This is a genomic window from Streptomyces jumonjinensis (genome assembly GCF_009600885.1).
Classification (GTDB): Bacteria; Actinomycetota; Actinomycetes; order Streptomycetales; family Streptomycetaceae; genus Streptomyces; species Streptomyces jumonjinensis.
The window spans coordinates 1,921-59,591 of sequence record NZ_VCLA01000197.1; the positions used below are offsets into that span (position 1 = coordinate 1,921).

General features: G+C 71.4%; 46 protein-coding genes and 2 pseudogenes (1 of these 48 running past the window's edge). 21 read left to right on the forward strand and 27 right to left on the reverse strand.

What is annotated here, in order from left to right; translation table 11 throughout:
• Window positions 1–581 (forward strand): VWA domain-containing protein (locus FF041_RS33630; RefSeq protein ID WP_228388816.1); only part of this gene is annotated, 581 nt, incomplete at its 5' end.
• Here the strand turns inward: FF041_RS33630 and FF041_RS33635 are convergent.
• Window positions 562–1,734, reverse strand: coding sequence for a sensor histidine kinase (locus FF041_RS33635; protein ID WP_323393473.1), 1,173 nt, complete (start codon window positions 1,732–1,734; stop codon window positions 562–564). The two genes, FF041_RS33630 and FF041_RS33635, sit on opposite strands and share 20 nt — an antisense overlap.
• A gap of 26 nt (window positions 1,735–1,760) precedes the next feature.
• Complete coding sequence (locus tag FF041_RS33640; RefSeq protein WP_153526253.1) at window positions 1,761–2,414, reverse strand: response regulator transcription factor; 654 nt, start codon at window positions 2,412–2,414, stop codon at window positions 1,761–1,763.
• A gap of 188 nt (window positions 2,415–2,602) precedes the next feature.
• On the opposite strand from FF041_RS33640, the gene metG reads away from it, so the two are divergent.
• Window positions 2,603–4,222, forward strand: a complete 1,620-nt coding sequence (gene metG / locus FF041_RS33645) for a methionine--tRNA ligase (protein ID WP_153483104.1) — start codon at window positions 2,603–2,605, stop codon at window positions 4,220–4,222.
• 147 nt (window positions 4,223–4,369) lie between these two features.
• On the opposite strand, the gene FF041_RS33650 is transcribed toward metG, so the two are convergent.
• The 4 genes from FF041_RS33650 to aspS all read right to left on the reverse strand — a co-directional run bounded on the left by FF041_RS33650 (window position 4,370) and on the right by aspS (window position 8,488).
• A complete protein-coding gene (locus FF041_RS33650) occupies window positions 4,370–5,188 on the reverse strand; it encodes a L,D-transpeptidase family protein (RefSeq protein WP_153526254.1) in 819 nt (272 codons plus the stop codon).
• Window positions 5,185–5,958 carry a hypothetical protein gene (locus FF041_RS33655; protein WP_153526255.1) on the reverse strand — a complete coding sequence of 258 codons (774 nt, stop codon included), beginning with the start codon at window positions 5,956–5,958 and terminating at the stop codon, window positions 5,185–5,187. The genes FF041_RS33650 and FF041_RS33655 overlap by 4 nt, the downstream gene beginning before the upstream one ends.
• Window positions 5,942–6,469 (reverse strand): SigE family RNA polymerase sigma factor, encoded by a 528-nt coding sequence (locus FF041_RS33660; protein ID WP_153483109.1) that lies wholly within the window; start codon window positions 6,467–6,469, stop codon window positions 5,942–5,944. The genes FF041_RS33655 and FF041_RS33660 overlap by 17 nt, the downstream gene beginning before the upstream one ends.
• A gap of 243 nt (window positions 6,470–6,712) precedes the next feature.
• Window positions 6,713–8,488 carry an aspartate--tRNA ligase gene (gene aspS, locus FF041_RS33665; RefSeq protein ID WP_153526256.1) on the reverse strand — a complete coding sequence of 592 codons (1,776 nt, stop codon included), beginning with the start codon at window positions 8,486–8,488 and terminating at the stop codon, window positions 6,713–6,715.
• Between the two features lie 157 nt (window positions 8,489–8,645).
• Between aspS and FF041_RS33670 the strand changes: the two genes are divergently transcribed.
• A complete protein-coding gene (locus FF041_RS33670) occupies window positions 8,646–10,748 on the forward strand; it encodes an ATP-binding SpoIIE family protein phosphatase (protein ID WP_153526257.1) in 2,103 nt (700 codons plus the stop codon).
• A 179-nt stretch (window positions 10,749–10,927) separates the two neighbouring features.
• Here the strand turns inward: FF041_RS33670 and FF041_RS33675 are convergent.
• The 3 genes and pseudogenes from FF041_RS33675 to FF041_RS33685 form a co-directional block, all read right to left on the reverse strand.
• A pseudogene (locus FF041_RS33675) lies at window positions 10,928–11,976 on the reverse strand (AI-2E family transporter).
• Window positions 11,977–12,229: 253 nt separating this feature from the next.
• A complete protein-coding gene (locus FF041_RS33680) occupies window positions 12,230–13,186 on the reverse strand; it encodes a pirin family protein (RefSeq protein WP_153526258.1) in 957 nt (318 codons plus the stop codon).
• Between the two features lie 113 nt (window positions 13,187–13,299).
• Window positions 13,300–13,758 (reverse strand): SseB family protein, encoded by a 459-nt coding sequence (locus tag FF041_RS33685; RefSeq protein ID WP_153526259.1) that lies wholly within the window; start codon window positions 13,756–13,758, stop codon window positions 13,300–13,302.
• 129 nt (window positions 13,759–13,887) lie between these two features.
• Between FF041_RS33685 and FF041_RS33690 the strand changes: the two genes are divergently transcribed.
• The 4 genes from FF041_RS33690 to FF041_RS33705 all read left to right on the forward strand — a co-directional run bounded on the left by FF041_RS33690 (window position 13,888) and on the right by FF041_RS33705 (window position 18,052).
• Window positions 13,888–15,714, forward strand: a complete 1,827-nt coding sequence (locus FF041_RS33690) for an acyl-CoA dehydrogenase (RefSeq protein WP_153526362.1) — start codon at window positions 13,888–13,890, stop codon at window positions 15,712–15,714.
• 255 nt (window positions 15,715–15,969) lie between these two features.
• Window positions 15,970–16,128: a hypothetical protein gene (locus FF041_RS33695; protein ID WP_153483114.1), complete on the forward strand. Its 159-nt coding sequence runs from the start codon at window positions 15,970–15,972 to the stop codon at window positions 16,126–16,128.
• 189 nt (window positions 16,129–16,317) lie between these two features.
• Window positions 16,318–17,616, forward strand: coding sequence for a M18 family aminopeptidase (locus FF041_RS33700; RefSeq protein ID WP_153526260.1), 1,299 nt, complete (start codon window positions 16,318–16,320; stop codon window positions 17,614–17,616).
• A gap of 67 nt (window positions 17,617–17,683) precedes the next feature.
• Window positions 17,684–18,052, forward strand: a complete 369-nt coding sequence (locus tag FF041_RS33705) for a hypothetical protein (protein ID WP_153526261.1) — start codon at window positions 17,684–17,686, stop codon at window positions 18,050–18,052.
• A gap of 67 nt (window positions 18,053–18,119) precedes the next feature.
• On the opposite strand, the gene FF041_RS33710 is transcribed toward FF041_RS33705, so the two are convergent.
• A complete protein-coding gene (locus FF041_RS33710; RefSeq protein WP_153526262.1) occupies window positions 18,120–19,913 on the reverse strand; it encodes an NHL domain-containing thioredoxin family protein in 1,794 nt (597 codons plus the stop codon).
• Window positions 19,914–20,304: 391 nt separating this feature from the next.
• Between FF041_RS33710 and FF041_RS33715 the strand changes: the two genes are divergently transcribed.
• Entirely contained in the window at window positions 20,305–21,129 is an 825-nt protein-coding gene (locus FF041_RS33715; RefSeq protein ID WP_323393477.1) for a maleylpyruvate isomerase family mycothiol-dependent enzyme, read from the forward strand.
• A 166-nt stretch (window positions 21,130–21,295) separates the two neighbouring features.
• On the opposite strand, the gene FF041_RS33720 is transcribed toward FF041_RS33715, so the two are convergent.
• The gene (locus FF041_RS33720; protein WP_153526264.1) at window positions 21,296–22,546 is read right to left on the reverse strand and encodes an MFS transporter; all 1,251 of its coding nucleotides are present in this window, start codon (window positions 22,544–22,546) and stop codon (window positions 21,296–21,298) included.
• 86 nt (window positions 22,547–22,632) lie between these two features.
• Window positions 22,633–23,274: a GntR family transcriptional regulator gene (locus FF041_RS33725; RefSeq protein WP_153483120.1), complete on the reverse strand. Its 642-nt coding sequence runs from the start codon at window positions 23,272–23,274 to the stop codon at window positions 22,633–22,635.
• A 229-nt stretch (window positions 23,275–23,503) separates the two neighbouring features.
• On the opposite strand from FF041_RS33725, the gene FF041_RS33730 reads away from it, so the two are divergent.
• Entirely contained in the window at window positions 23,504–24,442 is a 939-nt protein-coding gene (locus tag FF041_RS33730) for a D-alanyl-D-alanine carboxypeptidase family protein (protein ID WP_153526265.1), read from the forward strand.
• Between the two features lie 160 nt (window positions 24,443–24,602).
• On the opposite strand, the gene FF041_RS33735 is transcribed toward FF041_RS33730, so the two are convergent.
• From FF041_RS33735 to pdhA (FF041_RS33745), 3 genes are read right to left on the reverse strand one after another with little or no spacing between them, the layout of a single operon-like run.
• Entirely contained in the window at window positions 24,603–26,021 is a 1,419-nt protein-coding gene (locus tag FF041_RS33735) for a dihydrolipoamide acetyltransferase family protein (RefSeq protein WP_153526363.1), read from the reverse strand.
• A gap of 29 nt (window positions 26,022–26,050) precedes the next feature.
• A complete protein-coding gene (locus FF041_RS33740; RefSeq protein WP_153526266.1) occupies window positions 26,051–27,031 on the reverse strand; it encodes an alpha-ketoacid dehydrogenase subunit beta in 981 nt (326 codons plus the stop codon).
• A 2-nt stretch (window positions 27,032–27,033) separates the two neighbouring features.
• Window positions 27,034–28,182 (reverse strand): pyruvate dehydrogenase (acetyl-transferring) E1 component subunit alpha, encoded by a 1,149-nt coding sequence (gene pdhA / locus FF041_RS33745; protein WP_323393480.1) that lies wholly within the window; start codon window positions 28,180–28,182, stop codon window positions 27,034–27,036.
• Between the two features lie 362 nt (window positions 28,183–28,544).
• On the opposite strand from pdhA (FF041_RS33745), the gene FF041_RS33750 reads away from it, so the two are divergent.
• The 3 genes from FF041_RS33750 (at window position 28,545) to FF041_RS33760 (ending at window position 30,904) form a co-directional block, all read left to right on the forward strand.
• Entirely contained in the window at window positions 28,545–29,210 is a 666-nt protein-coding gene (locus tag FF041_RS33750) for a response regulator transcription factor (RefSeq protein WP_323371552.1), read from the forward strand.
• Between the two features lie 155 nt (window positions 29,211–29,365).
• Window positions 29,366–29,875, forward strand: coding sequence for a pyridoxamine 5'-phosphate oxidase family protein (locus FF041_RS33755; RefSeq protein WP_323393483.1), 510 nt, complete (start codon window positions 29,366–29,368; stop codon window positions 29,873–29,875).
• 15 nt (window positions 29,876–29,890) lie between these two features.
• Entirely contained in the window at window positions 29,891–30,904 is a 1,014-nt protein-coding gene (locus FF041_RS33760; RefSeq protein ID WP_323371554.1) for a phosphotransferase, read from the forward strand.
• A gap of 104 nt (window positions 30,905–31,008) precedes the next feature.
• On the opposite strand, the gene FF041_RS33765 is transcribed toward FF041_RS33760, so the two are convergent.
• On the reverse strand, window positions 31,009–32,586 hold the full coding sequence (locus FF041_RS33765) for a protein kinase domain-containing protein (RefSeq protein ID WP_153526267.1): 1,578 nt from the start codon (window positions 32,584–32,586) through the stop codon (window positions 31,009–31,011).
• 348 nt (window positions 32,587–32,934) lie between these two features.
• Between FF041_RS33765 and FF041_RS33770 the strand changes: the two genes are divergently transcribed.
• From FF041_RS33770 to FF041_RS33795, 6 genes are all read left to right on the forward strand, one after another.
• Window positions 32,935–34,731 carry a protein kinase domain-containing protein gene (locus FF041_RS33770; RefSeq protein WP_153526268.1) on the forward strand — a complete coding sequence of 599 codons (1,797 nt, stop codon included), beginning with the start codon at window positions 32,935–32,937 and terminating at the stop codon, window positions 34,729–34,731.
• 253 nt (window positions 34,732–34,984) lie between these two features.
• Window positions 34,985–35,596: a hypothetical protein gene (locus tag FF041_RS33775; protein ID WP_153526269.1), complete on the forward strand. Its 612-nt coding sequence runs from the start codon at window positions 34,985–34,987 to the stop codon at window positions 35,594–35,596.
• 118 nt (window positions 35,597–35,714) lie between these two features.
• On the forward strand, window positions 35,715–36,407 hold the full coding sequence (locus FF041_RS33780) for a PadR family transcriptional regulator (protein WP_153526270.1): 693 nt from the start codon (window positions 35,715–35,717) through the stop codon (window positions 36,405–36,407).
• A 420-nt stretch (window positions 36,408–36,827) separates the two neighbouring features.
• A complete protein-coding gene (locus FF041_RS33785; RefSeq protein WP_153483128.1) occupies window positions 36,828–37,598 on the forward strand; it encodes an ABC transporter ATP-binding protein in 771 nt (256 codons plus the stop codon).
• Window positions 37,595–40,471: an FtsX-like permease family protein gene (locus FF041_RS33790; RefSeq protein WP_323393489.1), complete on the forward strand. Its 2,877-nt coding sequence runs from the start codon at window positions 37,595–37,597 to the stop codon at window positions 40,469–40,471. The genes FF041_RS33785 and FF041_RS33790 overlap by 4 nt, the downstream gene beginning before the upstream one ends.
• Window positions 40,472–40,628: 157 nt before the next feature.
• Window positions 40,629–41,180, forward strand: coding sequence for a bacterial proteasome activator family protein (locus FF041_RS33795; protein ID WP_153483130.1), 552 nt, complete (start codon window positions 40,629–40,631; stop codon window positions 41,178–41,180).
• A gap of 288 nt (window positions 41,181–41,468) precedes the next feature.
• Here the strand turns inward: FF041_RS33795 and FF041_RS33800 are convergent, their stop codons facing one another.
• Both FF041_RS33800 and FF041_RS33805 read right to left on the reverse strand, forming a co-directional pair.
• Complete coding sequence (locus tag FF041_RS33800; RefSeq protein ID WP_153526272.1) at window positions 41,469–42,449, reverse strand: NAD(P)H-quinone oxidoreductase; 981 nt, start codon at window positions 42,447–42,449, stop codon at window positions 41,469–41,471.
• Between the two features lie 151 nt (window positions 42,450–42,600).
• Window positions 42,601–43,278: pseudogene (locus FF041_RS33805) on the reverse strand (potassium channel family protein); the annotation flags it as partial.
• Between the two features lie 147 nt (window positions 43,279–43,425).
• On the opposite strand from FF041_RS33805, the gene FF041_RS33810 reads away from it, so the two are divergent.
• Complete coding sequence (locus FF041_RS33810; RefSeq protein ID WP_194292282.1) at window positions 43,426–44,535, forward strand: potassium channel family protein; 1,110 nt, start codon at window positions 43,426–43,428, stop codon at window positions 44,533–44,535.
• An 85-nt stretch (window positions 44,536–44,620) separates the two neighbouring features.
• On the opposite strand, the gene FF041_RS33815 is transcribed toward FF041_RS33810, so the two are convergent.
• From FF041_RS33815 to pdhA (FF041_RS33835), 5 genes are all read right to left on the reverse strand, one after another.
• Complete coding sequence (locus tag FF041_RS33815) at window positions 44,621–46,030, reverse strand: molybdopterin molybdotransferase MoeA (protein WP_323393491.1); 1,410 nt, start codon at window positions 46,028–46,030, stop codon at window positions 44,621–44,623.
• Window positions 46,027–46,995 (reverse strand): NTP transferase domain-containing protein, encoded by a 969-nt coding sequence (locus FF041_RS33820; protein ID WP_153526273.1) that lies wholly within the window; start codon window positions 46,993–46,995, stop codon window positions 46,027–46,029. The genes FF041_RS33815 and FF041_RS33820 overlap by 4 nt, the downstream gene beginning before the upstream one ends.
• Before the next feature lie 92 nt (window positions 46,996–47,087).
• The gene (locus FF041_RS33825) at window positions 47,088–48,617 is read right to left on the reverse strand and encodes a dihydrolipoamide acetyltransferase family protein (RefSeq protein WP_153526274.1); all 1,530 of its coding nucleotides are present in this window, start codon (window positions 48,615–48,617) and stop codon (window positions 47,088–47,090) included.
• The gene (locus FF041_RS33830) at window positions 48,618–49,652 is read right to left on the reverse strand and encodes an alpha-ketoacid dehydrogenase subunit beta (protein WP_153526275.1); all 1,035 of its coding nucleotides are present in this window, start codon (window positions 49,650–49,652) and stop codon (window positions 48,618–48,620) included.
• Window positions 49,649–50,776, reverse strand: a complete 1,128-nt coding sequence (gene pdhA, locus FF041_RS33835; protein ID WP_323393493.1) for a pyruvate dehydrogenase (acetyl-transferring) E1 component subunit alpha — start codon at window positions 50,774–50,776, stop codon at window positions 49,649–49,651. Before pdhA (FF041_RS33835) ends, FF041_RS33830 begins: the two co-directional genes overlap by 4 nt.
• A 288-nt stretch (window positions 50,777–51,064) precedes the next feature.
• Between pdhA (FF041_RS33835) and FF041_RS33840 the strand changes: the two genes are divergently transcribed.
• On the forward strand, window positions 51,065–51,550 hold the full coding sequence (locus FF041_RS33840; protein WP_153526367.1) for an Lrp/AsnC family transcriptional regulator: 486 nt from the start codon (window positions 51,065–51,067) through the stop codon (window positions 51,548–51,550).
• Between the two features lie 129 nt (window positions 51,551–51,679).
• On the opposite strand, the gene FF041_RS33845 is transcribed toward FF041_RS33840, so the two are convergent.
• Both FF041_RS33845 and FF041_RS33850 read right to left on the reverse strand, forming a co-directional pair.
• Window positions 51,680–52,324, reverse strand: coding sequence for a TetR/AcrR family transcriptional regulator (locus tag FF041_RS33845; protein ID WP_153526276.1), 645 nt, complete (start codon window positions 52,322–52,324; stop codon window positions 51,680–51,682).
• Window positions 52,321–53,787, reverse strand: a complete 1,467-nt coding sequence (locus FF041_RS33850) for a 3-hydroxyacyl-CoA dehydrogenase (RefSeq protein ID WP_194292296.1) — start codon at window positions 53,785–53,787, stop codon at window positions 52,321–52,323. Before FF041_RS33850 ends, FF041_RS33845 begins: the two co-directional genes overlap by 4 nt.
• A gap of 408 nt (window positions 53,788–54,195) precedes the next feature.
• On the opposite strand from FF041_RS33850, the gene paaN reads away from it, so the two are divergent.
• Complete coding sequence (paaN, locus tag FF041_RS33855; protein ID WP_153526278.1) at window positions 54,196–55,872, forward strand: phenylacetic acid degradation protein PaaN; 1,677 nt, start codon at window positions 54,196–54,198, stop codon at window positions 55,870–55,872.
• Between the two features lie 148 nt (window positions 55,873–56,020).
• Here paaN and FF041_RS33860 read toward each other — a convergent pair whose 3' ends face one another.
• Together FF041_RS33860 and FF041_RS39725 are read right to left on the reverse strand one after the other, a co-directional pair.
• Window positions 56,021–56,791: a TrmH family RNA methyltransferase gene (locus FF041_RS33860; RefSeq protein ID WP_153526279.1), complete on the reverse strand. Its 771-nt coding sequence runs from the start codon at window positions 56,789–56,791 to the stop codon at window positions 56,021–56,023.
• A 9-nt stretch (window positions 56,792–56,800) separates the two neighbouring features.
• A protein-coding gene (locus tag FF041_RS39725; RefSeq protein ID WP_228388817.1) for an HTTM domain-containing protein crosses the window boundary here: on the reverse strand, window positions 56,801–57,671 show its 3' portion. Its footprint extends 446 nt past the window's final position; 871 of the gene's 1,317 nt are visible here — the last part of the coding sequence; the start codon falls outside the window, past its right edge; the stop codon is at window positions 56,801–56,803.

Below are 57,671 nucleotides of genomic sequence, written 5' to 3' on the forward strand. Positions count from 1 at the left end.
TGCGACGGGCCGGGATCGCGGAGGGCACGCGGGCGCGGGTGTATCTCGTACTCGACCGTTCCGGGTCCATGCGGCCCTACTACAAGGACGGCAGCGCCCAGCACCTCGGCGAGCAGGCCCTCGCGCTCGCCGCGCGGCTGAGCGACGAGCCCGCCGTCAGCGTCGTCTTCTTCTCGACCGAGGTCGACGGCACCGGCGAGCTCACCCCCGACTCCTACGAGGGCCGGATCGACGAGCTGCACGCCTCCCTCGGCCGGATGGGCCGCACCAACTACCACCTCGCGGTCGAAGAGGTGCTCGCCCTCCACGCCAAGGCCGACCCGGCGACCCCCGCCCTGGTGATCTTCCAGACCGACGGCGCGCCCGAGTCCAAGACCGCCGCCACGGCCGCGCTTGCCTCGGCCGCCGAGACACCGGTGTTCTGGCAGTTCACGGCGTTCGGCGAGCACGAGGCGAAGGCGTTCGACTTCCTCCGCAAGCTGTCCGCGCCGAACGCCGCGTTCTTCCACGCGGGACCCGCCCCCAGCGCCCTCCCGCACGGCGAGCTCTACGACGGGCTCCTCAAGAACTGGCGGCCTTGACCGGCCGCACCACCGGCAGGGACACGGTGACGGTCAGGCCGCCCTCAGGGCCCGGCCGGGCCGTCACCTCCCCGTCGTGGGCCTGCGCGATCGAGCGGACGATCGACAGCCCGAGCCCCGCGCCGGGCCCCATCCGGTCCCGGCCCTCCCCCCGCCGGAACGGCTCGAACAGCCCCGGCACATCCTCCGCCGCGATGGCCGGACCGGTGTTCTCCACCGTCAGCTCACCCCCCGTGACCCGTACGGACACCGTCCCCCCGGGCACGTTGTACGCCACCGCGTTCGCCACCAGGTTCCCCGCCATCCGGTCCAGCAGCAGCCGGTTCCCCCGGACGACGCCGGCCCCCGACACCTCCGCCGTCACCCGGTGCCGCAGCGCCTCCTCGGCGACGGCCTCCCCCAGATCGACGTCCTCCCGGTGATCGAGCCCCCGCTCGCCGTGCGCCAGCATCAGCAGCCCCTCGATGAGCCGTTCACTGCGGCGGTTGCTCTCCAGCAGGATCTCCCGGGTGGCGGCGACATCCCCGGGGTCCGCCGAGGCCAGCCCCACCTGGATCGCCGTGCGCTGGGTCGCCAGCGGGGTGCGCAGCTCGTGCGAGGCGTTCGCGATGAACCGGCGCTGGCTGTCGAAGGCCCTCTCCAGCCGCGCCAGCAGCGCGTCCAGGGTGTCCCCGAGCTCCTTGAGCTCATCGTCGGGCCCGCTCGCCGCGATCCGCTCGTGCAGGGTGCGCTCCGAGAGTCCGCGCGCCCTGGCCGTCATCTCGTGCACCGGCCTGAGCATCCGCCCCGCCGTCCACCAGCCCGCCACCACGGCGCAGAGCGCCGCCACCAGCAGCCCGGTGAGCGACCAGAAGAGCAGCTGTTCGGAGGCCGCGTCGCTGACGTTGTCGGTCAGCTGGGAGGCGCTGAGCCGCTCCAGGTCCCGCCCGAGGACGGCCGGCGGCCCGTACTCCCCCACCGCGGCCCGCCGGGCGATTGCCGCCGCCTCCGTCTGCGTACCGGCGCTGGCGAGCAGATAGACGAACGCGAGCAGCACCGCGCCGAGGACCAGGAAGACTGCCCCGTAGACGAAGGCGATCCGGGTCCGGATCGCGGACCCCGGCCCGAGTCTGCCGGGCCCCGCGTGGACGGCGCGGCCCGCCCGGACGCGCACAGCGCGTACCCCACGCCCGGGGACGCTCACAGCGCGTACCCCACGCCCTGAACGGTGCGGATCAGCGCCGGCTCGCCCAGTTTCGCCCGCAGCTTGCTCATGCAGACCCGTACCGCCCCGGTGAACGGATCGGCGTGCGCGTCCCACGCCCGCTCCAGCAGCTCCTCGGCCGAGACCATCCCGCCGTCCGCCTCCAGCAGGATCTGGAGCACGGTGAACTCCTTCGGCGACAGCACCAGCTCCCGCCCCTCCCGCCAAGCGGTTCTGCGGACGGTGTCCAGCCGTATCCCGTGCCGCTCCAGCAGCGGCGGCACCGGGCGGGCGCTGCGCCGCCGCAGCGCCCGGACCCTGGAGACCAGCTCGGGGAAGTCGAAGGGCTTGCCCAGATAGTCGTCCGCCCCCAGATCGAGCCCGGCCACCCGGTCCGCCAGGGCCGAGGACGCGGTCAGCATCAGAATCCGGGTCCGGGAGGCGGCGGCGACCAGCTGCCGGGCGACCTCGTCGCCGTGGACCCGGGGCAGATCGCGGTCGAGCACGATCACGTCGTAGTCGTACAGCCCCAGATAGGCGAGGGCGGCGTCGCCGCTGTAGACGGTGTCCACCGCGAATCCGGCCCGGCTCAGCCCGGTGGCTATCAGCTCGGCCAGGATCTCCTCGTCCTCGGCGACCAGTACCCGCATGGCTTCCGCTCCCTTCCCGCTTCCCGCCCGTTCCCGCTTCCCACCCGTTCCGCTCCCGGGTTCCCGCCCGTTCCGCTCCCGGGATGGGGATTTCTACGGCATGGCGTGTTTCGTGAATGTCTCCACTCTCCCCGGCCCCCGGTAATAGCGGGTGAGAGGGGCCTCGCGGGGCCAGTAGGATTTCGACCATGGCGGCCACTGGATCCGAGAAGCAGGGGGCGGCGGCGTACTACGTCTCGACCCCCATTTACTACGTCAACGACGCTCCTCACCTGGGCCACGCCTATACGACCGTCGCAGGCGACGTGCTCACCCGCTGGCACCGTCAGCGCGGCGAGAAGGTGTGGTACCTCACCGGCACGGACGAGCACGGTCAGAAGATCATGCGCACTGCCGAGGCCAACGGGGTCACTCCCCAGGAGTGGTGCGACAAGCTCGTGGAGGAGGCGTGGAAGCCTCTCTGGGAGCATCTGAACATCGCGAACGACGATTTCATCCGCACCACCGAGAAGCGTCACACGGACCGGGTGAAGGAGTTCGTCCAGGATCTCTACGACAAGGGCGAGATCTACAAGGGCGGATACGAAGGCCCGTACTGCGTGGGCTGTGAGGAGTACAAGCTCCCCGGCGATCTGATCGACGGCGAGGGCGAGTACGCCGGGGAGAAGCTCTGCCCCATCCACAAGAAGCCGGTGGAACTCCTCAAGGAGGAGAACTACTTCTTCAAGCTCAGCGAGTACGGCCCCCGGCTGCTGGAGCTCTATGAGGCCGACCCCGGTTTCATCCAGCCCGAGTCCGCCCGCAACGAGGTCGTGAATTTCGTCAAGCAGGGCCTTCAGGACCTGTCGATCTCCCGGTCCACCTTCGACTGGGGGGTGAAGGTGCCGTGGGACGAGAAGCATGTGATCTACGTGTGGATCGACGCGCTGCTCAATTACGCCACGGCCGTCGGCTACAACGAGAACCCGGCGAAGTTCAACGACACCTTCCCCGCGAATGTGCATCTCGTCGGCAAGGACATCCTGCGCTTCCACGCGATCATCTGGCCCGCCATGCTGATGGCGAACGGGCTGCCGGTGCCGGGGCGGATCGCCGCGAACGGCTGGCTGATGGTCGGCGGCGAGAAGATGTCGAAGTCGAATCTGACCGGCATCAAGCCGCAGGATCTGACCTCGCACTTCGGCGTGGACGCCTACCGCTGGTACTTCCTGCGCGCCATCGCCTTCGGGCAGGACGGCTCCTTCTCGTGGGAGGACTTCACCGCCCGCTATACGAGCGAGCTGGCGAACGACTACGGCAACCTCGCCTCCCGGGTCGCCGCGATGGTCGGCAAGTACTTCGGCGGCGCGCTGCCGGAGGCGACCGCGTCCGGCGACGCCGAGCAGGCGGTACGGGACGGTCTGGCGCAAGCGGTCGCGACGGCCGACCGGAAGATCGGCGACGAGCTGGACTTCCAGGGCGGCATCCTGGCGGTCTTCGACTTCGTCAAGCAGGTCAACGGCTACCTCACCGAGCAGGAGCCGTGGAAGGTCGCGAAGGACGACTCCCCCGAGGGCCAGGCCCGGCTCGCGACGATCCTCTACACGGCCGCGGAGTCGCTGCGGGCCGTCGCGGTGCTGCTGAACCCGGTGATGCCCGAGACCTCGCAGGCGCTCTGGGACTCGCTGGGCGCTGAGGCGGCGCTCGGCGCCCTGGCCGAGCAGCGGGTGCAGGACGCGGGCGCCTGGGGGCTGCTGCCGGTGGGCTCGACGGTGACGAAGGGCGCGGTGCTGTTCCCGCGTCTGGAGGACCCGAAGAAGGACGCGTGACCCGTTCTCCCTCCACGTCGACCGGCCCCCGAGCACTGTGACTGTGCTCGGGGGCCGGTCCCGTCCGTACGTGCAGCCGGATGCCGGTCCCGTCCGTACGTGTACGGTCAGCGGGCCGGATCGCCGGTCCCGTCCGTACGTGTACGGTCAGCGGGCCAGATGCCGCTCCGGGCCCATCACGACCACCGGCCGCGCCTCGGGATCCAGGCGCTTCAGCAACTCCGCGACCTGCGGCCTGGCCAGGGTCACACAGCCCTTGGTCGCGCCGCCGTGGTCGACGTGGATCCAGATCCCGCCGCCCTTGCCCACGCCGAGCGGGCGGGTCCAGTCCAGGGGGGTGCTGCCGGGCTCGCGGTTGTAGTTGACGGCCACCACATGGTCGAAGGCCCCCGTCAGGGACTCGCCCTCGAAGTTGACCCCCGACGGGGTGAACGCCGGGCCCTGGTCGTAGGGGAGCTCCGTCCCCGGATCGGGCAGCCGCCCGCCCGCGTCCGTCAGTCCGTAGACCCCGATCGGGGTCCGCAGATCGTTCAGCCGGTGGTCCCCGGTCCAGCCCTTGAGGGCGTTCCGTGCCCGCCAGGGGCCGCTCACGGGCTGCCAGCCGATCCTGCGGTCGCGCTCGTAGAGCACCGCCGTGGCCCGGTTGGAGCCGGTGCTCCTGCCGGTGACCACGAAGACCTGCCGGGTCCGGGGGTCGATCCGGTCATGGGTCCGGGGGCCGATGCCGGGTATCTCCCGCCGTATCCCGCGCCGTTGCCGGGACTGATCGTCCCCGCGCTCGGCGCGCGGCTCCCGCGGCTCCAGGTCCGTGGGGGAGGCGGAGTCCCGTGGCGCGGGGCCGGACCCCGCACCGGCTGCGGCGGGGCTCCCGCCGTCGTCGGCGGGGCTTCCGCCGCAGCCGGTGAGCAGCAGCACGGCCGCGAGGGCGGCGAGCGTGGACGTACGGACCGTATGCTCGCGGTTCATCGCCGGGTGCCTCCAGTCTGCTTGCCGGGCGCGGTGGCGGAGTTCTTCTCGCCGGGGTGGGCGCGGTAGAGAAGCTCCTGAAGGTCGTCGAGGGTCTTGGCGGAGGTGGCCTTGTCCACGCAGACGCTCATGACGGCGAGGAGATCACTGGGCTCGGCGTCGAACCCCGCGTTCGCCACGAACATCTCGCTGCCGCCGATCCGCTCGCAGAATTCGTTCCGGATGTCGACGGGGTTCATCGTGGGCGATCCCCAGCCGCCCGCGTCCGGCAGAGCGCCCACCGACACCGTGACCAGCACATCGCCGGAGCCCAGCTTGTCCACCGGGGCGCACTGGTCCACCAACTTGGCCCCGCAGGGCCGCTCGAACGGGGAGAGCTTCTGCGTCCCGATGTATCCCATCGCGACCGCCCCGAGCTTGTCGACGGCGGGCACCTCCAGGGTGTGCCAGGACTTCGTCAGCGGGATGGTGAACCCGTGCAGCCCGTCGAAGCGCACCTCGCGCTCCTTCTCCCGGGTGGGCAGGGGCGCGGGCGTGGGCGCAGCGGGCGGCGCTTCGGGCCGGTTCTCGCGGAGGGTCTGCGGCAGCACCGTGCCGACGCCCGCGAGGACGGCCGCGACCAGTACGGCGGCCCCCGTACGGCGGCGGCGCCGCCGGACGATCCGCGCTCTGACCTGGCCCAGCCGTTCCCCCGGCGCGGCCAGTTCCGGGGTCGCCCGCTCCAGCACCAGACGGAGCTCGTCCTCGGCCGCCTCAAGCGGATCGCGCATAACGGTCACAGCCTCCCTCGGTCAGAGGCGGCAACCGCTCGCGCAGGGTGTGCAGGGCCTTCGACGCCTGGCTCTTGACGGTGCCCTCCGCACAGCCGAGCGTGGCCGCGGTCTCCTCGACGCTCAGATCCTCGAAGTAGCGGAGCACCACCACGGCCCGCTGGCGTACCGGCAGGGCGCGCACCGCGTCGGCGAGCGACTGCTCCAGATCGACGGACGCGTACCGGTCCCCGGAGGCCGTCGCGTCGGGGAGCTCGCCGTGCGGGACCTCTCCCCGCCAGCGTCTGCGCCACCAGGAGGCATGGGTGTGCACCAGCGCCTTGCGGACATACGCCTCCGGATGGCTGTCGGCGATCTTGTGCCACTTGGGCCAGATCTTCGCCAGCACCGTCTGGAGCAGGTCCTCCGCCAGATGCGCGTCGCCGGTCAGCAGCCAGGCGACCTTCAGCAGCCGTGGGCCCCGGGCGGCGACGAACGCCTCGAAATCCCCGTGGTCGGCACCGGAGCCCATGTCGTTGCCCCCCCTCGTGTGTTCGGTGTTCCACTTCTGTGGAACGCGATGGGGCGGCGGACGGGTTGCCCTGGGGGACCGGCGACTTCCGGCCGTTCGTACGGGTGAAGAACCTGGCTTGAACGCGTAAGGGCCCGGCTCGGTCATGCGTAAGCGCCCTGCCTGTACGCGTAAGGGCCCGGCGCCGCGTTTCAACACGCGGCGCCGGGCCCTTACCCGGACAAGAGCCCCAGGGGCTTTCGTCTACTGTCCGTCGGCCTTCGCCACCGGCTTGCGCAGCTGGATGTTCAGCTCCCGCAGCCGGGACTCGTCCAGCTCGGTCGGCGCGCCCATCATCAGGTCCTGCGCGTTGCCGTTGAGCGGGAAGGCGATCGTCTCGCGGATGTTGGGCTCATCGGCCAGCAGCATCACGATGCGGTCGACGCCCGGGGCGATGCCGCCGTGCGGCGGTGCGCCGAGACGGAAGGCGCGGAGCATGCCCGCGAACTCGTGCTCGACGGTCTCCCGGTCGTAACCGGCGATCTCGAAGGCCTTGAGCATGACCTCGGGCTCGTGGTTGCGGATCGCGCCGGAGGAGAGCTCGATGCCATTGCAGACGATGTCGTACTGCCAGGCGAGAATGTCGAGCGGGTCCTTCTCCTCCAGGTCCTTCATCCCGCCCTGCGGCATGGAGAAGGGGTTGTGGGAGAAGTCGATCTTCCCGGTCTCCTCGTCCCGCTCGTACATCGGGAAGTCGACGATCCAGCAGAACCGGAAGACGCCCTCCTCGAAGTGACCGGCGCGCTTGGCGGCCTCGACCCGGACCGCGCCCATGATCTTCGAGACCTCGTCGAAGTCGCCCGCGCCGAAGAACACGGCGTGCCCGGCGGCGAGGCCGAGACGCTCGGTGAGGACCTTGACGTTCTCCTCGGTGAGGAACTTGGCGATCGGGCCGGTGAGGGAGTTGTCCTCGGCGACGCGGACCCAGGCCAGGCCCTTGGCGCCCTGCTCGACGGCGTAATCGCCGAGCTGGTCGAAGAACTTGCGCGGCTGGCCGGCCACATCCGGCACCGGCAGCGCGCGGACGTGCTTGCCGGCGAACGCCTTGAACTCCGAGCCCGCGAAGACGTCGGTGATGTCGACCAGTTCGAGCTGGGCGCGCAGGTCCGGCTTGTCGTTGCCGTACTTCAGCATCGACTCGCGGAACGGGATGCGCGGGAACGGCGAGGTGACATGACGGCCGCCGCCGAACTCCGCGAACAGCTCCGGCATCAGCTTCTCGATCGGCTGGAAGACGTCCTCCTGCTCGACGAAGCTCATCTCGACGTCGAGCTGGTAGAACTCGCCCGGCGAGCGGTCGGCGCGGGCGTCCTCGTCGCGGAAGCAGGGCGCGATCTGGAAGTAGCGGTCGAAGCCGGAGATCATCAGCAGCTGCTTGAACTGCTGCGGGGCCTGCGGCAGCGCGTAGAACTTGCCCGGGTTCAGCCGGGAGGGGACCACGAAGTCACGGGCGCCCTCGGGGGAGGTGGCGGTGAGGATCGGGGTCGCCATCTCGTTGAAGCCGAGGGCGGTCATCTTGTGCCGGATGGCGGAGATGACGGCGGTGCGCAGCATGATGTTGCGGTGCATGCGCTCACGGCGCAGATCGAGGAAGCGGTACTCCAGGCGCCGCTCCTCGTTGACGCCGTCGTCCGCGTTGATGGTGAAGGGGATCTGCTGGGCGGCGCCCAGGATCTCCACGTCGGAGACCTCGATCTCGATCTCGCCGGTGGGCAGCTCGGGGTTGACGTTGTCCGCGCCACGGCTGACGACCGTGCCGTCCACCCGGACGACGGTCTCCTTGGTGAGGTGGCTGAGCGCCTCGTTGGCGGCGGTGCCGGGGCGGGCCACCAGCTGGGTGATGCCGTAGTGGTCGCGCAGATCGATGAAGAGGATGCCGCCCAGGTCTCGGCGATTGTGCAGCCAGCCGCTGAGCCGGACGTCGGTGGAGACGTCAGAGGCGCGGAGCTCGCCGCACGTGTGTGACCTGTACCGATGCATCGTCGTTCATCCAGTCTTGGTGATTTTGGGATGGGCCGGGCCCGTCAAGGTTACCGCCCGGGGCTCCTGAACCCCATTGGCATAGACACGCCACCCGTTGTCCCCCGGTAGTGGGGCTTGGCGGCCACGGGCCTCCAGATCGGAATAAAGTGAGGCAATGCGCACCGAGGATGTCCTGGCCGCGATCGCAACCGGCCTATGGCGGTGGGACAACGGAGCCGGGACGGTCACCCTCGACAGCGAGGCCGCCCGGATGCTTGAGCTGCCGCCCGGGACCCGCACCTTCCCGGAGTCGGTCGTCCGGGCCCGTTTCCACCCGGTCGACTGGAACGAGATCAACGGCGTGGTCTCGCTCGCCATCGCCGAGGGGACGCTCGCCGAGGGCCGGCTGCGGGTCGTGGACGACTCCGGACGCGTGGTGCGCACGGTGCGCAGCCGCTCCAAGCCGGTGCTGTTCAATGGGGCGTATCTGCTGGACGGGATGCTCCAGGAGGTCGCCGAGCCGACGGAGGGCACGGCGGCGCGCACCCCGATCACCGGCGACTGGCGGCGCTCGCGCGAGGCGTTTCTGCTGGACGCGGGGCGTGCGCTGGCGGAGGCGCGCTCCACGGCCGAGGTGCTGCGGGTGGCGGCCTCGCTCTCCATGCCCGGGTTCTCGCCGGACGGGCTCGCGGTCTTCGGAGCGGCGGGCGACCGGCTGCGGATCGTCGGGCACCACGGGCACCAGAGCGCGGGCGACGACCCCTTCAGCGATATGCGGCTGGACACGGAACACCCGGCGGCGGAGGTGGTGCGCGGCGGACGGGCGGTGTATCTGCCGAGCCCGGAGGAGTACTGCCGGCGCTATCCCACCAGCTGGCCGCTGGCGCAGCGGCTGGGGCGGCAGTCGTGGGCGTATCTGCCGCTGATCGTCGCGGGGCGGACGATGGGCGCGTGGATGGCGGCCTTCCGGCATCCGGTGGCCTTCACCCCGGATGAGCGTTCGGTGCTGACGACGGTGGCCCGGATGCTGGCGCAGGCGCTCACCCGGGCCGGGGTGGCCGAGTCGGAGCGTGAGCTGTCGCTGGGGCTCCAGCGGTCGATGATGCCGGTGCTGGGGCCCGCGATCCCGGGCATGGAGGTGGCGGCGCGGTATGTGCCCACGGGCGGCGGACTCCAGGTCGGGGGCGACTGGTACGACATGATTCCGCTGCCGTCCGGGCGGATCGCGCTGGTCATCGGTGATGTGCAGGGGCACGATGTGCGGGCCGCGGGGCTGATGGGGCAGCTGCGGATCGCGCTGCGGGCGTATGCGTCCGAAGGGCATCGCCCGGACGCGGTGCTGTCGCGGGCGTCGCGCTTTCTGCACGGCATCACCGACACCTACGAGAAGGCGGACTACTCCAGCCCCCGGTTCGCGACCTGTCTGTATCTGGAGGTCGACCCGGAGAGCGGGCGGATCGAGATGGCCCGGGCGGGGCATCCGGAGCCGGCGGTGCGCATGGCCGACGGGACGGTGCTGATGTGGCCCACCGAGGGCGGGCTGCCGCTGGGCATCGACCCGGACTCGGACTATCCGACGACCCGGCTGAGGCTGGAGCCGGGCGAGACGATGATGGTCTGCACGGACGGGCTGCTGGAGACCGGCGGGCACGATCTGGACACCGGGTGGGCGCGGCTGCGGGAGGTTCTGGAGAACCAGGCGGAGCACTCGCTGGAGGAGCTGGCGGATTCGCTGGTGCAGGCGGTGCACGGCCCGGTGTCGCACTACACGACGGGGCCGCTGGCGGACCGGCGCGAGGACGATGTGGCGCTGGTGCTGCTCTCCCGGGAGGGCGTGCCCGGGCGGGAGACCCCGAGGCGTACGGCGATGGCGGTGGCCCAGGCGGAGCCGGAGCGGATCGCGGCGGCGCGGCAGCAGGTGCGGCAGCTGCTGCACGACTGGGCGGACCCCGAGCAGGTGGACTCGGCGGTGCTGATGGTGTCGGAGATGGTGACCAATGTGCTGGTCCACACCGATGGGAACGCGCTGCTGACGGCGGAGGTGATCTGCGGCAGTGGGGAGGGGGCCCGGCGGCTGCGGGTGGAGGTCTCGGACAGCAGCGATGAGCTGCCGCACAAGCGGCGTCCCGGGGAGATGGCGTCGTCGGGGCGGGGGCTGATGCTGATGGAGATGCTGGCGGACGCGTGGGGGGTGGATCCGAGGGGCGAGGGGAAGTCGATCTGGTTCGAGCTCCATGAGTCGGGCAAGCCCGTGTCGGAGGCGGCCCCGGGCCTCTGAGCGCGGTGCCGGTACGGTTCGGGGCGCCGGTACGGGCCGGGGCACGGTCTTCGCGTACGCCGCGCCGGTACGGGCCGGGGTCTTCGCGTACCCCGCGCCGGTACGGGTCCGCACGCCGCGCCACCGGTACGTACGGGTCACGCCACCGGTACGTACGGGTCACGGCACCTGCGTACGGGTCACGGTGCCGCCTTCCCCGTATCGGTGTAGTGCTCCCGCAGCACCCCGAGCACGCCGAGGCCGCCGCCACCACCGGCACCGCCAGCAGCATGCCCAGAATCCCCGCGACCCCCGCCCCCGCCGTGATCGCGAGCATCACCACGGCGGGATGCATCTGGACCGTACGGCTCTGGATCATCGGCTGGAGGACATGGCCCTCCAGGAGCTGGACGGCGACCACCACCCCGAGGGCCCAGAGGGCGATCACCCAGCCCCGGTCCGCGAGCGCCACCAGGACCGCGACCGCGCCGGAGAGGAAGGCCCCGAGATAGGGGATGTACGCGCCGACGAACACCAGCGCGCCGAGGCCGACCGCGCCGGGGACGCGGAGGATCAGCAGGCCCACGGTGATGCAGAGGGCGTCGATGAGGGCGATGAAGGTGGTGCCCCGCATGAATCCCTCGACGGCCTCGAAGGCGCGGCGGCCCATCTCCTCGACCATCTCGCCGCCCCGTCCGGGGGCGACCGAGTGCGCCAGATGGACCGCCCGGTCCGAGTCGCGGAGGAAGAAGAAGATCAGCAGCAGCGCCAGCACGGCGGTGGCGATGGCCTCGCCCACCACGCTCAGCCCGCTGAGCACCCCGGAGGCCGCTGTTCCGCCGAATTTGGCCAGCAGATCCTTGGCGTTGGCGGCCAGATCGGTGAGCGAGGTCCCGGCGGCCCCGAAGTGCTGGGTGATCCCGCTGGCGGCGTCTCGCAGCGCGGCGAGGATCTGGGGGCCGTTGTCGATCAGGGCCTTGACGATGATGTAGGTGGCGCCGCCGACCACACAGAGCACGGCGGCGCAGGTCAGCGCGGCGGCCAGGGACCGGTGCATCCCCATTCTGACGAGCCGCCGGTACATCGGCCCGAGGAGAGCGGTCCCCAGCAGGGCCAGCAGCACGGGAGTGACGGCGATCCGGAGGGTCCCGATCAGCCAGAGCGCCACCGCGCCGACCCCGGCTGCCAGCAGGATGACGGCGCACCAGGCGGCGAGCCGCCGTACGGGCTCGGGTAGCAGGGTGTGCACCCCTTCACCCGATCACAGACCCGTGTCGGCGGCCCGCCCATCGCGTCCGGGCGGGTGATCACATGTCCGGACGGGCAGGTGATCACCCGCCGTGGCGAACCCGGGCCGTCACTGCGCCGGGTCGCCCGTACGGGTGATCACATGCCGTGGACCGTCGTAGGGGTGATCACATGCCATGCACCGTCGTAGGGGTGATCACATGCCATGCACCGTCGTACGGGTGATCACATGCCATGCACCGTCGTACGGGTGATCACATGCCGTGGACCGCCGGGACCGTGCCCAGCCGGCCCGCCTGGAAGTCCTCGAACGCCTGCTTGAGCTCGGCCTGGGTGTTCATGACGAACGGGCCGTAGTGCGCCATGGGCTCCCGGATGGGACGCCCGCCGAGCAGCACGATCTCCAGATCGGGGGTGTGGGAGTCCTGGGACTCGTCCGCCCGCACGATCAGCGAGCCGCCGTCGCCGAAGACCGCCGTCTGCCCCATCCGGACGGGCCGCCGCTCGGCGCCGACCGAGCCGTTTCCGGCCAGGACGTAGGCGAGGCCGTTGAACTCCTCGCGCCAGGGCAGGGTGATCTGAGCGCCGGGCCGCAGCGTGGCGTGGATCATCGTGATCGGGGTGTGGGTGATCCCCGGCCCCTCGTGGCCGTCCAGCTCACCGGCGATCACCCGGAGCAGTGCACCGCCGTCGGGCGAGGTGAGCAGCTGGACCTGGCCGCCGCGGATGTCCTGGTAGCGGGGGTCCATCATCTTGTCGGCCGCGGGCAGGTTCACCCAGAGCTGGAGCCCGTGGAAGAGCCCGCCGGACATCACGAGCTCCTCCGGCGGGGCCTCGATGTGGAGCAGGCCCGATCCGGCGGTCATCCACTGGGTGTCGCCGTTCCGGATGGTGCCGCCGCCGCCGTTGCTGTCCTGGTGGACGAAGGTCCCGTCGAGCAGATACGTGACGGTCTCGAAGCCCCGGTGGGGGTGCCAGGGGGTGCCCTTCGGCTCTCCCGGCGCGTACTCCACCTCGCCCATCTGGTCCATCATGATGAACGGGTCGAGGTACTTGTAGTTGATCCCGGCGAACGCGCGCCGCACCGGGAAGCCCTCGCCCTCGAACCCACTGGGCGCGGTGGTCACCGCGAGCACGGGACGGGGCTGGGCCTCGGCGGAAGCGGAGACGCGCGGCAGGGTGAGCGGATTCTCGACAGTCACAGCGGGCATGGGGAGTACCTCCTTGGTGCGACCAGTTTAGTTGAATCCTGAACTTTCCGCTACCCAGAACGAAGGAGGCCCGGGAGGTATTCCTCCCGGGCCTCTCCACTGAGATCGAGGCGTCAGCCGTACATCCGGCGCATCGCGAAGTCGACCATCTGCTCCACGGCCTTGGCGTCGAACACCATCCGGTGCTCGCCCTCCATGTCGAGGACGAAGCCGTACCCGGTCGGCAGCAGATCGATCACCTCCGCGCCGGTGATCACGAAGTACTTGGACTCCTTGCCCGCGTACCGCCGCAGCTCCTTGAGCGAGGTGAACATGGGGATCACCGGATGCTGGGTGTTGTGCAGCGCCAGGAAGCCGGGGTTGTCGCCGCGCGGGCAGTAGACCTTGGAGGTGGCGAAGATCTGCTGGAAGTCCTCCGCGGAGAGCGATCCGGTGGTGAAGGCACGCACCGCGTCGGCGAGAGACGGAGGCGACGGCTCCGGATACAGCGGCTGCCCCTGCGACTGCCCCCCGTAGGGCTGCTGGGGTGCGTACTGCTGGTGAGCGCCCTGACTCTGGTCATAGCCGTACATGCCGCAAGGGTAACCAGTCGCCGTTGGGCGATTGGGGGTTGCAACTTATTACCGATGGGTAGCATCATCATGGCTACCAGCTGGTAAATGGGTAAGCCAACAGACTCCCGAACCTACGGAGCCGTCGCCATGGGGCACTACAAGTCGAATCTCCGCGACATCGAGTTCAACCTCTTCGAGGTCCTCGGGCGCGACAAGCTGTACGGCACCGGCCCGTTCGCGGAGATGGACGCCGACACCGCCCGCAGCATCCTCGAAGAGATCACCCGGCTCGCGGAGAACGAGCTGGCGGAGTCCTTCGTGGACGCCGACCGCAACCCCCCGGTATTCGACCCCGAGACCAACACCGCGCCGATACCCGAGTCCTTCAAGAAGAGCTACCGGGCCTTCATGGACTCGGAGTACTGGCGGCTCGGTCTGCCCGAGGAGATCGGCGGCACCACCGCGCCCCGCTCGCTGGTCTGGTCGTACGCCGAGATGCTCCTCGGCGCGAACCCGGCGATCTGGATGTACTCCTCGGGTCCCGCGTTCGCCGGAATCCTCTTCGCCGAGGGCAATGAGGAGCAGAAGAAGATCGCGCGGATCGCCGTCGAGAAGCAGTGGGGCTCCACGATGGTCCTCACCGAGCCGGACGCCGGCTCGGACGTGGGCGCGGGCCGCTCCAGGGCCGTGCGGCAGGAGGACGGCTCCTGGCACATCGAGGGGGTGAAGCGCTTCATCACCTCGGGCGAGCACGACATGTCGGAGAACATCTTCCACTACGTCCTCGCCCGTCCCGAGGGCGCCGGACCCGGCACCAAGGGCCTCTCCCTCTTCCTCGTACCGAAGTTCCTCTTCGACTGGGAGACCGGCGAGCTCGGCGAGCGCAACGGCGTCTACGCGACGAACGTCGAGCACAAGATGGGCCTCAAGGCCTCCAACACCTGCGAGATGACCTTCGGCGACCGGCACCCCGCCAAGGGCTGGCTGATCGGCGACAAGCACGACGGCATCCGCCAGATGTTCATGATCATCGAGTTCGCCCGGATGATGGTGGGCACCAAGGCCATCGCCACCCTCTCCACCGGCTATCTCAACGCGCTGGAGTACGCCAAGGAGCGCGTCCAGGGCCAGGACCTGGTGAACTTCGCGGACAAGACCGCGCCCAAGGTCACCATCACCCACCACCCCGACGTCCGCCGCTCGCTGATGACGCAGAAGGCGTACGCGGAGGGCATGCGCGCCCTGGTCCTCTACACCGCCTCCGTCCAGGACGACATCGCCGCCGCCGAGGCCGCGGGCGAGGACACCGCCGGACTGACCGGGCTCAACGATCTGCTGCTGCCGATCGTGAAGGGATACGGCTCGGAGAAGTCCTACGAACTGCTCGCCCAGTCGCTCCAGATCTACGGCGGCTCCGGCTATCTCCAGGAGTACCCGGCCGAGCAGTACATCCGGGACGCCAAGATCGACACCCTCTATGAGGGCACCACCGCCATCCAGGGCCAGGACTACTTCTTCCGGAAGATCGTCCGCGACCAGGGCCGGTCGCTCAACACCCTCTCCGAGGAGATCAAGAAGTTCCTCGCGGTCGGCACCGGCGGCGAGGAGCTGGCCCCGGCCCGGGACGCGCTCGCCAAGGCGGCGGTGGACCTGGAGGCGATCGTCGGCACCATGACGAACGACCTGATCGCCACCGGCGACGACGTCAAGAACATCTACAAGGTCGGGCTCAACACCACCCGGCTGCTGATGGCCTCCGGCGATGTGGTCGTCGCCTATCTGCTGCTGCGCGGCGCGGCGGTGGCCGCCGAGAAGCTCCCGACGGCGTCCACCAGGGATGTGCCGTTCTACCAGGGCAAGATCGCCGCCGCGAAGTTCTTCGCGGCCACGGTGCTGCCGGGCCTCTCGGTCGAGCGGGCGCTCGCGGAATCCGTGGACGCGTCGCTCATGGACCTGGACGAAGCCGCGTTCTGACCTCCCGCGCCACCGGTACGGCCCGTTCCCCGCGCAACCGCCGAGGGGGGACGGGCCGTCCGTATGATCAGCGGCCGATCAGCGGCGCGATCCCTGGGGGCACCACGGTGATGGTCGACGAACACCGGTACGGACGCTGAAGCGCCTCGGCCTCCGGATCCGGGGCCGGTCCACCCCGGCCGCCCCCCCGGCGCGGTCGGCGAGCAGCATGACGCGGTCCGGGGGACCGGTCCCGTACGCACCCCCGGGGCCGCCGTGCAGGTCCGGGTGGGGGCCGTCGTGCTGACGGTCGAGACGGGCGGGCTCGACGCCGAACGGCGCAGCGACGGCCAACTCACCGAGCTCGCCGGGATGTTCGCCGAGCGGGCCCGGCAGATCCAGAACGGGAAGAGCCCCACGGCCCGGATCGGCTGAGCCGCGCCCGGCAGAGCGAGACCGTCGTCCGACCCGTTCGGGTGACGGCTGCGCCGTATCGGCCGGTCCCGGCCGGCCGGGACCGGAGAATTCACCGGGAGTGAGCATCCACAGGGGCCCCCGGCTCACCAGAGGGGCGCGAGCAGGAACCATGCGCCCCCAGCGCACCCCCCTCGTTAAGGTGGCTCCATGAGCACCAGCGCCCCGTACCGGTTCGACCGCAGGCACACCGACGATCTGATGACCTTCCTGGCCGCGGCGCCGTCGCCGTACCATGCGGTGGCGGTCGCCGCCGAGCGGCTGGAGAAGGCCGGATTCCGGCAGGTGTGGGAGACGGACGTCTGGGACGCCTCGGCCAGCGGCAAGTATGTGATCCGGGGCGGCGCGCTCATCGCCTGGCATGTGCCCGAGGGCGCCCATCCGCACACCCCCTTCCGGATCCTCGGCGCGCACACCGACTCGCCCAATCTGCGGGTCAAGCCGCGGCCGGACGCCGGAGCGCACGGCTGGCGGCAGATCGCCGTCGAGATCTACGGCGGCCCGCTCCTCAACAGCTGGCTCGACCGCGATCTCGGCCTCGCCGGACGGCTCACGCTCCGCGACGGCTCGCACCGGCTGGTGAACATCGACCGGCCGCTGCTGCGCGTCCCCCAGCTGGCGATCCATCTCGACCGCACGGTCACATCCGAGGGGCTCAAGCTCGACAAGCAGCGCCATATGCAGCCGATCTGGGGCCTCGGCGAGGTCCACGAGGGCGACCTCATCCACTTCCTGGAGGAGGAGACCGGGATCGGGCACGGCGAGGTCGCCGGCTGGGATCTGATGACCCACTCCATCGAGCCGCCCGCCTACCTCGGCCGCGACCGGGAGCTGCTCGCCGGGCCCCGGCTCGACAATCTGCTCTCCGTGCACGCCGCCACGGCCGCGCTCACCGCCGCCAGTGCCACGCCGGATCTGCCGTACATCCCCGTACTGGCCGCCTTCGACCACGAGGAGAACGGCTCCCAGGCCGACACCGGGGCGGACGGCCCGCTGCTCGGATCGGTGCTGGAGCGTTCGGTGTTCGCGCGCGGCGGTGCTTACGAGGACCGGGCGCGGGCCTTCGCGGCGACCGTCTGCCTCTCGTCCGACGTCGGTCACGCGGTGCACCCCAACTACGCGGAGCGCCATGACCCGACGCACCACCCGCGGCCCAACGGCGGTCCGATCCTCAAGGTCAATGTGAACCAGCGGTACGCCACCGACGGCAGCGGCCAGGCGGTGTTCGCCGCGGCCTGCGAGCGGGCCGGAGTGCCGTGGCAGTCGTTCGTCTCGAACAACGCGATGCCGTGCGGGACCACCATCGGCCCCATCACGGCGGCCCGGCACGGCATCCGGACCGTGGACATCGGAGTGGCCTGTCTGTCGATGCACAGCGCCCGCGAGCTGTGCGGGGCGGACGACCCGTATCTGCTGGCGAACGCGCTCACGGCGTTTCTGCACGGCTGAGAGCGGGGGCGCTGCGCCCGGCAGTGCGAAACATCCGGGAAAGGCCCCGCACGGCAGGGTCGGGCCCATGGTCCTTCTCGGTCAGCAGCACCTCGCCGCCCATCGCGGCCCCTCCCGCCGCAGCCGTGCGCTCGTCCTCGCCGCGGGGCTCGCGGTCCTCTTATCGGGCGGCTGGCTGCTGGCCGACCGCTACGGCGACCGGCCGCCATGGGCCGAGGACGTGGCGTACGAGGCGGGCTTCCTCCACGGAAACCGGGTACGGCAGTACGACCCGACGGGGGAGGAGGCCGCGGAGCTCCTGGCCGGGGGGTGCGAGCGGCTGGCCGCGTCCGGGGACGCGGGGGTGAAGGCGGCGTACGACCCGGGGCGGTGGGCGACGGGCTGCCGGGACGGGGCGGCCGGGAAGCAGCCCGCCGAGCAGGGCCTGCTGGGGTAGCCGGCGGGGGGCCGCGCGCCGGGGCATGGACCCGGCGCACGGCCTCCCGAGGCAATACACCCAGGCGTCAGGCCCCCTCGTCCATGCCCGCCAGCACCAGCGCCAGCCTGCCCTCCCCGTCGTCCGTCACCCGCACCGGAACTCCCCAGTCCTGCTGGTGCACATGGCAGGCCGGATACGGGTTCGCCGGGTCGTCGTCGCAGGACGCCGCCATCGCCGAGACATGCAGCACCCCCTCCCCCACCGCCGCGTCGATCTCCAGCCCGCGCGAGAGGTCGCTGCCCGCGCCCGCCCCGTCGAGCAGCAGCTCCGGCGGGGTCGCCGACACCAGGAGCCGGGTGGACGGGCCGTACCGGGTGTCCAGCTTCTGCCCGGCCGGGGCCTGGAAGACCACATCGAGGCGGAGCCGCCCGGCGGCGATCTCGGTCGCGGCCCGCTGGGTGCGGTGCGCCACGGCCGCCACCCGTACCGCCTCCTCCGGCAGCCGCAGCCGGGTCAGCCGGTGCCGTGCCGACTCCACCACCACGATGTCCTCGCCCGCGAGCACCGCGTCCGAGGGCTCCCGCAGATCGGTGGCGAGCGTCGTCACCTCGCCGCTCGCCGGGTCGTAGCGGCGCAGGGCGTGGTTGTAGGTGTCGCTGACCGCCACCGATCCGTCCGGCAGCGCGGTGACCCCGAGCGGATGCTGGAAGAGCGCCTGGCCCGCCGCCCCGTCCCGGTGCCCGAAGTCGAAGAGCCCGGTGCCCACGGCGGTGCGCACCACCCCGTCCGTGCCGATCCAGCGCAGCGAGGAGGTCTCCGAGTCGGCGATCCACAGCCGGTCCCCGGCGGCGGCGAGCCCGGACGGCTGGGCGAACCACGCCTCGGCGGCCGGGCCGTCGACCAGCCCTTCGTTGGTGGTGCCCGCCGCCGCCCGGACGGTCTCCGTCTCGGGGTCGTAGGTCCACAGCTGATGGACCCCGGCCATGGCGATCCACAGCTTCCCCTCCCACCAGGCCACATCCCAGGGCGAGGAGAGATCGGTCGCCAGGGCGGGCCCCGATGTGGGCGATCCCTGCCACCACTGGCGGCCGGTGCCCGCGAGGGGCGTGACCCGCCCGGTCTCCGGGTCGTACCGCCGTACCGCGTGGTGGACGGTGTCGGCGACGGCCACCGTCCCGTCGGGCAGCGCCGCGAGCCCCTGGGGTTCGCTGAACTCTCCGTCGCCGCCGATCCGGCGGATCACGCTCTCGCCGTCCGGCGCCAGCTCGACCAGCTGATGCCGGGTGGTGTCGGAGACGAGGAAGTTCCCGGAGGGGAGGACGATGGCCTTCCCGGGGAAACGCAGACCGGTGGCGGCGGGCTCGGGCGGCACATAAGGCCCGTCCCCGCGCCGCAGCGTCCCCTTCTCCGCGTGCTCGCGCTCCAGCTCCCCGACCAGCCGGGCGATGGCGTGGGCATGGCCCTCGCCGGCGTGCTGGGCGACGACATACCCCTCGGGGTCGATGACCACCAGGGTGGGCCAGGCCCGTACGGCGTACTGCTTCCAGGTCGCGAGCTCGGGGTCGTCGAGCACGGGGTGGTGCACCCGGTAGCGCTCGACCGCGTCGACGACGGCCTGAGGGTCGGCCTCATGGACGAACTTCGGCGAGTGCACACCGATGATCACCACGGTGTCGCGGTGCTTCTCCTCCAGCTCGCGCAGCTCGTCCAGGACATGCAGACAGTTCACGCAACAGAACGTCCAGAAGTCGAGAATGACGATACGGCCTCGGAGACCGGCCAGCGTGAGGTCCTCGCCACCGGTGTTGAGCCAGGCCCGTCCGCGCAGCTCGGGGGCGCGGACACGGGGGCGGCGGGGAGCAGGTGAGACGGCGTTCATGGCTCCAGGGTGCCACCCCGCCATGAACGGACGATCACGGCCGTACGAAGGAACGCGCCGGGGCGCGGTGTGTCTCCTGGGGGCGGTGTGCGAGGGGGGGCGTACGGCCGCACCGGCGTACCACTGCCGACTCCGGCCGGTTTGCCCCGTTCCGTTCCGCTTCTGCCCTGTTCCGGGGGCGGAAGCCGCTCCCACCGGGGCGCATATACCGCCGGCGTCCTTGTGGGACAGGCTCCGGACGGGCCTACGATCGTCACATGAAAGGACTGCCGGGTCGCCGCCCGGCAGCGTAACTTAACTGCCGAGCCTCCCGTACCGCCCGCCGCTCCTCAACTCGCCGCCGATCAGCAGCCCGCCCAGCCCGCGTCCCGCAGAACCGCCGAGGGGTCCCGTGACCGTCCATCCCAGTCTCCAGAACTACGCCGACGCCTGGACCCACTCCATCGAGGCGATAGCCGAGTTGGTCCAGCCTCTCGTCGAGGGGGAGTGGAACCGGCCGACGCCGTGCCCCGCCTGGTCCGTGCGGGACGTCGTCTCCCATGTGATCGGCCTGGAGACCGAGATGCTCGGCGACCCCCGGCCCATCCACACCCTGCCGCGCGATCTCTACCATGTGAAGAGCGACTTCGCCCGGTACATGGAGATGCAGGTCGATGTGCGGCGTCATCACACCGCTCCGGAGATGACCTCCGAGCTGGAGTACACGATGATCCGGCGCGCTCGTCAGCTGCGTAACGAGAACCGCTCCCCGGACACCCTGGTCCGCGCGCCGCTGGGCGCCGAGCAGACCCTGGAAGTCGCCATGCGGGTCCGCGCGTTCGACATCTGGGTGCATGAACAGGATCTGCGGACCGCGCTCGACAAGCCCGGCAATCTCGACTCCCCCGGGGCCCATATCGTCCGGGACACCCTGATCGAAGCGCTGCCGAAGATCGTCGCCAAGGACGCGGGCGCCCCGCCCGGTTCGGCCGTCGTGATCGATGTGCACGGGCCGCTGGAGTTCCTCCGTACGGTACGGGTGAGCGCGGACGGGCGCGGTTCGGTCGACGGCTCACCCTCGCTGGGGCCCATCGTCTCCCTCTCCCTGGACTGGGAGACGTACTACCGGCTGGCCTGCGGGCGGGTGCGCCCGGCGGCCGTGGCGGACCGGATCAAGGTGGACGGGGACCAGGAGCTGGGCGCGGCGATTCTGGGCTCGTTCGCGGTCACGCCCTGAGGCGGGCGCTCCCTGAGGCGATCGCGCTCCCTGACCTGAGCGCGGAGGAGCGCGGAAAAGCCGAGGAAGCCCCGGGGAGCCCGGGGAGGCGTCCCGGCGGGGGCCTCACGCCGGGAACACGGGCTGCCTCACACCGGGAACACGGACCCCGGGAGCGCGCTCCGTCTCACGCCGGGACGTGCACCGCCTCCACCCGGCTCGCCACCAGCCTCTCCCGTTCCAGCCGCACCGCCCGCCCCCGTAGCCGCAGAATCTGCGCGCACCCCAGCGCCTCCAGCACGAACACGCACGAGAACGCGATCCGGTAGTTCCCGCCCGTCGCGTCCAGCAGCACGCCGATCACCAGCAGCGTCGTCATCGAGGCGGTGAAGCCGCCCATGTTGACGATCCCCGACGCCGTGCCCTGCCGCTCCGGCGGATTCGCCGGACGCGCGAAGTCGAAGCCGATCATCGACGAGGGTCCGCCCGCGCCCAGCACCGCGCAGAGCGTGATCAGCAGCCAGAGCGGCGCCCGGTCCCCGGGGTGGACCAGGACCGCCGCCCACACCACCGCCGTCGCCGAGACCGTGCCGAGCACCAGCGGAACCCGGGCGGCGTGATGGCGGGCGATGACCTGCCCGTACACCAGCCCCACCACCATGCTCACCAGCACCACCAGGGTGAGCAGCGAACCCGCCGACTCCCGGGACAGCCCCTGCGCCTCGACGAGAAACGGCATCCCCCACAGCAGCAGAAACACCATCGAGGGGAACTGGCTGGTGAAGTGCGCCCACATCCCCAGCCGGGTGCCCGGCTCCCGCCAGGAGAGCGCGATCTGTTCGCGTACGGAGGCCCCGCCCGGGCGGCGCGCGGGCGGGGGCGCGCTCCCCTCGGGGCGCTCGGGGTGGTTTCTGAGGAAGAGCAGCACCAGCGCCAGCACCACCGCTCCGGCCGCCGCGCTGCCCGCGAAGGTGGCGGTCCAGCCATAGCCGTCCAGCAGCCGGGCGATGAGGAGGGTGGAGACCAGATTGCCCGCCATCCCGAAGAGGGCGGCCACCTGGGCGATGAGCGGACCGCGCCGCGCCGGGAACCAGTGGCTGCCCAGCCGCAGCACGCTGATGAAGGTCATCGCGTCCCCGCAGCCGAGCAGGGCGCGGGCCGCGAGGGCCATTCCGTAGGAGGGGGAGAGGGCGAAGGCCAGCTGTCCGGCGGTGAACAGCACCGCCCCGACGGACAGCACCCGCTTGGTGCCGAAGCGGTCGACCATCAGGCCCACGGGTATCTGCATCCCCGCGTAGACCAGCAGCTGGAGTATGGAGAAGGCGGAGAGCGCGGAGGCGTTGACCGCGAAGCGGTCGGCGGCGTCGAGACCCGCGACCCCGAGCGAGGTGCGGAAGATGATGGCGACGAAGTAGACGGCGACGCCGATGCCCCACATCGCGACCGCTCGCCTGCCGCCGGGAGGACTCCCCCCGGCGCCGGCGGCGGCAGCGGGGGCGCCGGGTATCTCCGGGCCGGGGCCGCTCACCGGACCCCGCCCCGCGCCAGGGTGCTGAACCAGCCGATGTGCCGGTGGACCAGGGCCGCCGCCCGGTCCGCGTCCCCGTCCCGCAGGGCGTCGAGGATCTCGCCGTGCTCCACCACGTTCTTGGCGATCCGGTCCGGGTGCGCGTGCATGACGGCGACGCCCATCCGCAGCTGCCGGTCCCGGAGCTGTCCGTAGAGCCGGGTGAGGATCTCATTCCCGCCATTGCGGACGATCTCTGCGTGGAAGAGCCGGTCGGTGACCGCGACGGCCGCCAGATCCCCGGCGTCGCCCTGTCTCTTCTGCTGTTCGAGCAGCTCTTCGAGCCGGGCGAGCAGCCGGGGGGAGGCGGGCACGGCCTTACGGGCGGCGTGCTCCTCCACCAGCAGCCGGGTCTCCACGACGTCGGCGATCTCCTGGGCGGAGACGGCGAGCACCATCGCGCCCTTCTTGGGGTAGAGCTTGATCAGCCCCTCGACCTCCAGTTTGAGCAGCGCTTCGCGTACGGGGGTACGGGAGACCCCGACCGCGTCGGCGAGTTCGCCCTCGGTCAGCAGGGTGCCGCCCTCATAGCGGCGATCCAGTACGGCCTGCTTGACATGGGCGTAGACACGTTCGGCTGCGGGAGCGGCAACAGGCATGCACACAGCATAGATACAAGTTGGGTACATCCATAGGGCCCCCGGTCCATCACGCGGTACGGGCGGACCGGTTGAGGATTTCCGGTCAGATCCGCGTCACCCTGACTCATCTTCTGGGGTCGGCAGCGCATCTTTCGGGTTCGATCGCTCGTCCTCATCCCCGGGGGGCCTATGCTCAGCCGTACCCCCCGGACACTGACGGCGCACCCGCCAACTACGGAGCATTTCCTTGATACTCAACAACACGCGCGGTCGCAGAGTCGCCACTGTTGTCCTCGCGAGCGGACTGCTGCTCACCGTCTCGCCGCTCTCCGCGCCTGTCCAGGCCGCGGCCAAGCCCAAGCCGTCCATCAGCGGCGCGGGCGGCTATCTGATGGATCTCGACACGGGCAAGGTGCTCTACTCCAAGGGCAACGGCACCCGCCGTGAGATGGCCAGCACCACCAAGATCGCCACCGCGCTCACGGTGCTCACCCTCAAGGGCGTCGATCTCGACCGCAAGGTGACGATCAAGCAGGAGTACCGCGACTACATCGTCCGCGAGAAGGGCAGCACCGCGGATCTGAAGACCGGTGACAGGGTCACCGTCCGCCAGCTGCTCCACGGGCTGATGCTGCGCTCCGGCTGCGATGCCGCGTATGCCCTGGCCGACGCCCTCGGCAAGGGCTCGACCAGGTCCGAGCGGACCAAGTCGTTCATCGGGATGATGAACAAGAAGGTCGCCTCGCTGGGGCTGAAGGACACCAAGTTCGACTCCTTCGACGGCATTTCGCCGGGCGGCAAGACCTACACCACCCCGAGCGATCTGACCAAGCTCACCCAGCACGCCTTCAAGAACAAGATATTCCGGGCGGTGGTGAAGAAGAAGTTCTACACCGGCAAGGCCCCCGCCGCCAACGGCGGCACCCGCACCTACAGCTGGGAGAACAGCAACACGCTGCTGGGCTCCTACCGGGGCACGGTCGGCGTCAAGACCGGTACGGGCTCCAAGGCCGGACCCTGTCTGGTCTTCGCGGCCACCCGGGGCTCCAAGACCTATGTCGGCGTGATCCTCAACGGCAAGGACCGCTTCAATGACGCCGCCAAGCTGATGGACTACGGCTTCGGCTCCAATGACGCCAAGTCCCTGAAGCTGCGCACGCTGCGGCCGGAGACCTCGCCGAACTGAGGCGTCGTACGAACTGAGACGTCGTACGAGCTGAGACGTCGTGCGACCCGACGGCCGGGGCCCGTGACAGGGAGAGTGTCACGGGCCCCGGCCGTTTCGTGTGCGGGCGGCTGCGTGCGGGCGGCCGTCGGCGTGCGGGCGGCTGCGTGCGGGCGGCTCATCAGGTCCAGGTGATGAGCTTCCTGGGGTTCTCCAGTACGGCGGCGGTGTCCGCGAGCAGCCGGGAGCCCAGCTCTCCGTCGACGAGCCGGTGGTCGAAGGACAGTCCGAGGGTGGTGACCTGACGCGGCTTCACCTTGCCCTTGTGGACCCAGGGCCGGGGCTTGATGGAGCCGACGGCGAGGATCACCGACTCCCCCGGGTTGAGGATCGGGGTTCCGGTGTCGACGCCGAAGACGCCCACATTGGTGATGGTCGCCGTGCCGCCCTGCATCGCCGCCGGGGTCGTCTTCCCCTCCCGGGCCGTGGCCACCAGCTCGCCCAGCGCCCCGGCCAGCTCGGGCAGGGTCATCGCGTGGGCGTCCTTGACGTTCGGCACGATCAGACCGCGCGGGGTGGCGGCGGCGATGCCCAGATTGACGTAGTGCTTCTGGACGATCTCCTGCAGCTCCTCGTCCCAGGAGGCGTTGGCGCCGGGATTGCGCCGGATCGCGACCAGGAACGCCCGGGCGATCAGCAGCAGCGGATTGACCCGCAGCCCGGCCAGGTCCCGGTCGGACTTGAGCTCCTCGACGAGCTTCATGGTCCGGGTCACGTCGACGGTGACGAACTCCGTGACATGGGGGGCGGTGAAGGCGCTGCCGACCATGGCCGCGGCCGTCGCCTTCCGCACCCCCTTGACCGGGATACGGGTCTCGCGCGCCGTCGTCCCGGCCGCGAGGGGCTCGGGCGCCACCGGTGCGGCGACGGCCGGCGCGACCGGCGCGGGCGCGACCGCGGCGTGGACGTCCTCGCGGGTGATGACGCCGTCGCGGCCGGTCGCCGTGACCGAGGCCAGATCGACGCCGAGGTCCTTCGCCAGCTTGCGTACGGGGGGCTTGGCCAGCGGCCGGGCGGCGGTGACGGTCCCAGTCCCATGGCCGTTCAGCTCCGACTGGAGCGCGGCGCTCGCCTGGGCGGCGGCCTGTCCGGGGAGCTGGGCGGGGGGCAGCGGCGGGCGGACCGGGGCAGCCGGGGCCTGGGCCGGTGCCGTCTGCGCGGTTTGCGCGGTCTTGCGGGGGCGGCGCTTGGTGGACGCCTCGGAGACCCCATAGCCGACCAGCACCGGCTGACGACCCTTCGGGGCCGCGTCGGACGCGCCCTCGGCGGCCTCGGCGGCGGGCTCCTCAGCGGCCTTCCCGGCCCCCGAACCCGCACCCGTGCCTGTGTCGACGGCGATGATCGACACGCCTACGTCGACCGTCGTCCCCTCCGGGAAGCGGAGCTCCGCCACCACCCCGTCATACGGAATCGGCAGTTCGACGGCCGCCTTCGCCGTCTCGACCTCGCACACCACCTGCCCGTCGGTGACCGTGTCACCGGGCTGTACGTACCACTTGAGGATCTCGGCCTCGGTCAGCCCCTCGCCCACATCGGGCATCTTGAACTCGCGGATCACAGCGCTTCTCCTCAGTACCCGAGCGAGCGGTCGACGGCGTCCAGCACCCGGTCCAGGCCCGGAAGATACTCCTCCTCCAGCCGGGCCGGCGGATACGGCGCATGGAAGCCGCCGACCCTCAGCACCGGGGCCTCCAGATGGTAGAAACACCGCTCGGTGATCCGGGCGGCGATCTCCGCGCCGGAGCCGTAGAACACCGGGGCCTCATGGACCAGCACCAGCCGGCCCGTCTTCTCCACCGACGCCTGGACGGCGTCGAAGTCGATCGGCGAGAGCGAGCGGAGATCCAGGACCTCGATGAACCTGCCCTCCTCGGCCGCCGTGGCCGCCGCCTGCGTACAGACCTTCACCATCGGCCCGTACGCGGCGAGGGTGAGATCGGAGCCGGTGCGCACCACCCGGGCGGAGTGCAGCGGCCCGGGAATGGCCTCGGTGTCCACCTCGCCCTTGTCCCAGTAACGCCGCTTGGGCTCGAAGAAGATCACCGGGTCATCGCTCTGGATGGCCTGCTGAAGCATCCAGTAGGCGTCCGACGCGTTGGACGGGGAGACCACCTTCAACCCCGCGACATGCGCGAAGAGCGCCTCGGGCGACTCGCTGTGGTGCTCGACCGCGCCGATTCCGCCGCCGTACGGGATACGGACGACGACCGGCAGCTTGACCTTCCCGAGCGACCGGGCGTGCATCTTGGCGAGCTGGGTGACGATCTGGTCGTACGCCGGGAAGACGAACCCGTCGAACTGGATCTCCGCGACCGGCCGGTAGCCGCGCAGGGCCAGCCCGATCGCGGTGCCGATGATCCCGGACTCCGCCAGCGGGGTGTCGATCACCCGGTCCTCGCCGAAGTCCTTCTGGAGACCGTCGGTGATCCGGAAGACCCCGCCGAGCTTTCCGACGTCCTCGCCCATGATCAGGACCTTGGGGTCCGTCTCCAGGGCCTGGCGCAGGGACTCGTTGAGCGCTTTCGCCAGGGGAAGCTGTTGTGCGGCCATGATCAGTTGCCTTCCCCGTCGAAGGACGCCTGGTACGCGGCGAACTGCGCGCGCTCCTCGTCCACGAGCGCGTGCCCGTCCGCGTAGACATTGTCGAAGATCGCCAGCGGATCCGGATCGGGCATGGCCCGTACGGCCTCCCGCACCCGCTTGGCGAGCGTGTCGCTCTCCTCCTCCAGCGCGGCGAAGAACGCGTCGTCGGCGTGGCCCTCGCGCTCCAGATGCGTACGGAGCCGAAGGATCGGGTCCTTGGCCTCCCAGGCCGCCCGCTCGTCGTCGTGCCGGTACTTCGTCGGGTCGTCCGACGTGGTGTGCGCGCCCATCCGGTAGGTGAACGCCTCCACCAGCGTGGGCCCCTCCCCGCGCCGGGCGCGCTCCAGCGCCCACCGGGTCACCGCCAGACAGGCCAGCACGTCATTGCCGTCCACCCGCACCCCGGGGAAGCCATAGCCCTGGGCGCGCTGGTAGAGCGGCACCCGGGTCTGGCGCTCGGTCGGCTCGGAGATCGCCCACTGGTTGTTCTGGCAGAAGAACACCACCGGCGCGTTGTAGACGGCGGAGAAGGTGAACGCCTCCGCCACATCGCCCTGGCTGGAGGCCCCGTCGCCGAAGTAGGCGATGACCGCCGAGTCCGCGCCGTCCTTGGCCACGCCCATGGCGTATCCGGTGGCGTGCAGGGTCTGGGAGCCGATGACGATGGTGTAGAGGTGGAAATTGTTGACGCTGGGGTCCCAGCCGCCGTGGTTCACCCCCCGGAACATGCCCAGAAGATTGGTGGGGTCGACCCCGCGGCACCAGGCGACGCCGTGCTCACGGTAGGTCGGGAAGACATAGTCGTCGTCGCGCAGCGCCCGGCCGGAGCCGATCTGGGCGGCCTCCTGGCCGAGCAGCGAGGCCCACAGTCCCAGCTCCCCCTGGCGCTGGAGAGCGGTGGCCTCGGCGTCGAAACGCCGGGTCAGGACCATGTCCCGGTACAGCCCGCGCAATTCTTCTGCGCTGAGCTGGATGTCGTAGTCGGGGTGCTCTACGCGCTCGCCCTCGGGCGACAGCAGCTGTACGAGCTGGGGCTCGGCACTCTGCGGCTTCTTCGCGGCGCTCACCCGCTTGCTGCTGCGTCGCGGTTTGCGCGCGGCAGTGCTCTCCACGGTCACGTGCGTGCTCCTCCGTCTGTCCGGTCCCCCGGGTTCGCCGGGAGCCTGGGGTCGCCCCTGTCCGAAAACAGGGAGAGGCTCGCCCGTTCCCGGGTCCGCGCACGGGGTGTGTGCGCCGTCCGGGAATCGGGCGTGACAGGCGTCCCCGACGAGACCCTGTCAAAAAGCACGTTACCCAGTGCGGCACATTCCTGCGAAACCCCATTTGACCTGCGATTTTGCTTGGATTTCCAAGTAAATCGAGAAATAGGGGAACAACCCTGGTCACAGCGCTGGTCACGACCTTGCGGGCCGCCGAGGACACCGGCACGTTATCCCGGCCACCCCGGGCACGGGAAGAGCCAGTGTGTGAGACTGCATTCGTGCGCGAAGAAGGAAAAATCACCGTATTCCTGCTGGATGACCATGAAGTCGTCCGGCGGGGAGTCCATGAGCTGCTCTCCGTCGAGGACGATATCGAGGTGGTCGGCGAGGCGGGCACGGCCGAGGACGCCATGGTCAGAATTCCGGCCACCCGGCCGGACGTCGCGGTGCTGGACGTACGGCTGCCGGACGGCAGCGGGGTCGAGGTCTGCCGGGAGATCCGTTCCCGCGACGAGAGCATCAATTGCCTGATGCTCACCTCCTTCGCCGACGACGAGGCGCTCTTCGACGCCATCATGGCCGGAGCCTCCGGGTATGTGCTGAAGGCGATCCGGGGCAATGAACTGCTCTCGGCGGTACGGGATGTGGCGGCGGGCAAGTCCCTGCTGGACCCGGTGGCGACCGCGCGCGTACTGGAGCGGCTGCGGCACGGGAACACCCCGAAGGGCGACGACCGGCTGGCGGGCCTGACCGACCAGGAGCGCAGGATTCTGGATCTGATCGGCGAGGGGCTGACCAACCGGGCCATCGGGGAGCGGCTGCATCTCGCGGAGAAGACCATCAAGAACTATGTCTCCAGCCTGCTCTCGAAGCTGGGGATGGAGCGGCGGTCGCAGGCCGCGGCGTTCGTGGCCCGGATGCAGGCGGAGCGCCAGCACCACTGACCGGCCGTACAGGCGGAGCGCCAGCACCACTGACCGGCCGCGGGTGGCCGGTCAGGGCTCCGGCGGTCGGTGGCATTGGGGCGGGACTTACGTCCCCGTTGACGAGGGGCGGCGGCCCCTTCCCTCACCGGCGGCGTTCATCGAGAGTGGTCCCCATGCCCACCGAGGAACTCCGCGCCATGGGTGCCGTCAGCGGCATCGCCTCAGGCTTCTCCCCGCGTGCCGCCGCGGGTCCGGTCTCCCCCGCCGCCGACGCCGAGGGGCCGTACGCCATGGAGCTGCTCGGCCGCGTCTCGTACGGCCGGCTGGCGACCAGCATGCGGGCCATGCCCTTCGTGGCCCCGGCCCGGCATATCGTGCGCGGCTGCGGGGTGGTGCTCCGCATCCACCGGGGCTTCGGCTACCACCGGGCCTGCAACGGCAGCGTCGTGGCCTATGGGGCGGACAGCTTCGACTCCGGCGGGCGGACGATGTGGTCCGTGCAGTGCACGGGCATGGCGAAGATAGTCCAGCCGACCGACGACGAACTGCTGCTCTTCGGCGACGAGCCGCTGCGCGCGGACGGCGAGCGGTTCGAACCGGTCTATATGCGTCTCGAACCTCAGTTCGCCACCGTCCACACCTTGGACTATCTCGAAGAGCAGCTGAACCAGCACTCTGAGTGATCTATCATTTGGTAAGTGTCGCGCTCATCTGTCATCGCGCCGCCGGTCGGTGCTCTGCTGCGCCGTTACGAGGATCCAGGCGAACCGCTCTCCTGTGAGCGGGTCACCGAGGGGCTCCTCAACCGCGGCTACCGCCTCGCCACCACCCATGGCGCGTACTTCCTCAAGCACCATCTCGACGGCGACCACGAGACCATCGTCCGCCAGCACCGCGCCACCCTGCGTCTTCAGGCGCTCGGGGTGCCCGTCGCCCCGCCCGTCGCGGACGCCCACGGCGACACGGTCGCGGTGATCGGGGGCCACTGCTACGCCCTGCACCCCTGGGTCGACGGCCGCCACCGCGACGGAGCGCATCTCTCCGCGCGCCAGTCCCGCCGCCTCGGCTCCCTGCTCGGCCATGTCCATACCTGTCTGGAACGGGTGATGCACCGGACCGAACGCCGCGCGGACGAGCGGAAGCACGAGAGCGCCGACCCCGGGGAAACCTTCACCCTGATCGACGAGCTGCTCGCGCTGGCCCGGTCGGCGAGCCCCCACGATCCCTTCGACACCCTCGCCGAGCACCGGCTGCAGGAGCGCCGGGCGCTGCTGGAACGGCATGCCGACCGGCGACCGCCCCCGGCGTCGGCGGGCGGCTGGGTGCACGGCGACTTCCATCCGCTGAATCTGCTCTACCGGGGCGCGGAGCCCGCCGCGATCGTCGACTGGGACCGGTTAGGGGTGCAGCCGCGCGCCGAGGAGGCGGTGCGGGCTGCCGCCATCTTCTTCGTCCAGCCCGCCGGGGAGCTGGAGCTCACCAAGGTACGGGCGTACGCACGGGCCTACCGCCGCGCGGTGGGCGCGGATCCGGCGGAACTGGCGGCGGCGGTGCACCGGGTGTGGTGGGAGCGCCTCAACGACTTCTGGATACTGCGCTGGCGCTATCAGCTCCACGACCGCAGGGCCGACCCGCAGTTCGCAGCGGTGTCGGCCCTGGCGGTGTGGTGGACGCGGGAGTACGACGCGGTACGGGAGGCGTTCACGGCCTGACCTGGGGGCTGGGGCCATGCTCCCGGGCCCGGCCCGAGGGCCCGGAGTCAGGCTCCGGGGCCCGACCCGAGGGCCCGAGGTCAGGCTCCCGGCCCCTGCCCTGCTCAGCCGGTCAAGCCCTCGTTCTCACTGCCCTCGGGGTCGCCGGCACCCGGTTCGCCCGCCTCACCACCGCCGGGATCGCCCGGCTCGCCGCCGGGATCGCCCGCGTCGCCGCCCTCGGGGGGCTCACTGGCCGGAGTGGACGTGTCGTCCGAAGGCTCGGTCGGCTCGCTCGGCAACTCGCTCGGCGAGGTGTCGCTCGTCGGCGCCTCCGACGGACTCTCCTGGACCGGATGGTCCGGCGACTGCTGGAACGTCGGCTGCTGCCCCTGGTCGGGCAGGTCCTGGGTCGGCTCGTCCGAGGGCGATTCCGACTCCTTCGGGGGCTCCGAGGACTTCTTCTTCTTCGGAGTCTCCGATTGCGTGGTCTCTTCCTTGGGCGTCGAGGGCTTGTCCTCCCCGGCGCGGAGGGCGAAGGCGACTCCCGCCACCACGGCCACCAGCGCGAGCGCCGCGACCAGCCACACCTTGCTCCGGCCGCGCCGCCGCCCACCGCCCGGGTGGGAGCCGTCGTAGCCCCCGTCGTTCGGGTTCATCGGGGGCAGTATCGGGCCCTGCGCGGTGTCCCCGTGCACGGGGTGGACGGCGGTGGCCCCCGCCATGCCCATGCCCAGCGCCGTGGTGGGCGCCTCGTGGGCCTGGACATAGCCGGTGTTCCAGCTGCCGTTGTGGCTGCCCTGCTGCTGAAGCATCTGGAGGGCGTACTGCACCAGGCCGCGCATCTCCTCGGAGCTCTGGAACCGGTCGTCCGGGTCCTTCGCGAGGGAGCGCATCACCAGCCCGTCCAGCTCCGGCGGCACCACGTCCGACGCCTGCGACGGCGGCAGCGGCATGTCCTGGACATGCTGATAGACCACCGAGAGCGGGGTCTCACCGGTGAACGGGGGCCGCAGCGCCAGCAGTTCGTAGAGCAGGCAGCCGGTCGCATACAGATCGGAACGGTGGTCGACGGCCTTGCCCAGCGCCTGCTCGGGGGAGAGGTACTGAGGCGTGCCCATGACCATGCCGGTCTGCGTCATCGTCGTGGACGCGCCGTGCAGGGCACGGGCGATGCCGAAGTCCATCACCTTGACGGCGCCGGAGTCGGTGATGATGACGTTCGCCGGCTTGATGTCCCGGTGCACGATGCCGTGCTGATGGGAGTAGGCCAGCGCTTCGAGCACTCCGGAGACGATGATCAGCGCCTGCTCGGGCGGCGGGGCGTCCGCGTTGATCAGCAGATCGCGGATGGTGCGGCCCTCGACCAGCTCCATGACGATATAGGGGACGGCCTGGCCGTTCACCTCGTCCTCGCCGGAGTCGTACACCGCCACGATCGCGTGGTGGTTGAGCCCGGCGACCGACTGCGCCTCACGGGTGAAGCGGGCCTTGGAGACGGGGTCCTCTGCGAGGTCGCCGCGGAGCAGCTTCACCGCGACGGTACGGCCCAGCCGGACGTCCTCCGCCGCGAAGACCTCGGCCATGCCGCCGCGTCCGAGGCGGTGGGTCAGGCGGTACCGGCCGTCGCCGACCAGTCCGCCGGCGCCCCAGGAGTCCGCCGCATCCGGCACGCCGCTGCCGGCTTCGGGTTCGGGTGCCATCAGTCCTCGCCGTCGTATCTGAGTATTCAGGAGCCGTGAGGCATCACGCTACAGCCTTCGTAGGACAGCCCTGGCTGAGATGGACCGGCCGTCGAAGCGCTGTGAGCACGGCCACGCACGTTTCGTGGCACAGCTGTGACGCTTACGACGGGCGTAAGCGTGCTTACGGTCACGGAACGGCTACCCGGCTTGACGTGTCGTACCCCTCAGGCAGACTTGCCCCGTCACAGAGATCACTGAGCGGTGGCCGCGACCGCCGCGGACCGCCGGCGTCCGGAACGTACCGGACCGCCCGTACAAGCCGGTCCGGTCTTCGTGCCGAGGAAGACAGGGAGACAGAGAGCAGCCATGAGCCAGGACGGCGCGCAGGACCGCTATACGGGCGGGTCTCTGGCCGGTGGCCGGTATCAGCTGCGCGGTCTGCTCGGCGAAGGCGGTATGGCCTCCGTCCACCTGGCGTACGACACCGCGCTGGACCGACAGGTCGCGATCAAGACACTCCATACGGAGCTGGGGCGCGAGCAGTCCTTCCGGGAGCGGTTCCGGCGCGAGGCCCAGGCCGTTGCCAAACTGTCGCATCCCAACATCGTCTCGGTCTTCGACACCGGCGAGGACACCGTCTCCTCCGGCGGCCACGGGGCCGCTCCCAGCGGCTCCGCCCCGATGCCGTACATCGTCATGGAGTACGTGGAGGGGCAGCCGCTCGGCTCGGTGCTCCACGAGGACATACGGCGGTACGGCGCGATGCCCGCCGAGAAGGCGCTGAAGGTGACGGCCGATGTGCTGGCCGCGCTGGAGACCAGCCATGAGGTCGGTCTGGTGCACCGGGACATCAAGCCCGGCAATGTGATGCTGACCGGGCGCGGCGTCGTCAAGGTCATGGACTTCGGCATCGCGCGGGCCATGCGGTCGGGCGGCGCCTCGATGACCCGGACCGGCATGGTGGTGGGCACCCCGCAGTACCTCTCACCCGAGCAGGCGCTCGGACGCGCGGTGGACGCGCGCTCCGATCTGTACTCGGTCGGCGTGATGCTCTTCCAGCTGCTCACCGGGCGGCTCCCGTTCGAAGCGGACGAGCCGCTGGCGATCGTGTACGCGCATGTGCAGGAGGAACCGGCCACGCCCTCCACGATCAACCGCTCGGTCACCCCGGCGGTGGACGCGCTGATCGCGCGGGCCCTGCGGAAGAACCCCGACGAGCGATTCCCGAGCGCCGCGGCGATGCGGGACGAGTGCGCGCGGGCGGCGGGCGCGGGGCAGGCCGCCGCCGCTCCGGTGATCATCGGCGGGGGCCCGGCGGCTAGCGGTTCGGGGGTGGCGTCGGCGGTCTTCCCGCCGACGCCCGCGCAGTCGCACTCGCATCCGATCCCTCCCCAGTCGCATCCGGCCGGTCCGCAGTCGCCTCCGTCGCCGTCCCCGCCCCCGGCGGCGCCGGGGCCCTATCAGCCGGGGCCCTATGACGCTCCGGGTCCAGTCCCTGCCGGTCAGGGGCACGGTGGCCTCCCGTACGGCTATCCGCAGGGCACCGGGACCTTCGCGCCGCAGCCCGCGCCCGCGTACGCGTACGGGGTGTCCGGGGTGTCCGGGGTGTCCGGGGTGTCCGGGCCGGTGACACCGCCCTCGTACGCCGTCTCTCCGCCGCCGGATCAGCGCGGCGGGGGCCGGGGCCAGAGCCGGGGCCGCAAGATCATGCTCGTCGTGGCGGGGGTCCTGGCGGTGCCGCTGGCGATCGGGGTCGTCGCCGCGGTGACGCAGGCGATCGGAGGCGGCGACGGCGGCGAGAGCCCGCGCACGGGCGGCACGGCGAGCAGCTCCGCGGAGCCGGGCGGCGGCACGGCGATCGGCGCGGACGGTGCGGCTCTGCCGCCGGACCGGAGCCGGACGATCTCCACGTCGAAGTGCACGGACCCCTTCGAGGACAGTACGGATCCGTCGAAGGTGCGGGCCCCGAGCCTGCGCTACCGGGATGTGCTGTCCGTCAAGGAGTGTCTGCGGGCGGCGGGCTGGACCTGGGAGGTGACCGAGGTCGACAACCCTCAGTGGCCGAAGGACGCGGTGGTACGGCAGTTCCCCGTCGAGGGCGCGGCCGTGACGCCGGGGGACCAGGAGTTCTCGCTGGAGGTCTCCACCGGCAGGTCCGGCTGATCCCGGGGGCGCCGCGGCCCTGCCGGGCGTGCGCGCCTGCCTGCCCGTCTGCCTGCGATGGATTGCCCGCTTCTCTCTGAGATGCCGGATTCATCACGTCATGTGACGCTGACTCCATCGGCACAGGGGTGCGGCGCGTTCCACGTACCGCGGTCTCCGTGTCCGCGTGTTCGGCACGCCGGTACGCCGGTGTGCCGACATGCTCAGTACGTTCGACACGTTCGACACGTTCGGTACGGGAGGGGGTCCCCCGGTGACTCCAGGACTCTGCACCCGGTGCGCGATCTCGGTCGCCTCGGTCGCCTCGGTCACGCTGCTGACCGCCCCGTACGCGTACGCGGAGGAGTCCGGCGGCCCCACAGCCGCCGGACCGACTGCTTCCGCCCCCTACGCCGGGCATCCGGCCGGGGTGGGGCGGCCCCGCCCCGGGCGGCCCCCGGCGAGCGTCGGCGCGGGGGAGACTCCGCTCGCCTCCGCGACGCCGAGCGGCTCCCCCTCCGCGGCGGACGCGGCCGGCGGAGGGCGCACCCCGTCCGCGACGGCCTCCATGTCACGATCCCGTCCCGGTTCCGCGTCCGCGTCCGCCACCGCCGCCGCCCCGGCGGAGCCTTCCGACGCATGGCCGTACGACCCCTGGGACCCCGAGGGGCCGGAGGCTGCGGCCGGGACGGACGACTGGGGCGAGGCGCTCGAACCGGAAGCGCCCCCGCCGAGCCCGCCGGTCCCCGCCGCCGCACGTCAGCGGTCGTCACAGGCGGCTCCGGCGCCCGTCGCCCACCAGATCTCACCGCTCTCGCTCGGTATCGGAATGGCTCTGATGGGTCTGGGGATCGGCTTTCTGGGCGTACGGATGAGACGGCGCTGACCCGCTCCGCCCTCCGCGGTCCTCCTTCCGACGCCCGGTCTCCCTCTTGCGACGGACCCCGCGAGATCCGCCTCGCGGCGGTTGGCCCCCCTGGGCATACCGGGTATACATACTGGGTATGTCCATCCGTCACGGGTTGCTCGCCCTCCTTGAGCAAGGCCCCCGATACGGCTCCCAGCTCCGTACGGAGTTCGAGTCCCGCACCGGCGCCACCTGGCCGCTCAACGTCGGCCAGGTCTATACGACGCTCAACCGCCTGGAGCGCGACGGCATGGTCGCCCAGGACGGCGCGGACGACGCGGGGCGAGCGCTCTACGTCATCACCGAGACGGGCCGGAGCGAGCTGAGAAGCTGGTTCGAGACCCCGGTGGACCGCAGCAATCCGCCCCGTGACGAGCTGGCCATCAAGCTCGCCATGGCGGTCGGAGCCCCCGGGGTCGACATCCGTGCCGTCATCCAGGCCCAGCGCCATCACACGGTGCGGGCGATGCAGGACTACACCCGGCTCAAGGCTCAGGCGCTGGCCGCCATCGAGGGCGGGGGGTCCGAGGAGCGGGACGATGTGGCCTGGCTGCTGGTGCTGGAACAGCTGATCTTCCAGACCGAGGCCGAGGCGCGCTGGCTCGATCACTGCGAGGTGAGGCTGGTCAGACTCTCCGCCGGGACCGGGCGGGGAGCGGGGGCCGCCGCCGCCAAGGCCGCACCACCGGGGGAGTCCGCCGAACAGCCCCGGGGGCGGTCGGCGCGACCGGATCTCTCCATGACCGGGACAGGGGCGCAGAGAACCAGACCCGGCACCGGCCGGACGTAGCGCCCTTCCGCCGGGGCCTCTGCGCCGGGGGCCCTTCCCGGGGCCTTGCCGCCAGGGGCCTCTGCCCCTGGCGGGCCGGGGGCTCCTCGGGCCGGGGGCTTTCCCACTCCCGCAGACCGCGGCGGAGTCCGGCGGAACCGGGCCCGCTTGGTTCGAGGCCCGCCGGCCGCTCAACGCGTTCAACCCGCTCAACCCGCTCAACGCGTTCAACCCGCTCACCCCGTCCGTGCCGGTAGACCCGGTCGACCCTTCCGGGCCGTCGTCCGCATCCGTCCCGGGCCGGACCAGCCAGGGGACGCGGCGACCTCGTACATCCGCTGTCCGCCGTCTGCTGTCCGCTGTCTGCTGTCCGCTTCACCCACCGGCTCCGCACGCCGGAAACCTTCCGTTCAGTTCATCAGTCCAAGGGGGGACCCCTCCATGTCGTTTTCCACGCCCCAACAGTCACAGCAGCCCCAAAGAGCAGAACAGCCCGTTCTCCAGCTCCAGCAGCTGACCCGCGTCCACGGCACCGGCGCGACCGAGGTGCACGCCCTGCGCGGTATCGACCTGGATGTCTTCCCCGGCGAACTCGTCGCCGTCATGGGCCCGTCCGGCTCCGGCAAGTCCACGCTCCTCACCATCGCGGGCGGCCTCGATCTGCCCACCTCGGGCCGGGTGATCGTCGAGAACACCGACATCACCTCCGCCGACCGCAAGACGCTCGCCGCCATGCGCCGCCGTGCCATCGGCTATGTCTTCCAGGACTACAACCTCATCCCGGCGCTCACCGCCGCCGAGAACGTCTCCCTCCCCCGCGAACTGGACGGCGTCTCCGCCCGCAAGGCCAGGGTCGAGGCCCTCGCCGCGCTGGAGGAGATGGAGCTGGCGCACCTCGCCGACCGCTTCCCCGATGAGATGTCCGGCGGTCAGCAGCAGCGGGTGGCCATCGCCCGTGCCCTGGTGGGAGACCGGCGGCTGGTCCTCGCCGACGAGCCGACCGGCGCCCTGGACTCCGAGACCGGCGAGTCCGTCCTCGCGCTGCTCCGTTCCCGCTGTGACGCCGGGGCGGCCGGAATCCTGGTCACCCACGAGCCGCGCTTCGCCGCCTGGGCGGACCGGGTGGTCTTTCTGCGCGACGGCTCCGTCGTCGACCAGACCGTACGCAGCCAGGCCGACTCGCTGCTCACCGGTCGGGCGGCCGAACTGTGAGGACCTGGTACCACTCCTGGCGGGCGGCCATCCGGATAGCCCGCCGCGACGCCTTGCGCGCCAAGGGGCGCAGCTCCCTCGTCCTGGCGATGATCGCGCTGCCCATCGTCGGAGTGAGCGCGGCGGATCTGACCTTCCGCAGCTCACAGCTCTCCCCCGAACAGCAGCTCGCCCGGGACATCGGCCAGGCCGACGCCCGGCTGACCGATCCCCTCATGGGCGGGGTCCCCCTGCTCCAGAGCCCGGGCAACGAGTACAGCTCCCCGGAGGGCGACTACGAGAACAAGCCCTACCCGGACGGCAGCACCGATGTCGCCAAGGCCGTGCCGCAGGACGCCAGGACCCTGAGCGATTCCCTCGAGCGGGCCAAGCTGCGTACCGAGCACGGTCTGCTGAACACCGAGATCAGGGAGTTGAAGGCGGCGGACTCCATGGTCAAGGGCATGATGCCGCTGACCGGGGGGCGCTTCCCGCAGAAGGACCACGAGGTCGCGGCGACCGACTACTTCCTGGAGAACAGCGGGCTGAAAGTGGGCTCCAAGCTCACCGCGCGCAATCTCGACCGTGAGTACACGATCGTCGGCTCCTACGAGCTTCCCGGCTCGCTCAAGACGGACCAGGTCAACGCCCTTCCCGGCGCTCTGCTCGCCCCGCTCGACAAGGCGCTCGACAAGGCCGGGCTGCGCCCCACCCACCCCGATACGAGCTATCTGGTCGAGGTCGAGGGTGGTTTCACGTGGAACATGGTGAAGGAGGCCAACGCCAAGGGGGTGACGGTCGACTCCCGTGCGGTGATCATGAATCCGCCGGCCGACTCCGAGGTCCCGCTCTTCCAGAAGGAGGACGCGCAGAACTACGGCCTTTCGCCGGCGGCCGACAACGCGACGCTGGCCGTGATAGGCACCGTGGTCCTGCTGGCCCTGCTGGAGATCTGTCTGCTCGCCGGGCCCGCCTTCGCGGTCGGCGCCCGCCGCTCCCGCCGTCAACTGGGTCTGGTCGGAGCCAATGGCGGTGACCGCCGGCATATCCGCGCCATCGTCCTCGCCGGCGGTCTGGTGATCGGCATCGCCGCCGCCGTGGTCGGCACCCTGCTCGGGCTGCTGCTGACCTATGCGCTGCGGCCGGTGCTCGAAGACCTGGTCGGAGAGCGCTTCGGCCACTTCGACGTCCGGCCGCTGGAGCTCGGGGCCATCGCGCTGCTCGCCGTGGTCACCGGTCTGCTGGCCGCGCTGGTGCCCGCCATCAGCACCTCCCGTCAGCCCGTGCTCGCCTCACTGACGGGCCGTCTGGGCGTACGGAAGAGCAATCGGGTGCTTCCGGTGCTCGGTCTGATCGCGGTCGCGCTGGGTGTGGCCATCGCGCTCTACGGCTCGCTGATGTCCGACCAGTTCCTGATCGTGGCGGGCGGAAGCGCCCTCGCCGAGCTGGGTGTGGTCGCGCTGACCCCGGCGCTGGTCGGCCTGTTCGGCCGGCTCGGGCGTTTTCTGCCGCTGGCCCCGAGGCTGGCGCTGCGTGACGCGGTACGCAACCGGGGCCGTACGGCTCCGGCGGTGGCCGCGGTGCTGGCGGCCGTCGCCGGCACGGTCGCGGTCGCGACCTTCGCCGCGAGCGACGACGCCGAGATCAGGTCCTACTACGAGGCGCGGCTTCCCCATGGCGCGGTCGCTCTCGGGGTCGACGAGGCGGGCGGCGCGCGGGAGGTGCCGGGGCTGCGCTCCGCTGTGGAGAAGGCGTTCCCCGTCGGCGTACGGGCCGATGTGGACCGGCTCCTGGTCGGAGATCCCGGCTGCACCACATACGACGGCTATGGGAGCGACAACCCGGAGTGCGGACGGTATGAACTGATCACGCCACGGGCCAATGAGTGTCCGCTGTGGGTCTCCGATCCGAAGAACCCCGAGGCGGATCCCGCGGACAGGTTCAGCAAGGCCGAGCGGCGCAAGCTCACCGAGGACTGGCGGTGCAAGAACACGCTCGGCGGCGGCTATGCCCCCCTGGACGTCGTGGTCGGCGACGCCAAGGTGCTGAAGGTGCTCGGCATCGAGGACGCCGGGGCCGAGAAGGCACTGGCGGACGGGAAGGCCCTGGTCTTCGACAAGCGCTACGCCCACGGCGAGGACAAGCTCCGCATCCGGATGGTCACCGACCTCAAGGCGGCCGACAAGGCCCAGTCGAAGGGCGGGACGGCGCCCGGCGAGGTCAAGAGCTTCGCCATGCACCGGATGGAGGGCGGCGGCCAGTCGTACGGCGTGCCGGTCATCATGCCGCCGGACGCCGCCGAGGCCGCGGAGGTGAACACGCTGCCCTACGGCGCGTACTACTCCACGGACCGGATGCCCAGCAGCGAGGAGCGCCAGCGGCTGGACAGCGAACTCAGCAAGACCGGAGTCCAGGCCGACCTGCATATCGAGGAGGGCTACCAGAGCAGTAACAACGTCATGATGCTGGCGCTGGCGGTCTTCGCCGGTCTCATCACCATCGGCGCCGCCGGTATCGCCACGGGCCTCTCCCAGGCCGATGCCGAGGCCGATCTGAAGACGCTGGCCGCGGTCGGCGCCCCGCCCCGGGTGCGCAGGACGCTCAGCGGGTTCCAGTGCGGGGTGGTGGCGACGATGGGCGTGGTGCTCGGTTCGGCGGCCGGGATGCTGCCGTCCGTCGGGCTGCGCCTCTCCGAGCGGCGCAGCGAGATGCAGTGGTTCGAGGACGCCCTCGCTCAGGGCCACGGCAGCATCGACGACAAGCCGTTCGTGCCGATCGTCGTGCCCTGGACGACGCTGGCGCTGCTGCTGGTGGCGGTCCCGCTGGGGGCCGCGCTGCTGGCGGCGCTGGTGACCCGTTCGCGCGGCGCGCTGGCCCGCCGCGCGGCCTCATGATCGGGCGATAGGCGACGGCGGTCCGCCGCCGTCCGCGATTCCCGGGGATTCATGCCCCGGGATGCGTGCCCTGGGGATTCGTGCCCCCGTACAAGGGTGATCACCCTGGTACGGGGGCACACCCGTGAGTGACGCGCTTGTGCGAGAGAATGGCGGCATGGAGATGCCGAGGAATGAACGGTCGCAGGAGAGCCCCCACGTCCTTGTCGTGGGTCAGGACGGAATGGCACTCGGCGTCGGTGACAGCGGCGGCGGCAGCAATGAGCCGCGCGAGGTCCCGGTGACCGAGATGGTCGAGCAGCCCGCGAAGGTCATGCGGATCGGCAGCATGATCAAGCAGCTGCTGGAAGAAGTCCGGGCGGCTCCTCTGGACGAGGCCAGCCGGGTCCGGCTCAAGGAGATTCACGCGGGCTCGGTCAAGGAGCTGGAGGACGGTCTCGCCCCGGAGCTCGTCGAGGAGCTGGAGCGGCTCTCGCTGCCCTTCACCGATGACGCGGTGCCTTCCGAGGCGGAGCTGAGGATCGCGCAGGCCCAGCTGGTGGGCTGGCTTGAGGGCCTCTTCCACGGCATCCAGACGGCGCTGTTCGCCCAGCAGATGGCGGCCCGTGCTCAGCTGGAGCAGATGCGCCGTGCGCTTCCTCCGGGGAGCCACCATGAGGACGAGGACGGTCCGCAGCACGGCGCGATCCGCTCGGGCCCGTATCTGTAACCGCCGTCCGACGGCCGGGGCCGGCCTCCGGGATCGCTGACCGGGGCCCGATGCCGGATGTCCGGAGGCCGGCGGGGCACAAGCCCCGCCAGGCCCCCGCACGGGCTGTCCCGTCGGCCGGGCGACGGCCGGCGGGACAGCGGGCCGGCCGCGGCGGGCGAGTCGGCGGCGCGGCAGGTCGGCCGGGTTGGCCGGGCGTCGGTCAGCATGGACGCCGGTCAGCAGGTCCTGGGCACCGGTCAACAAGTCAGCAGGTCGGTCGGGGTGCCGGTCCGCCCGGGTGCCCGGTCAGTCCGTCAGCAGGAGCACCTTTCCGATGTGCGCGCCGGACTCCACCACCCGGTGGGCCCCCGCAGCGTCCCGCAGCGCCATCCGCCGGTCCACCACCGGCCGTACCCGGCCGTCCTCGATCAGCGGCCACACATGCTCCCGTACGGCCGCCACGATCGACGCCTTCTCCCCCAGCGGGCGGCCCCGCAGCGAGGTGGCCGTCACCGCCGCGCGCTTGCCCAGCAGCGTCGACAGATTCAGCTCGCCCTTGACTCCGCCCTGGAGCCCGATCACCGCGAGCCGCCCGTTGACCGCGAGCGCCCGCACATTCCGGTCCAGATACTTCGCGCCGATGATGTCGAGGATGACATCGGCCCCGGCGCCGGCCGTCGCCTTGCGGAGCTCCTCCACGAAGTCCTGTTCCCGGTAGTCGATCAGGATGTCCGCGCCCAGCTCCGCGCAGCGGGCCAGCTTCTCGGGACTGCCCGCCGTGACGGCCACCCGCGCGCCCACCGCCTTGGCGAGCTGGATCGCCATCGTGCCGATCCCGCTCGCACCGCCGTGGATCAGCGCCGTCTCACCGGGCCGCAGATGGGCGATCATAAACATGTTCGACCAAACGGTCGCGGTGACCTCCGGCAGCGCCGCGGCATCGGCCAGGGCGAGCCCCTTCGGGACCGGCAGCAGCTGTCCGGCGGGGACGGTCACCCGCTCCGCGTATCCGCCGCCCGAGAGCAGCGCGCACACCTCGTCGCCGACGGCCCAGCCGGAGACTCCGGGGCCCAGCCCGCTGATCCGGCCCGAGCATTCGAGGCCGGGGTAGGGCGAAGCCCCCGGCGGGGGATCGTAGAAGCCCTGTCGCTGAAGCAGATCGGCCCGGTTGACGGCGCTCGCCACGACGTCGACGAGGACCTCGCCCTCGCCGGGCACGGGATCGGGGACCGCCGCCCACACCAGAGCATCGGGACCGCCGGGTTCGGGAATCGTGATCGCATGCATGGCGGCGAGGCTACTCCCGGCCCGCCGGCCCGCCGTATCAGCGGATCCGCGTCAACCGCCGCGACTCGCGACCCCGCCACCCGAACCGGTGCATCCCGTCTCCCCCGTGCGCCCTCAGCGCTCCCCCCCCGTGCGCTCGCGCGAGCGGCGGTCACTCCTCCGTCTGGAGCGCGGGCCCGTCCTCCGCCCGCACGATGGTGATCACCCGGTCGGTCAGCTGGAGCGGACTGGCGGCCGGGTCGTCGTAGCCGAGCAGCCGGTGCCCCCGGAGCACGCTCACCACCAGATCGTCCGTCTCCCGGACGCTCCGCCCCACCTCGGCCCTTATCACCGGCCGCTCCACCAGATCCAGCCCGCTGCCCTGCTGGATCAGGTCCTCCATCACCGCGCCCGCGCTGGGGCTGAGCACGGAGAGACCCAGCAGCCGCCCCGCCGCGCTGGCGCTGGTGATGACCGCGTCCGCGCCGGACTGCTTCAGCAGCGGAGCGTTCTCCTCCTCGCGCACCGCCGCGACGATCTTCGCCTGCCGGTTGAGCTGCCGCGCCGTGAGCGCGACCAGGACCGCCGTGTCATCGCGCTGGGTCGCGATGATGATCTTCCCGGCCCGCTGCACCTCGGCCCGGATCAGCACATCGCTGCGGGTCGCGTCGCCGACCACCCCGTTGAAGCCCTCGGCGACGGCGGCGTCGATCACCTTGCTGCTGGGGTCGATGATGACGATCTGCTCTTTCCTCAGCCCCGTCGCGGTCAGTGTCTGAATCGCGGAACGGCCCTTCGTCCCGAAGCCGACGATGACAGTGTGCTCACGCAAGCGAAGCCTCCAGCGGTTCTGCGACATTGAGCGGGGGCGTGCTGTCCACCGCACCGGGAAACGACGCTACCGCCAACACCGGGGCGCGATCCTCGTTGAGACCCGAGATCGGCGACCATGGTCATCCACGCCGACCGACTGGGCCACTGCCAGAGGGGACCTCCCATGAAGGACGAGAAGCAACCGCCGCCGAAGGCAGGAAAACTCTCGATCCTGCGCTCCCGCTGGTACCGCTCGAACAGGGAGGCCGTGGACGACGCGGAGGCCGGGCGGTCCATCACGATGCCCGCGCAGGCCACCGTGCCGCCCCTCCAGCAGGTACTGCGGCGGCTGGCCATGGCCCTGCTGGTGCTGGCCGTCACCACCCTGCTCGTCTGGCTGGACCGTTCCGGCTACAGCGACAACGCGGATGGAAAAGTCGACTTCCTGGACGCGGCGTACTACACCACCGTCACACTCTCCACCACGGGATACGGCGATATCGCACCGGTCAGCGACGGCGCCCGGCTGACCAATATCTTCATCATCACCCCCCTGCGGGTGGTCTTCCTGATCATCCTGGTCGGCACCACCCTCGAAGTGCTCACCGAGCGCACCCGCCAGCAGGTCCGCGTCCACCGCTGGCGCTCCCGTATGACCGACCATGTGATCGTCGTGGGCTATGGCACCAAGGGACGGCACGCCATCGAGACGCTGCGCGGCCAGGGGGTGCCCAAGGAGAAGATCGTCGTGGTCGATCCCCAGCAGAAGGCGGTGGACGCGGCCAGCGCCGAGGGTCTGGTGGCGGTCCTCGGGGACGCCACCCGCTCCAAGACGCTCCTCAAGGCCGAGCTGCAGAGAGCGGCGCGGGTGATCATCGCACCGCAGCGGGACGACACCGCCACCCTGGTCACGCTCACCGCCCGGCAGCTCAACAAGCGGGCCGCCATCGTGGTGGCGGTCCGCGAGGACGAGAACGTGCCGCTGCTGAAGCAGTCCGGCGCGGACACGGTGGTCACCAGCTCCAGCTCGGCGGGCCGGCTGCTCGGGGTGTCGATGGCCAGTCCCCATGTCGCCGACACGCTCGAAGACCTGATGACCCGTGGCAGCGGGCTCAATCTCGCGGAACGCCCGGTGAACAAGGACGAGGTGGGGAGGTCGCCCCGCGAGTGCGCCGATCTGGTGGTGGCGGTGGTGCGCAGAAAGAAGATGCTGGACTTCGCCGATCCCGAGTCCTCACAACTCCAGTTCGGAGACCGTCTGATCACCATCAGCCGCGAGGAACCCTCCTACTGACCCTGTTTCACGTGAAACAGGGTCCGCCTTTCTCCGACCCCGTACTCCGTACCCCGTAGGCAGGCCAGAGCCCGGCCCCCGGAACTCAGACGTCGGCGGAGAAGGCCCCGGGCACCCAAGGGAGCTCCAGCACCTCCAGCTCGTCCCCGGGCCGCGCGCCGCCCGGGGGCACCACCGCGAGACCGTCGGCGGCGGCGATCCCGCGCAGCATGGCCGGACCGCTGTAGCGGACGGGAGTCAGACCGTCGTCGTGGTGCACGAAGGGCACCAGCCGGGTGTCATACGGATGTCCCTGCACCGGGACCCGGACCGGCATCCGGTACGGCGCCGGGGCCGGGAGCCCCACCAGACCCCGCAGCAGCGGCTCGGCGAGCGTGAGAAGCCCGGACACGGCCGCGAGGGGGTTACCGGGCAGACCGACCAGATAGCGGGCCGGAGAGACGCCCTCAGGGCCCCCGCCGGACGCGGCGAGGGCGGCCAGCAGCATGGGATGCCCGGGGCGTACGGCGACAGAGTCGATCAGCAGGGTGGCGTCCGTCTCGCGCAGCACGGGGTGGACATGGTCGACCGGGCCCGCCGCCGTGCCCCCGGTGGTGATGATCACCTCCGCCTCGGAGGCGGTGACGGCCCGGCGCAGGGCCCCGGCGTCGTCACCGAGCCTGCGAGCGGCGACGACCTCGGCCCCCAGCGCGCCGAGCCAGGGGCCGAGCATCGGCCCCAGCGCGTCGCGGATGAGCCCGTCGTGGGGGCGGCCCGCGGTGAGCAGCTCGTCTCCGAGGACCAGCACCTCCACCCTCGGCCGCCGGACGACGGCCAGCTCGTCGTAGCCCGCCGCCGCCGCGAGTCCCAGCACGGCGGGCGTCACCGCGCAGGCGGCGGGCAGCAGACGGTCGCCGAGGCGGCACTCCTGGCCCCGGGACCGGATGTCCTGCCCCTGGGACACGCTCCGCTCGGCATGGAGCAGCCGCTGTCCGGCGTCGGTGCGCGCGTGCTCGCTGCGGATCACCGCCGTCGCCTCCGGCGGGATACGCGCCCCGGTGGCGATGCGGACCGCCGTGCCGTCCTCCAGCGGCGGCGGGGCGCTCTGCCCGGCGAGCACCGAGTCGCCCCCCGACACGGTCCAGGGGCCGGGGCCCGCGACGGCCCAGCCGTCCATCGCGGAGGTGTCGAACGGCGGCAGATCGCAGAGCGCCGTCAGCGGCTCGCCGAGCACCCGGCCGACGGCCTGGTCCAGTGCGACCCGTTGGGTGCGGACCGGGCCGCCGCGCCCGGCTCGTGCGGCGATGGACCGGGCCTGGGGCCAGGAGACCGCACGGTGGCCCCCGCCGTCGGCGGCCTCGGGGGAACGCTCCGGCCCGCGGGCGGGGTCCGGCCGGAGCGTCCGCCCGCTCACCAGCGCGAGGGCCTCCTCGACACCGTCCGGGTCATGGGTGTTCCGGCCCGCCTCCAGGGGGTCGGCCAGGCCGCTCGGGGCCCGGCCGTCCGAGGCGCTCACCCGGCGTCCGTCCGCGCCGCCCCGGGGCCCTCGGGCGGCGTGCCCTCCCGCGGGGACGCGTCACCGGGGCCGGACGCCCCGGCGCCGGGCTGTTCCGCCTCTTCCTCCCAGCGCCTCGCCAGGGCCGCGGCCTTGCGGGCCGCCTCCGCGACCGCTTCCGGGCCCTGCCCGCCCGCCGCGGCAGCCGCGTACCCCACCAGAAACGTGGTGAGAGGCGCGGCGGGCCGGGTGACGCCGTGCGCGGCATCCCGGGCGAGGTCGAGCAGCAGCGGGGTGTCGACATCGAGCGTGATGCCGAGTTCGTCCTTGACCGCGGTGATCCATTCGTCCAGCACGTGTCCATGCTCCCTGATACGGGCCCTGGCGGTGGAGAGGTCCTCCCAAGTGTCGCAGTCGAAGGACGCCAACGGCTCGGCGCCGATCCGGGTGCGGTCCAGCTCCTCGGTCAGCAGCCGCAGCGGCAGCCCGGCCAGACTCCCGTACTCGGTCGCGAGCAGCGCCAGTTCACGGCGGAGCGGCTCGGTCCGGTAGGCGGCGACCAGCGGCTGCTCACGGCCCTCGGCGTCGGTCAGCAGCGCCGCCTCCCGTCCGCTCGCGCCGAGTGCGCCGATCAGCCGGGCCACCGTGGGCTCGCCCAGGAACGGCAGATCCGCGGAGAGCACGAGGACCGACTCGGAATCCGCCCCCAGCCCGCGCAGCCCGGCCTCCAGCGCGGCGAGCGGACCGCCGCCCGGGGGGTCCTCCCGGGCCCAGCTCACCGGCCGCGCGGTGGGCCTGCGCCCGCCGACGACGACGGTGCGCCCGGCGTCCCGGCAAGCGCCCAGCACCCGGTCGAGCAACGACCGCCCGCCGACGCTCAGTCCCGGTTTATCGGCCCCGCCGAGCCGCCGCGCGGCCCCGCCCGCGAGCACAAGGGCGTCGTACGCGGCTCTCGGCGGTGTCACAGCGCCCTCTGTCGCGGTCATGTCTGAAGTATGGCCACGCCCGGACCTGCCTGGACAGGTCCGGCGGAGGGACTACCGGGCACCGGCCGCTTCTTTGCCGAGTCCGCGGCTCTTCACAGGGTCCGCAGCAGCACCGCGGGCTGTTCCACGCAGTCCGCGACATGCCGGAGGAAGCCGCCCGCCGTGCCGCCGTCGCAGACCCGGTGATCGAAGGTGAGGGAGAGCTGGACGACCTGGCGTATGGCCAGCTCGCCCTGGTGCACCCAGGGTTTGGGCACGATCCGGCCGACTCCGAGCATCGCCGCCTCGGGGTGGTTGATGATCGGGGTGGAGCCGTCGACGCCGAACACCCCGTAGTTGTTGAGGGTGAAGGTGCCGCCCGTCAGCTCACCGGGGGTGAGCCGGCCCTGCCGGGCCGCCTCGGTCAGTCTGGCGAACTCGGCGCTCAGCGATTCGGCCGAGCGCCGGTGCGCGTCGCGGACCACGGGGACGACGAGACCGCGCTCGGTCTGGGCCGCGAACCCGAGGTGCACCTCGGGCAGCCGCACGATCTCACCGGCCGCCGTGTCCACGGTGGAGTTCAGCTCGGGGCGCCGCGCGAGCGCCGCCGTGCAGATCCGGGCGAGCAGGGCGATGACGGAGATCTTCGGGCCGCCCGCCGCGTTCATCGCGGCCCGTGCCGCCATCAGTTCCGTGGCGTCCGCGTCGACCCAGCAGGTGGCGTCGGGTATCTCGGTCCGGCTGCGGGACAGCTTGGCGGCCATGGCCCCGCGCACCCCGCGCAGCGGGATCCGCCGGCCGCCCGTCCCGGAGGGAGCCGGGGAGCCGCCGGCGGACACGGAGGTCCCCGACAGCGGCGCGGCCGGACGCTCGACGCCCGGGGCCGGCGCGGGCAGGGGCCTGACCGTGCTTCCGGCCGCCCGCAGGGCGTATTCGACATCCGCGCGCAGGATCAGCCCGTCCGGGCCCGACCCGGCCAACTGCCCCAGGTCCAGACCGTTCTGCCGCGCCAGCCTGCGGACCAGGGGGGAGATGACGGGCACGGGACCGCTGTGCTCGGCGCTCTCCTCGTGTGCCGCTCTCCCCGCGGCGGGGGCGGACGCCCGCTGTGCGGCGGGGCTGATGCGCCGCCGCCTGGCCACGGGCGCTCCCGTCCCATAGCCGACGAGCACATTCCCCGAGGACTCGTCCGACGTGCCGCCGTCCCCGGTCCTGCCCTGGGAAGCCCCGGCACCGGAGACACCGGCACCGGCACCGGCACCGGAGACGCCGGCACCGGCGGCCATGGTGTCCGAGACTCCGGCGCGGACGGCTGCGGTGTCCGCTCCGGAGGTCCCGGCGTCCTCCGGCGAGAGGTCCCGGGTGGAGCTCCCCGCCGGGCCGGACGACCCCTCGGCCGGTCCCACGGCGACCGTCAGCAGCGGCGCCCCGACGGGAAGCTCCGTGCCCTCCTCGCCGAAGCGCGCGGTCACCACGCCCCCGTACGGGCAGGGCACCTCCACCATCGCCTTGGCCGTCTCGACCTCCACCACGGGCTGGTCGATCGCGACGACATCGCCCACGGCCACCAGCCAGCGCACGATCTCCGCCTCGGTCAGCCCCTCCCCGAGGTCGGGCAGTCTGAACTCCAGCACCTGTGCCATTCAGCTCTCCGCCTCCCACTGCAACCGCGCCACCGCGTCCAGCACCCGGTCCACTCCGGGCAGATGGTGCCGCTCCAGCATGGGCGGCGGATAGGGAATATCGAAACCGGCCACTCGCAGTACCGGAGCTTCCAGATGGTGGAAACAGCGCTCGGCGACCCGGGCCGCGATCTCCCCGCCGGGACCGCCGAAGCCGGTGGACTCATGCACCACCACCACGCGCCCCGTGCGCCGCACGGACGCGCAGACCGTGTCGTCGTCGAAGGGCACGAGCGAACGCAGATCCACCACCTCCAGCTCCCAGCCCTCGGCCCGGGCGGCCTCGGCCGCCTCCAGACAGACCGGCAGGGACGGCCCATAGGTGATCAGTGTCGCGCTGTGGCCGCTGCGCCGGACGACCGCCCGGCCTATCGGCTCGACCTCGGCCGGGGCCTGCGGCGACCAGGCCGCCTTCGACCAGTACAGCCGCTTGGGCTCCAGGAAGATCACCGGATCGTCGGCGGCGATGGCGGCCCTGAGCAGGCCGTAGGCGTCCTCGACCGTCGCGGGGGTGACGACATGGAGACCGGGGGTCGCCATGTAGTACGCCTCGGAGGAGTCGCTGTGATGCTCGACGCCGCCGATCCCTCCGCCGTACGGCACCCGCACGGTGATCGGCATCGGCATCCGGCCGCGCGTGCGGTTCCGCATCCGGGACACATGGCTGATCAGCTGCTCGAACGCCGGGTAGGCGAACGCGTCGAACTGCATCTCCACGACCGGCCGCAGCCCGTACATCGCCATGCCGACGGCGGCGCCGAGAATGCCCGCCTCCGCCAGCGGGGTGTCCGTGCAGCGGTCGTCGCCGAACTCCTCGGCGAGCCCGTCCGTCACCCGGAAGACCCCGCCGAGGGTGCCGACGTCCTCACCGAGCACATGGACGGTCGGGTCGTCGGCCATCGCGTCGCGCAGCGCGCGCTGGAGGGCCTGCGCCATGGTGGCGGGCTTGGCCCCGGCCGGAGCGGCGGCCGACACGGGGCTCGTCGCCGAGGTCATCGGGCCTCCCCTTCCGCTTCCAGCTCGGCCAGCAGCTGCCCGGCCTGCTCCCGGAGCTGGCTGGTCGGCTCCGCGTAGACATGCGCGAACAGCTCCATCGGGTCGAGCACCGGATCGGCGTTCATCCGCTCGCGCAGGTCGGCGGCCATGGCCTCGGCGGCTTCGGCGGCGGCCCGCCTGCGGTCGTCGTCCAGCAGCCCCCGCTCGGTGAGCTCCTGCTCCAGAAGCCGTATCGGGTCATGGCGTCGCCAGGTCTCGACCTCGGCGTCGGCGCGGTAGCGGGTGGCGTCGTCGGCGTTCGTATGAGCCTCGACGCGGTAGGTCACCGCCTCGACCAGGGTCGGTCCATCACCCCGCCGGGCCCGGTCCAGGGCCTCGGAGAGCACCTGGTGCACCGCGGGCGCGTCATTGCCGTCGACGAGCCGGCCGGGCATTCCGTACCCCACGGCCTTATGGGCGAGGGAGGGGGCGGCGGTCTGCTTGGCCAGCGGCACGGAGATCGCGAAGCCGTTGTTCTGCACCAGGAAGACGACCGGGGCCTGCCACACCGCGGCGAAGTTCAGCGCCTCGTGGAAATCGCCCTCGCTGGTGCCGCCGTCGCCGACCATCGCGAGCGCGACGACGTCGTCCCCCTTGAGTCTGGCGGCGTGGGCGAGGCCGACCGCGTGCGGCAGCTGGGTGGCGAGCGGGGTGGACAACGGCGCGGTGCGGTGCTCGTACGGGTCGTATCCGGTGTGCCAGTCGCCGCGCAGCAGGGAGAGCACCTGTATCGGGTCCATGCCGCGCGCCACGGCCGCGAGCGTGTCCCGATAGCTGGGGAAGAGCCAGTCCCGCTCCTTGAGCGCGAGCGCGGCGGCGACCTCGCACGCCTCCTGCCCGGTGCTCGACGGATAGACGGCGAGCCTGCCCTGCTTGGTCAGGGCGGTCGCCTGGGCGTTGAACCTCCGGCCGCGCACCAGCTGGGCCCAGAGCGTCAGCAGCAGCTCGGGGTCGGCGCCGGCGGCGGCCTCGGTCCCGAGCACCCGGAACGGCTCCGGGTCCGGGAGCAGCGGAGCGGGGTCGGTGCGGGGCTGCCACGCCGGGGGCGGGGTGGGCCGGTAGGCGACGGCTCTCAAGGCGAGCACCTCCTCGTGAGGGCGATGGTGAGACGGCCGGAATGCGGCCCGCCTCACCTACCGATTGTTCGGTCGTGGACGCATTTTGGCTACAGGCACCTCCAGCCTGTGGACAAACGGTTCTCCACAGCCTGTGATGGACACAGGTCGTCCATGCCGGGGAGGCGGGGGGATATGGGTTCTGAACGAATGGCCGAAACGCGGGGCGGAGCCGATCCGGGGGCGAACCCCACGGCGGCGAGCGGGTCCGACCAGGTCATCGACCGTCCGGACGGGGTCGCGGGGCAACCGGACCAGATGCCTCCGCCGCGGACGCTCGACGCCGTCGACTGTGGCATCCTGCGCATACTCCAGTCGGACGGCCGCGCCTCGGTACGGTCCGTCGCCGATCGCGTCCATGTCTCGCGCGCCAATGCGTACTCCCGGATCAACCGGCTGATCGACGACGGCGTCATCCGCGGCTTCAGCGCCCGCGTCAATCATGAACGCGCAGGTCAGGGCGCATCCGCCTATATCACGCTCAAGATCGTGCAGAACTCCTGGCGGACCGTCCGCGAGCAGCTGCGGGCCCTGCCGGGGGCCGCGCACATAGCCCTGGTCAGCGGTGATTTCGATGTGCTGCTGCTGGTGCACACCCCGGACAACCGCACCCTGCGCGAACTCGTCCTGACCAGACTCCAGGCCATACCGGAGGTACTGTCCACCCGGACCCTGCTGGTCTTCGAGGAGACGGATCTGCACCCTGCGCCCGGTTCGCCCCCGGATGCCGAGCCGCCTTCGTAAGAGCCGGCGCCGCCTTGAGATCCGCGCCCTGCGTACGGGCCCCGGGGTCACCCTCGGGGCCCGGGATCACCCGTTGGGCCTCGGGATCACCCCGGAGCCCAGCCCCAGGACCACCGCCGGAGCCCAGGATCAGCCCTCCGGGACCTCCGGAGGAGCTTCCGTGGGCGCTTCAGGGGAGCCCCCGGGGCCCGTACGCAGCCCGTCGAAGGCCAGCCGTACGACCGTCTCGGCGAGCTGGTCGCCCTCATGGCCGCCGCCGGGATGCGGCCGGTACCACTCCACCAGCGAGTTCACCATGCCGAAGAGCAGCCGGGTCGCCAGCCGGATGTCCACGTCCGCGCGCAGATCGCCGTCGGCGGCGGCTGCCTTCAGCAGATCGGCCACCCGCTGGTCGAACTCCCGGCGGCGCTCCATCGCCCAGCGCTCGGTCTTGGTGTTGCCCCGTACCCGCAGCAGCAGCGTCACATGGGACACCTCGGCCATCAGCACCTCCACGGTGCGGCGGGTCACATACTCGACCCGCTCGATGGCCCGTCCCCGCGACGCCCCCGGCTCCTCCAGAATCGCGAAGAGGGCGTCGAGCGCCCGGCTCACGGCCCGGCGCAGCAGCTCCTCCTTGCCGGAGACATGGTGGTAGATCGAGGACTTGGAGATTCCGGCCGCCTGGGAGAGATGCTCCATGGACGTGCCGTCGTAACCGCGCTCGTTGAAGACGCGTACGGCGACGTCCAGCAGCGTCTCCGGCGTATAGGTGTCGCGTTTGGCGACGGTCATGAGTCCGCTCCTTCCGCGTCTATGAGGGATGTGCGCTGGAAGAGCGCCAGACTCGGGGCGTACCGTCCGCCCGGCACCCGGCTGTCGAGCGCTTCCAGCAGGTCATGGGCGTATCCCCGGGGGAGCCTGCGGTTCCATTCCAGCGGCCCCAGGGGGTAGTTGACCCCCAGTCTCATCGCCGTGTCGATGCCGTCGTCGGTGGCGACTCCCTTGGCGACGGCGTCCGCGGCGGCATCGATCAGCATGGCGACGGTCCGGGCCACGATCATGCCGGGTACGTCCCCGATGACGCTGACCTTCTTGCCGAGCGCCTGGAAGAGCCCGATCGCCTCCTTAAGGGTGCGCTCGCCGGTGTCCGGGGAGGCGGAGAGCGCGATCCGGGTGGCGGTCCGGTAGTCGAGCGCGAGATCGAAGTAGACGACGTCGTCGAACTCGACGGAGGTCCGGCCGTCGGCGAGCGCCAGCCGTCCACCGCTGGGCAGCTCCAGCACGGTGCTCTCCTCCCCGCCCTCGGTACGGACGGTGACACCGGCTCCGGCGATCAGCTCCAGCAGCCCCTCCGCGCCGCAGATCCGGTCGCCCTCGGCGATGACATACGCGGGAGGCGCGGCGGAGGCGGCCGTGTGCGGCTCGGGACGGGCCGCGCCCTCGGCGTAGTCGTACCAGCCACGGCCCGACTTACGGCCCAGCAGACCCGCTTCGACCAGTCTGCGCTGTGCCAGGGAAGGAGTGAACTTCGCGCTCCGGAAGAAGGACTCCCATACGGAGTGGGTGACGGCCTCGTTGACGTCCTGGCCGATCAGATCGGTCAGCTCGAAGGGGCCCATCCGGAATCCGCCGCACTCCCTCAGCACGGCGTCGATGGTGGCCGGGTCGGCGCCCCGGTCCTCATGGATCGCGAAGCCCTCGGCGTAGAAGGGCCGGGCGACGCGATTGACGATGAATCCGGGCAGATCGGCGCAGCGGACCGGGGTCTTGCCCCAAGCCGCCGCGGTGGCGTGGGCGCGGGCGGCCGTCCTCTCCTCGGTGGCATGGCCGCTGACGACCTCGACGAGCGGCAGCAGCGGGGCCGGGTTGAAGAAGTGGAGTCCAACGGCCCGGCCGGGGTGCTTCAGGGCAGCCGCGACGGCGGTGACGGAGAGGGAGGAGGTGTTGGTGGCGAGCAGACAGTCATCGGCGACGATCTCCTCCAGGGCCCGGAACAGGGCCTGTTTGACGTCCAGTCGTTCGACGACCGCCTCGATGACGAGCGCGGATCCGGAGAGTTCGCCGAGGTCGTGCGCCGGACGCAGCCGGGCGACGCCGGCGTCCCGGGCGGCGGGTTCCATCTTTCCCCTGGCGACCAGCCGGTCCAGCCGCGCGCCGATCGCCGCCGTGGCCTCGGCGGCCCGGCCGGGGGCGATGTCATGGAGCAGTACGGGGTGGCCGGCGGTCAGGGCGACCTGGGCGATGCCCTGGCCCATGGCGCCGGCCCCGACCACGGCGACGGTACGGCTCCGCTCGACGGCGTGAGGCTCCTCGCCGTACGCCCTGCCCTCGCCGTACGCGCCGTCGTCGCCGTACGCCCTGCCCTCGCCGGGCGCCTTGCCCCTGCCGTACGCCTCGCCCTCGCCTGGCGGACGGTCGACGCCGGGCGTACGGTCCTCGGCTGCCGTGCCGTTTCCGCTGGTGACGTGGTTCTCGCCGACCGTGCCGCCAGTGCCGGCCGCGCGGCGCCCGGCGGCGGTGCTCTGCTCGATGGCGCTCATGGGAGTGATCCTCCCGGATGAGTTTTCCACAGGTTTGACAGGCCCCCTTGTACCGACCGATCGTTCGGTTACTCTAACTCTGTCCTTCCGTCCCTGCCCAGCTCGACGAGGAGTTGGTCCGTCATGCAGCTGACCGAGACCCGGCTGACCGAGAGCCACCGGCCGACGCTCGATCAGGCCCTCGAAGCGATCCGCACCCGTGCCTACTGGTCCCCGCACCCCGAGCACCCCAAGGCGTACGGCGAGAGCGCGCCGGCTGACGGCCTCGCGGCCTTCGAAGCCCTGCGCGGCACCCGCTTCGACCTGAAACAGCCGGGCACCGACGGCTGGGCGGGCGGCGAGGTGTCGCCGTACGGCATCGAGCTGGGCGTCGAGTATCCGCATCCGGATCCGGATGTGCTGCTCCCCGCGATGCGCGCGGGGATGCCCGCCTGGCGCGAGGCGGGTCCCGAGCTGCGGGCGCTGGTCTGTCTGGAGATCCTCGCCCGTATCAGCGCCCGCACCCATGAGTTCGCGCACGCGGTGATGCACACCAGCGGGCAGGCCTTCATGATGGCGTTCCAGGCGGGCGGCCCCCATGCCCAGGACCGGGGTCTTGAGGCCGTGGCGTACGCCTATGCGGAGCAGACCCGCACCCCGGAGGCCGCCGCCTGGTCCAAGCCCCAGGGCAAGCGCGACCCGCTGGCGCTGCGGAAGACCTTCACCGCGGCGGGCCGCGGCGTGGCGCTGGTGATCGGCTGCAACACCTTCCCGACGTGGAACGGCTATCCGGGGCTGTTCGCCTCGCTGGCCACCGGGAATCCCGTGCTGGTCAAGCCGCATCCGCGCGCGGTGCTGCCGCTCGCCCTCACGGTCCGGGCGGCCCGCGAGGTGCTCGCCGAGGCGGGCTTCGACCCGAATCTGATCGCTCTGGCCGCCGAACGCCCCGGCGAGGGCCTGGCCAAGACCCTCGCGGTCCGCCCCGAGATCAGGATCATCGACTACACGGGCTCCACCGCCTTCGGCGACTGGCTGGAGGCCAACGCGCGCCAGGCACAGGTCTACACCGAGAAGGCCGGCGTCAACACCGTCGTCATCGACTCCACCGACGACTACAAGGGGATGCTCTCCAATCTGGCCTTCTCGCTCTCCCTGTACAGCGGCCAGATGTGCACCACCCCGCAGAATCTGCTGATCCCCCGGGAGGGGATCGCCACCGACACGGGCCGCAAGTCGTACGACGAGGTGGTGGGCGATCTCGCGGCCTCGGTGGGCGGGCTGCTCGGCGACGACGCCCGGGCGAACGCCCTGCTGGGCGCGCTGGTCAATCCGGAGGTGAAGAGCCGGCTGGAGGGCGCGGCCGAGCTCGGCGAGGTGGCGCTGCCCTCACGGAAGATCGTCAATCCGGACTTCCCGGACGCCGTGGTGCGTACGCCGGTGATCGTCAAGCTCGACGGCGGCAAGCCCGACGCGGAGCCGGCGTATCTCTCGGAGTGCTTCGGTCCGGTGTCGTTCGCGGTCGCCGTGGACTCGACCGCCGACGCGCTCGCGCTGCTGCGGCGCACGATCCGCGACCAGGGCGTGATGACGGTCGGCGCGTACACCACGTCCGGGGAGACGGAGCGCGCGATCGAGGAGGTCTGCCTGGAGGAGTCGGCGCAGCTCTCGCTGAATCTGACCGGCGGGGTGTACGTCAATCAGACGGCCGCGTTCTCCGATTTCCATGGCTCGGGCGGCAATCCGGCGGCGAACGCGGCGCTGTGCGACAGCGCGTTCGTCTCCAGCCGCTTCCGGGTGGTGGAGGTCCGCCGCCAGGCGTGAAGCCTGGTCCGGGGCTGCCCGCACCGGGTCCCGGGCAGCCGGGGTCAGGTCGGTCCGGGCAGCCGGGGCCGGGCAGGGCGGCCTCCCGGCCCCGGGCACACGGAAGCGTCTCAGGGCGACGGGCGCACTGCTGGGCGCGGCGGGAGGCTCAGAGGCTCGGCGGCGGGTCCGCCGGGCCGCCCCAGTGGAAGAGGGCCATGGCCACGCTGGTGGCGAGGTTGTAGCTGGAGACCTGGGGCCGCATGGGCAGGGAGAGCAGCCGGGTCGCCCGGGCCCGGAGCTCCGGTGAGACGCCATGGCGCTCCGAGCCGAAGACGAGCAGCGCGTCGTCCGGCAGAGGGACGGATCTGATGTCGTCGCCCTCCGGGTCCAGGACGTACAAGGGTCCCGGCGGGAGGGCGTCGGACGGCAGCCGCTCGACGGCGGTGGCGTAGTGGAGTCCCGCGCCCGCTCGTACGGCGTTGGGGTGCCAGGGGTCCATATCGCCGGTGGTGACCACCCCGGTCACGCCGAATCCGGCGGCGAGACGGACCACGGCGCCCATGTTGCCGAGGTTGCGGGGGTTGTCCAGGACGACGATCGGCGCGCGCCGGGGGAGCCGGCCGAGCAGTTCCGTGTTCTTCTCCCGCTCCGGCCGGGCCGCCAGGGCCGCGACCCGGGTGGGATGGACCTTGGGGACCAGTTCCCGCAGGGTCTCCAGGGGGACCTCGACGAGGAGGGCCGCGATGCGCTCGGTCACATCGCCTGCCAGGTCCTCCGCGAGGCCGAGCACGGCCGCCTTGTCGCTGGTGACCGCGTGCGGCACATCCGCGCCGAAACGGAGTGCGTGCTTCAGCGCGTGGAAGCCGTCGAGCAGCACCGCGTCGGGTGCGGCCTCACGCCACCGCTGGACCGCCTTCGCGGTGTCGTCGTCGCTCATCGCCTCAGGCTACGGTGCGGGCGCCGGCGCCTCCGAACCGGACGGGCGCGACCGGGACAGCAGCCGCTTCCGCCCTGCCGCCGCCCGGGTTCCGAGCCAGACCAGAAAGACCGTGGGCAGAAAGACGGCGTCCGCCGCGATCATCGCGAGCGAGAAGAACGGCAGCCCGAGCACCACGGCGATCGCCGCGTGCTCCAGCATCATGAACACCAGCAGGACGTTCTTCAGCGGCCGGTTGAAGAGGGTGAAGGGGAAGGCGACCTGCACGATGACGGTCACATAGGTCAGCACCATCACCATCACCCCGCCGGAGGCCAGCAGCCCGGAGAGAGCGGGCCAGGGGGTGAAGTAGTCGAGGTTGAGCGGGTAGTACAGCGCGGTGCCGTCCTGCCAGCGGGAGCCCTGGACCTTGTACCAGCCCGCCGTGGCGTAGATCAGACAGACCTCGACCATGATCACCAGCAGTGCGGCGTTATGGAGGAGGTTGGCGACCGCGTCGAGCAGGATGTGCGGCTGGCTGTCCGGCACATAGCGGTTCACCAGCCACCACAGTCCGTGCCCGGCCCACAGCCCCCAGAGGAGCAGCAGGACGGGCCAGCCCTTCTCATTCAGAAAGGTACCGGTGATCAGGAGGAATCCGAGGACGGACCAGAGCACGGGACCGACCCGGTCCGGCTCCGGTTCGGCGTACTCCGGGCCAGGCCCCGGTCCGGCGCGGTCCGGCTCCGGCTCCGGTCCGGCGCGGTCCGGCTCCGGCCCCAGCTCCGGCTCCGGCTCCAGCCCCGATTCGGCGCGGTCCGGGCCCGGCCCAGGCCCCGTCGGCGCCTGGGCCTCTTCGCCCGCCTTCCGCCGTGCCGCCGCCCGCGCGTCCAGCGACCAG

Bases quoted from the DNA above. Each gene is read 5' to 3' on its own strand.
- FF041_RS33680 (WP_153526258.1), bottom strand. From the start codon at position 13,186: ATGCCCGCTGTGACTGTCGAGAATCCGCTCACCCTGCCGCGCGTCTCC.
- FF041_RS33705 (WP_153526261.1), top strand. From the start codon at position 17,684: ATGGTCCTTCTCGGTCAGCAGCACCTCGCCGCCCATCGCGGCCCCTCC.
- FF041_RS33660 (WP_153483109.1), bottom strand. From the start codon at position 6,469: ATGGGCTCCGGTGCCGACCACGGGGATTTCGAGGCGTTCGTCGCCGCC.
- FF041_RS33685 (WP_153526259.1), bottom strand. From the start codon at position 13,758: ATGTACGGCTATGACCAGAGTCAGGGCGCTCACCAGCAGTACGCACCC.
- FF041_RS33740 (WP_153526266.1), bottom strand. From the start codon at position 27,031: ATGGCCGCACAACAGCTTCCCCTGGCGAAAGCGCTCAACGAGTCCCTG.
- paaN (WP_153526278.1), top strand. From the start codon at position 54,196: ATGCAGCTGACCGAGACCCGGCTGACCGAGAGCCACCGGCCGACGCTC.
- FF041_RS33780 (WP_153526270.1), top strand. From the start codon at position 35,715: ATGTCCATCCGTCACGGGTTGCTCGCCCTCCTTGAGCAAGGCCCCCGA.
- FF041_RS33650 (WP_153526254.1), bottom strand. From the start codon at position 5,188: ATGAACCGCGAGCATACGGTCCGTACGTCCACGCTCGCCGCCCTCGCG.
- FF041_RS33735 (WP_153526363.1), bottom strand. From the start codon at position 26,021: ATGCCCGATGTGGGCGAGGGGCTGACCGAGGCCGAGATCCTCAAGTGG.
- FF041_RS33710 (WP_153526262.1), bottom strand. From the start codon at position 19,913: ATGAACGCCGTCTCACCTGCTCCCCGCCGCCCCCGTGTCCGCGCCCCC.
- FF041_RS33825 (WP_153526274.1), bottom strand. From the start codon at position 48,617: ATGGCACAGGTGCTGGAGTTCAGACTGCCCGACCTCGGGGAGGGGCTG.
- FF041_RS33850 (WP_194292296.1), bottom strand. From the start codon at position 53,787: ATGGGCCAGGGCATCGCCCAGGTCGCCCTGACCGCCGGCCACCCCGTA.
- FF041_RS33755 (WP_323393483.1), top strand. From the start codon at position 29,366: ATGCCCACCGAGGAACTCCGCGCCATGGGTGCCGTCAGCGGCATCGCC.
- FF041_RS33770 (WP_153526268.1), top strand. From the start codon at position 32,935: ATGAGCCAGGACGGCGCGCAGGACCGCTATACGGGCGGGTCTCTGGCC.
- FF041_RS33830 (WP_153526275.1), bottom strand. From the start codon at position 49,652: ATGACCTCGGCGACGAGCCCCGTGTCGGCCGCCGCTCCGGCCGGGGCC.
- FF041_RS33640 (WP_153526253.1), bottom strand. From the start codon at position 2,414: ATGCGGGTACTGGTCGCCGAGGACGAGGAGATCCTGGCCGAGCTGATA.
- metG (WP_153483104.1), top strand. From the start codon at position 2,603: ATGGCGGCCACTGGATCCGAGAAGCAGGGGGCGGCGGCGTACTACGTC.
- FF041_RS33810 (WP_194292282.1), top strand. From the start codon at position 43,426: ATGAAGGACGAGAAGCAACCGCCGCCGAAGGCAGGAAAACTCTCGATC.
- FF041_RS33765 (WP_153526267.1), bottom strand. From the start codon at position 32,586: ATGGCACCCGAACCCGAAGCCGGCAGCGGCGTGCCGGATGCGGCGGAC.
- FF041_RS33800 (WP_153526272.1), bottom strand. From the start codon at position 42,449: ATGCATGCGATCACGATTCCCGAACCCGGCGGTCCCGATGCTCTGGTG.
- FF041_RS33690 (WP_153526362.1), top strand. From the start codon at position 13,888: ATGGGGCACTACAAGTCGAATCTCCGCGACATCGAGTTCAACCTCTTC.
- FF041_RS33720 (WP_153526264.1), bottom strand. From the start codon at position 22,546: ATGTGGGGCATCGGCGTCGCCGTCTACTTCGTCGCCATCATCTTCCGC.
- aspS (WP_153526256.1), bottom strand. From the start codon at position 8,488: ATGCATCGGTACAGGTCACACACGTGCGGCGAGCTCCGCGCCTCTGAC.
- FF041_RS33700 (WP_153526260.1), top strand. From the start codon at position 16,318: ATGAGCACCAGCGCCCCGTACCGGTTCGACCGCAGGCACACCGACGAT.
- FF041_RS33840 (WP_153526367.1), top strand. From the start codon at position 51,065: ATGCCTCCGCCGCGGACGCTCGACGCCGTCGACTGTGGCATCCTGCGC.
- FF041_RS33655 (WP_153526255.1), bottom strand. From the start codon at position 5,958: ATGCGCGATCCGCTTGAGGCGGCCGAGGACGAGCTCCGTCTGGTGCTG.
- FF041_RS33670 (WP_153526257.1), top strand. From the start codon at position 8,646: ATGCGCACCGAGGATGTCCTGGCCGCGATCGCAACCGGCCTATGGCGG.
- FF041_RS33860 (WP_153526279.1), bottom strand. From the start codon at position 56,791: ATGAGCGACGACGACACCGCGAAGGCGGTCCAGCGGTGGCGTGAGGCC.
- FF041_RS33845 (WP_153526276.1), bottom strand. From the start codon at position 52,324: ATGACCGTCGCCAAACGCGACACCTATACGCCGGAGACGCTGCTGGAC.
- FF041_RS33795 (WP_153483130.1), top strand. From the start codon at position 40,629: ATGGAGATGCCGAGGAATGAACGGTCGCAGGAGAGCCCCCACGTCCTT.
- FF041_RS33725 (WP_153483120.1), bottom strand. From the start codon at position 23,274: ATGCCTGTTGCCGCTCCCGCAGCCGAACGTGTCTACGCCCATGTCAAG.
- FF041_RS33785 (WP_153483128.1), top strand. From the start codon at position 36,828: ATGTCGTTTTCCACGCCCCAACAGTCACAGCAGCCCCAAAGAGCAGAA.
- FF041_RS33820 (WP_153526273.1), bottom strand. From the start codon at position 46,995: ATGACCGCGACAGAGGGCGCTGTGACACCGCCGAGAGCCGCGTACGAC.